We start from the raw sequence: 55,406 nt of genomic DNA, 5'->3' as shown, positions 1-55,406 counted from the left end.
CTGCACGTACCGCACGTCGTGCACGTACGGCTCGTATGGCACGCACGACACGTACCGCAGGAGAGAAGGACCCAGGCATGACGGACACCATGACTCGCAGCAGCACCCTTCGCATCGGCTCGGGATCGGGCTGGTGGGGCGATCGCGTCGAACCCGCGGAACGCTCGGCGCGCCTCGGCAAGCTCGACTATCTGTGCTTCGAGACGATGGCCGAGGCCACGGTCTCGGCCGCGCAGGTCCGCAAGCGGCGCGACCCGGCCTTCGCCGGCTACGACACCTATCTCGACGAGCGCATGCGCGCGGTGCTGCCGCACTGCATCGCCAACGGCACGCGCATCGTCAGCAATCAGGGATGGATCCATCCGCTCGGTGCCGCCAGGCGCGTGGCCGAGCTGTGCGAGGAGCTGGGGCTACCCGGCGTCAGGATCGCGGCGATCACGACCACCGATTTGACCGGCAGCATCTGCGAGCTCGACCTGACGCTGCTGGAGAGCGGCGCGCCGGTGTCCTCGCTGCGCGGCACGCTGATCAGCGCCGAGCCTTACGAGGGTGCCGCGCCGATCGTCGAGGCCTTGCGCGCCGGCGCGCAGATCGTCATCACGGGCCGCGTCGCCGATCCCTCGCTGTTCCTCGCGCCGATGATCGCGCATTTCGGCTGGTCCCCCGACGACGTGACGCGTCTCGCGCGCGGCAGCGCCATCGGCCATCTGCTCGAATGCGGCGCGCAGGTGACCGGCGGCTACTTCGGCGATCCGGGCTACAAGGACGTGCCCGAGCCGTGGAATCTCGCCTTCCCGATCGCGGAGGTCGAGTCCGACGGCAGCGCGGTGATCGCGAAGGTCGAAGGCAGCGGCGGACGCATCGATCTGCAGACAGTCAAGGAGCAGATGTTCTACGAGGTCCACGATCCGCGCCGCTATATCACGCCGGACGTCATCGTCGACTTCTCGACCGCGGTGCTGGAACAGGTGGGGCCGGACCGCGTGCGCATCGACGGGGTGTCCGGACTGCCGGCGACCGACACGCTGAAGGTGTCGCTGGGCTGTACCGAGGGCCATATCGGCGAGGACATGTTCTTCTATGCGGGCCCCGGCTGCCTGGACAAGGCGAAGCTGGCCAGGCGCATCCTCGAGGAACGCTTCGCCATCGCGAAGCTGCAGGCCGACGAGCTGCGCATCGACTTTCTCGGCGTCAACGCCGTGCATGGGGCCGCCTCGCCCGAACCGGCGTGCGAGCCGAACGAGATCGCGGTGCGCGTGGCGGCGCGCACGCGCACGCGCGAGGAGGCGGCCAAGGTCGGCCGCGAGATCGACAGCATGGCGGTCTGCGGGCTGGCCTCCACCGGCAAGCGCGTGCCGCATCAGGACCGGACCCGCGAGATCATCGGCGTCTGGTCGGCGCTGGTGCCGCGCGATTTGATCCGGTCCGAGATCCACTATCTGTGAGGAAGCGTCATGCGCGTACCCCTGCGGCGCCTCGCCCATAGCCGCTCCGGCGACAAGGGCAACACCTCGAACACGGCGGTGATCGCCTACGCGCCCGAGTTCTATCCGCATATCAAGGCGCAACTGACGGCGGCCGCGTTCAAGTCGCTGTACGGCACGCTGATCGCCGGCGAGGTGACCCGCCACGAGGTCGATGGGCTGCAGGTGCTGAACTTCGTCGCCGAGGGCGCGCTCGGCGGCGGCGTGTCGCGCAGCCTGGCGATCGACAACTATGGCAAGGCGCTGGCCAGTGCGGTGCTGCGCTTCGAGGTCGAGATCCCAGACGAACTAGCGCCGTTGCTGCGCGGGCCGGCGCGATAGGCGCACCGCCGTCACGCGCGCTGTCCCGCGCGTTGTAACGCGGCCTGCTTCGCCCTGCGGCGACAGCGCCGAGCCCGTCCACGCGCTGGCGATGTGGCTTGCCTCCGCCCGCAGGCGCCGCGCAAGGACCGCCTCGCGCGCGCGCAAGCGTACCGTCTGGGCCGCGACGCTGAGCGCGCCGATGGGCCTGCCCTGGTCGTCGAGAATCGGCACCGCGATGCCGCCCATGCCTTCGACCACCCAGTCGAGAAACATCACGTGCCCGCGCAGGCGGGCCGCCTCGATCTCGGCGGCGATGGCGGCGGCGTCGAGCCGCGGATAGTTCGCCAGCTTGCGCGAGGTCTGCTGCAGGCGGCGCGCCCGTTCCGGCGCCGGCAGCCACGCCAGCACCGCCAGGCTGCCCGCCCCCACGCCGAGCGGCCGGCGCGTGCCGACCGAGACGTAGTTCGCGCTGAGTGCAACCGTGCCCGGCTCCACGTCCGAGCAGAGCGCCTCGCCGCGGCTGGCCTCGGTCAGCACGGCGGTATCGCCGAATTCCTCGACCAATCGCTGCAAGGCCGGGCGTGCCAGCTTGCGCAGTTCGGCCCGGCGCTGCGCGACGTCGGCCAGTTGGAAGATCTCCGGACCGATGCCGTAGCGGCGCATCTCGTCGCGCGTGGCGAAGCCTTCCTGCACCAGCAGGTCGAGCATGCGCGACGCGGTGGCGGGATCGAGCCCGGTCGCGCGCGCGACATCGCTCATGCGGCGCACTTCGGGATCGGACAGCGCGCGCAGCACGGCAAGGGCGCGCTGCACCGGTGAGGGACGCGACGGCATGGCGCGACGTTCAGCGCGCCGGCGTGCCGGCCAGCGTATCGCGCTTGATCTTCTTCGCCAGCGACCACTTGTGGACCTCGGTGGGACCGTCGTAGATGCGAAAGGCCCGCACCTCGCGCAGGATCTGCTCGACGATGGTGTCGCGCGACACGCCCAGGCCGCCCATGATCTGCACGCAGCGGTCGGCCACGCGGTACAGCGCCTCCGACACCGCGACCTTGGCCATCGAGCTCTCCGCCGTGCCCGCCGCGCCCCCGTCGAGCACGCCGGCGCACCAGTCGATCATCAGCGCGGCCTGCTGCAGGTCGATCAAGTTCTCCGCCAGCATGAAGCCCACGCCCTCATGGTCGATCAGCAGCTTGCCGAAGGCCTTGCGCGTGGTGGCATACGCGCGCGCGATCTCGTCGGCGCGCACCGTGCCGCCGAACCAGCGCATGCAGTGCGACAGCCGCGCCGGCGACAGGCGCACCTGCGCATAGCGGAAGCCCTCGTTGACCTCGCCGAGTACCTGGTCGGCCGGCACGCGCAGGTCGTCGAGCAGGATCTGCGCATGGCCGCCGGGCATCGAGCTGTCGATGGTGTCGATCACGCGCTCGATGCGGATGGCCGAATGCGGCAGGTCCACCAGGAACATCGTCGCCTGCGCGTGTTCGCCGTCGCCGGTGCGCGCCATCACGATGCCCACCCGGGCCCCTTCGGCGCCGGTGATGAACTTCTTGCGGCCGCGGATGATCCAGTCGCCGCCGTCCTGCGTCGCCGTGGTCTGCAGCATCGATGGATCGGAACCCGCCCCGCCCTCCTCGGCGGGCTCTGTCATGAAGAACGCCGAGCGGGCCTCGCCGCGGACCAGCGGCTCGAGAAAGCGCTGCTTCTGCGCGGGCGTGCCGACCTTGCCGAGCAGGAACATATTGCCCTCGTCCGGCGCCATCGTATTGACCGCCACCGGTCCCAGCGGCGACAGCCCCGAGCGCTTGAGCACGGCCGCGGTTTCCAGCTGCGTCAGGTGCGATCCGTCGGGCAGGATATGCGGCGTCATCACGCCCGCGGCGCGGGCCTTCGCGCGCATCTCGTCGATCAGTTCGCTGGTCGGCCCGTGCGCGGTGCAGCGGGGATCGGCTTCATAGGGGACGACGACATCGCGGACAAATCGCTCGACGCGATCGGCAATGACGCGGCTGCGTTCGGTGGGGCACGGGGCGAACATGCTGGGTGTCTCCTTGGGGTCGGTCGCGCTCGCAGATGGCTTTGCATGCTGCGTGCCCGCCGCCGATGGTGGTCGCTTGTGTGACCCGATTGTATGGGATTCCCACTCACTGGCCGCGGACCATCGCCACCTTGTCAGCGTTGCCCTCGTTTGAATTTTCGACGAACGATTGCCTGCGGTCATCTCCGTGCACGCGCGCCTCGCCCAGGCACGATGACCCGCAATCCGTTGAACGGACCCATTCCGCGGCTTGCGCCGCTATGCACGAATCTCCCGTCGCACCGTGGCATCAATCCTGCAAGCCCCTGCCCCATGCGTCCGTCCCGGCACAGGAGGTAAGGCATGAAGGAATGGCTCGATCTGAACGTCTTCTTGGGCATCCCCGCGCTCAACTGGCTGCATGCCGGCATCGCCGCCGTCGTCAGCTATCTGGTGCTGGTCACGCTGCTGCGCTTCACCTGCGCCCGCCTCGACCGGCTCGCGGCCCGGACAAAGCCGGTGATCATCGACCGCATGGCGGACATGCTGCGGCATACCTCGCGCTTCGTGCTGCTGCTGGCCGCGCTGCTGATCGCCGTCGACTTCCTCGACCTGCCGCCGAAATGGGCCAGCCGCATCGGCCATCTGTGGTTCCTGCTGATCGGGCTGCAGATCGCGATCTGGATCAATCATGCCGTGACGCTATGGACGTACGACAGGCTGACCGGCACCGGGCCGACCGCCCACAATCCCGTGTTCACCACGGTGATGGCGTGGGGCATGCGCGTGATGCTGTGGTCGGTGCTGCTGCTGGCGGTGCTGGCCAATATGGGCGTCAATATCACGGCCTTCGTGGCGAGTCTGGGCGTCGGCGGCGTGGCCGTGGCGCTGGCCGTGCAGAACATCCTCAGCGACCTGTTCGCGTCGCTGGCCATCGGCCTGGACAAGCCCTTCGAGAACGGCGATTTCATCGTGTTCGGCGACATCGCCGGCAGCGTCGAGCGCATCGGCCTGAAGACCACGCGGCTGCGCGCGCTGAGCGGCGAGCAGATCGTCTGCAGCAATACCGAGCTGCTGAAGACGACGATCCACAACTACAAGCGCATGGCGGAACGCCGCATCCAGTTCAATTTCCGCGTGACATACCAGACGCCGCCGGACACGCTGCGGCGCATCCCGGAGATCGTCGAGGCGGCCGTCGTCGCCGCAGGCCGCACGCGCTTCGACCGCGCGCATTTCAAGGGCTTCGGCGAAAGCGCGCTGGAGTTCGAGGTCGTCTACTTCGTCACCGATCCGGACTACAACCTGTACATGGATATCCAGCAGTCGATCAATCTGGCGATGGTGACGGAGCTGGAGAAGCTTGGCGTGGAGTTTGGGGTGCCGGTGCGGAAGGTGCAGGTGGTGGAAGCGCAGGGAGGCGCGAAGGAAGAAGCCGAGGCCGCTCGCAGCGGGCCGCGCGATGCCGACGAGCGCGAGCGTGGATGGGCGGGACAGCAGCTCGGTCGGCGCCATGCGTGACCGCCTCAAGGTGGAAAGCCAGCGCCGCGAGCCAGAAATGCGCAAGAAAACAGGCCCAAAAAACAAAACCCCGGAAGACCGCGATCTTCCGGGGTTCCGCCGCCATGTACCGATGTACTGGCGGAGACGGAGGGATTCGAACCCTCGATCCAGGTTTTGGCCCGGATGCTCCCTTAGCAGGGGAGTGCCTTCGACCTCTCGGCCACGTCTCCCAAACTTGCGTTGTGCGAGGGAGGCCGCACAACGAAGCGCGTATTCTAGCGAGGGTGCGGCAATTGGTCAACGACGAATCGATGACACCGCACTTGCCTGCCCTCGCCAGGGCCAGCGCGCGAATGCGCCGGACTTCAGGCCTGTTCCAGCTCGAACGCCTTGTGCAGCGCGCGGACGGCCAGCTCCATGTACTTCTCGTCGATCAGCACCGAGATCTTGATTTCCGAGGTGGAGATCATCTGGATATTGATGCCCTCTTCCGACAGCGTGCGGAACATCTTGCTGGCGATGCCGACATGCGAGCGCATGCCCACGCCGACCACCGAGACCTTCGACACCTTCGGATCGCCCGACACGCTGGCCGCGCCGATATGGCCCTTGACCGCGTCGTTCAGGATCGCCAGCGAGCGCTGGTAGTCGCCGCGCGGCACGGTGAAGGTGAAGTCGGTCTTGCCCTCGACGGACTGGTTCTGAATGATCATGTCGACGTCGATATTGGCGTCGGCGATCGGGCCCAGGATCTGGTAGGCGATGCCGGGCTTGTCGGGCACGCCGAGAACGGTGATCTTGGCTTCGTCACGGGCAAAGGCGATGCCGGAGATGACGGCTGCTTCCATGTCAGGGTCTTCCTCAAAAGTAATCAGCGTGCCCGAATGCATTTCCTGCTCGAGCGGCATCAGGGGGTCGGTCAGCGACGACAGCACGCGCGTCTTGACGCGGTATTTGCCGGCGAATTCCACCGAGCGGATCTGCAGCACCTTGGAACCGAGGCTGGCCATTTCCAGCATTTCCTCGAAGGTGATGCGGTCCAGCCGGCGCGCGTCTTCGACCACGCGCGGATCGGTGGTGTAGACCCCGTCCACGTCCGTATAGATCAGGCACTCGTCGGCCTCGATCGCGGCGGCGATGGCGACGGCCGAGGTATCCGAGCCGCCGCGGCCAAGCGTGGTGATGTTGCCCAGCGCGTCGATGCCCTGGAAGCCGGTGACGATCACCACGCGGCCCGCGTCGAGATCGCCCAGGATGCGCTCATCGTCGATCGACTCGATGCGTGCCTTGGTGTATGACGAGTCGGTCTTGACCGGGACCTGCCAGCCGGTATAGCTGATCGCATCGATGCCCTCGCCGTGCAGCGCGATGGCCAGCAGCGCGACGCTGGCCTGCTCGCCGGTCGAGGCCAGCATGTCGAGCTCGCGCGGGTCCGGCTGCGGCGAAATCTCCTTGGCGAGTCCCAGCAGGCGATTGGTCTCGCCCGACATGGCCGAAGGCACCACGACTACGCGGTGACCGGCGCGGTGCCACTTGGCCACGCGCTTGGCGACATTCTTGATGCGTTCCGTGGAACCCATCGAAGTGCCGCCGTATTTGTGAACGATGAGAGCCATCTTCTTGTCGACGCCAGCGATTGTGCAAAACCACTGAAAATACACCAAGCACCGGCGCCCGGCAAGGCGGAATAGCGGGCGTTTGGCCTTGTCAAGCCTTGCCGGAGCGACGTCTCGTGCGGTAGGCGGCGTGGCGGGCGCCGCGGGGACCGCTGCCATGAGCCGCCCCAATGAGGGCCGTCCCATGAGGGCGGGAGCCCGAGCGCCGGGCCTGAGTTCCAGGCCTAAGTTCCAGGCCTGAGTTCCGGGCCATGGGCCCCGGGCTGGGCCATGGGGGCCGGGGTTATGCGCCGGTCACTGCGGCAGCCCGGCGGCGTCCGGACCCCAGGCCTGCCATTCGACCCGCCAGCGCGGGGCCGGCGCGGCGTCGGGCCAGCGGCGATGCATGCCGAGTCCGGCGGCCAGCACGATCTGCTCCCCTGTGCCCCCAGCCTCTCCCGCCCGCAGCAGCGGCAGATAGGGACGGCGCCAGGCCGGCACGGCCGCCTCCTGATACGCCTGTTTCAGCGCCCGGGCCGGGCCGCCCGGCCGCAGCACGATGCGCTCGCCGCCGGTGCGCGGCCCCAGTGTCAGCGGCTGCCGCAGCACGGCCTCGGGCACGCCGAAGGTATCGTCGCGCGTGAAGCGCAGCTCGCCGCGCCAGGCGGGAACCGGCAGTCGGCCCTGCCCGCCCCACTGCAGCGCGACCGCCTCCGTCGGCGGGGCACCCGGCGGCATGCAGGCCAGCACACGGGAGCGGAAACGCCGCAGCACCAGGCCGTCATGCGGCAGCGCCGGCTCGCCGCCACGATGGTCGATCAGTTGCGCCCGCATCGCCGCCAGCCGGGCCACCGACGGTGCGCGCACGCCGAGGTCGCGCAGCCACAGCCGCAGCACGGCATCGCCCTGCGCGGCCGGCAGGGCGCGCAGGCCGTCGAGATCGAGTTCGGCGAGCGTGGCGGCGTCGCGCCCGGGATGCGCCAGCGTCGCCAGATGCCGCGCCGCCAGCGCATCGAGCGCGTGGGCGGCTTCGGCCAGATGCGCGGCGGCCTGGGCGACGTTGGCGCGCAGCGCCGGGAAGGCGGCGAGCAATCCGGGCAACTGCTGGCGCAGCGCGTTGCGGGCGAAGCGGGTGTCGTCGTTGGAGGGGTCGTCGATCCAGCGCAGGCCGTGCGCGTCGCAATAGGCCTCGATGTCGCGCCGTTCGATCTCGAGCCACGGCCGCAGCAGCGCGATGTCGCGGCGTTCGGCCAGGCGCCGCAGCGCCGGCATGCCGGCCAGGCCATGCACGCCGCTGCCGCGGAACAGCCGCATCAGCACCGTTTCGACCTGGTCGTCCAGATGGTGGCCGAACAGCAGCCAGCCGACGTTGTGCTGCTCGCAGAGCTCGGTCAGCGCCTGGTAGCGAACGCGGCGGGCGGCGGCTTCGAGCCCTTCTCCGTGCGCGGGAACGACCGTGACCCGGGCGGCTCGGTATTCGACACGCCAGTCCTGGCACAACCCGGCGCAGAAGCGGTCCCATTCGTCGGCCTGGGCCTGCAGGCCGTGGTGGACATGCAGCGCCAGCAGGGGCGCCGGCCCGGCCTCGCCGACACGGGTGGCGGCAAGCGCGGCGCGCGTGGCATGCAGCAGCGCGACCGAATCGCGGCCGCCCGACAGCGCCACCGCCACCGCGCGCGGGCCATGTTGGCCGGCCCCGGAAACGACAAAGGCCGCACCGGCCTGCAGGGCCTGTGCGACCTTGTCGGTCAGCGTGGCGGTCGGGTCGCGCAAATCGGGCGCGGCGGGATCAGCCTTGTGCGCCGGTTTCCTTGAACTTGCCATAGGCCATCAGGCGCTCGTGGCGGCGCGCCTGCAGTTCCTTGACGCTGATGCCCTGGAACTGGCGCAGCGACTCGGCCAGCGAACGCTTGAGCATCGCGGCCATGGCCTTCGGATCGCGGTGCGCGCCGCCCAGCGGCTCGTTGACGATCTTGTCGATCAGGCCCAGCGCCTTCAGGCGATGCGCGGTCAGGCCCAGCGCCTCGGCGGCCTCGGGCGCCTTCTCGGCGGTCTTCCACAGGATCGACGCGCAGCCTTCCGGCGAGATCACCGCATAGGTGGCGAATTGCAGCATCTGCACCACGTCGCCCACGGCGATCGCCAGCGCGCCACCCGAACCGCCCTCACCGATGATGGTGGCGATCAGGGGCACCTTCAGGCCGGCCATCACGTACAGGTTGTGGCCGATCGCCTCCGACTGGCCGCGCTCCTCGGCGTCGATGCCCGGGAAGGCGCCCGGCGTGTCGACGAAGGTGAAGATCGGCAGGCCGAACTTGTCGGCCAGTTCCATCAGCCGCTTGGCCTTGCGATAGCCCTCGGGCTTGGACATGCCGAAGTTGCGCAGCGCGCGCTCCTTGGTGTCCCGGCCCTTCTGGTGGCCGATCACCATGCAGGCCTGGCCGTTGAAGCGGGCCAGCCCGCCCACGATCGACAGATCGTCGGCGAAGGCGCGGTCGCCATGCAGTTCGTGGAAGTCGGTGAAGATCTCGCGCACGTAGTCCAGCGTGTAGGGACGCTGGGGATGGCGCGCGATCTGGGCCACCTGCCACGGGGTCAGGTTGGCGTAGATGTCCTTGGTCAGCTGCTGGCTCTTGCCGGCCAGCCGCGAAATCTCTTCGGAAATGTCGACGGCCGAGTCGTCCTGCACGAAGCGCAGTTCTTCGATTTTTGCCTCGAGTTCGGCGATCGGCTGTTCGAAATCCAGGAAGGTGGTTTTCATTGAATCACACGTACCTGTCTGTGAAGGGGCGCATTCTACCGGAATTTCCTTGCGCTCCGGGCGCTGAAATCGCGCCGGATGCGCCGCATGCGCCGCCTGAAGATGGTGAAAGGAGCACTTTCGTGCCCCGGCTATCGAATGCCAGACTAGTAAGTGACAGGCAGCGGATCAAGGCTGCGCCACATGTACCAGGTCGCCACGGTGCGCCATGGCTCCCAGTTGGCGGCGACCTCGCGCGCCTCGCTGCGCGTGACCGGTTCGCCGCTGAAATAGTTGGCCGAGATCGCGTTGATCAGGCCGATGTCGTCCAGCGGCAGCACGTTCGGCCGCATCAGGTTGAACATCAGGAACATCTCCGCGGTCCAGCGGCCGATGCCGCGGATCTGCGTCAGCTCGGCGATCACCGCCTCGTCGTCCATCTCGGCCCATTTGTCGACATGGACCCGCCCCGCCTTGAAGTGCTCGGCGAGATCGACGATGTACTCGGCCTTGCGGCGCGACAGGCCGCAGGCGGCCAGCTTGTCGACGCCGGCCCGCAGCAGCTGCGCCGGCGTCAGCTTCGGGCAGGCGGCGGCCAGCCGGTCCCACACCGATTGCGCCGCCTTGACCGAGATCTGCTGGCCGACGATCGAACGGGCCAGCGTGATGAAGGGGTCGCCGCGCGAAATCAGATGGGCCGGCCCGTAGGTCGGGATCATCTTGCGCAGGATGCGGTCGCGCTTCATCAGGTCGGCGCAGGCCTCGTCCCAGTAGGCGGGACGGACCGCGCCCTCGACCGTCTCGACCGGCAGCGGGATCGCCGCGGCCTCGGGCAGCGTTGCCTTGGCGGCGCGCGCGGTCTTCAGGACCGGCTTGCCGTCGGCCTTGGTGACGGTGCGGGTCTTGGGCGCGGCCACGCCGCCGGCGGCCGGCGCCTTGGCGACCTTCGCTGCCTTGGTCGCCTTGGCCGCCTTGGTCACCTTCAGGGCCGGCTCTCCGGTGGGCCGCGCCGGCTTGGCGGCCTTGGCCGCCGTGCCGGGCGTCTTGCGCACGGCAGCGTTCAAGCACGCCTCCATTCGGTCACGCCGCCCGGCTTGTCCTCGAGCACGATGCCGGCCTCGAGCAGTTCGGCGCGGATGCGGTCGGCCTCGGCGAAATTGCGCTCGGCCTTGGCCTGCTTGCGCGCGGCGATGCGCTCCTCGATCTTCTCCGGCGCGATGCCGGCCGCGTCGGCGCCGCCCTGCAGGAAGGCGTGCGCGTCGCGCCCGAGCAGGCCGAGCGTCGCGGCCAGGCCCTTCAATTGCCGTGCCGCGGCGGGCGAGCCGCTGCGATTGACTTCGCCGGCCAGGTCGAACAGCACCGAGACCGCGATCGGCGTATTGAAGTCGTCGCCCATCGCCTCGGCGAAGCGGCGCGCGTGCGGCTCGTCCCAATCGAGCGGCTGCGTGTCGGGCTGCACGTCCTTGAGCGCCGTGTAGAGACGGGTCAGGCCGTGGCGCGCGTCGTCCAGGTGCGCGTCGCTGTAGTTCAGCGGGCTGCGGTAGTGCGCGCGCAGGATGAAGAAGCGCACGACCTCGGCGTCGTACTGCTTGAGCACCTCGCGGATCGTGAAGAAGTTGCCGAGCGACTTCGACATCTTCTCGTCGTTGATGCGCACGAAGCCGTTATGCATCCATACGTTGACGAAGGGCTTGCCGCTGGCGCCTTCCGACTGCGCGATCTCGTTCTCGTGGTGCGGGAACTGCAGGTCGGCCCCGCCGCCATGGATGTCGAAATGCTCGCCCAGCAGCGCGCAGCTCATCGCCGAGCATTCGATATGCCAGCCCGGACGGCCCATGCCCCACTTCGACGACCACTTGCTTTCGGCCGGTTCGCTGTCCTTGGCCGACTTCCACAGCACGAAGTCGAGCGGGTCGTGCTTGGCATCGTTGGCCGCCACGCGCTCGCCGGCGCGCAGGTCCTCCAGCGACTTGCCCGACAGCTTGCCGTAGCCGGCGAACTTGCGCACCGCGTAATTGACGTCGCCGTCGCTGGCCTGATAGGCCAGGCCCTTCGCTTCGAGCTTGCCGATGATGTCGAGCATCTGCGGCACGTATTGCGTCGCGCGTGGCTCGTGGTCCGGGCGCTGGATGCCCAGCGCGGCCGCGTCCTCGTGCATATAGCCGATGAACCGCTCGGTCAGCTCGCCGATGGTCTCGCCGTTCTCGGCGGCGCGGCGGATGATCTTGTCGTCGATGTCGGTGATGTTCTGCACATAGGTCACCTCGTAGCCCGCGGCGCGCAGCCAGCGCTGCACCATGTCGAACACCACCATCACGCGCGCATGCCCGACGTGGCAGTAGTCGTACACCGTCATGCCGCAGACATACATGCGGACCTTGCCGGGTTCGATGGGCACGAAGGGCTGTTTCTCGCGCGCGAGCGTGTTGTAGATGTTCAGTGGATGCATGAAACGAGGTGTTCGAAGAGAATGCGTGGCGCCTGCCGCGCGCGAGACCGTGCCGACTGGCCGGCCGCGCATCGGCGACTTGCCGGACAGCGTGACCGGGCGATGCGTCTCGACCAGTGCCGCGGCGGCGTGGACATCGGTTCGCCGAGCGAGGCCATATCTTACCGGAAGCCTTCGCGCGTCGGCGTCGATGCCGCGCTTTGCTAGAATGCCGCGAAGTATAAAGGACCGCACCTACATGAGCTTGCCATTGCCCAACGTCGCGACCGACGCCATGCATCACGTCACGCCCGGCATCATGACCGTGCGGCGGCGCGCCGCCGCAGCCACCGTACGCAGCGTGCGCGCGTGCGCCATCGCCGTGGCGAGCGCCGCCGCGCTGCTGTGCGCCCTGCCCGCTGCGCCGGCCCTGGCGCAATCCGTCGGCTTTCCCGGCGGTGGCACGGCCGGCGCGAAGGGCTTCCAGCCCTCCGGCGATCCGGGCATGGCCGAGGCCGAGAAGGCCGCGCAGCAGCGCCGCTATGCCGAGGCGATCGAACGCTTCGACCGCGTGATCGCCGCCAACCCGCGCAATGTGCAGGCCCGCTTCGAGCGTGCGTGGGCGCTGTCGCAGGCCGGACGCGAGGACGAGGCGGTGCAGGCCTTCCACGAGATCGCACAGGAATATCCAGAACTGCCCGAGCCGCACAACAATCTGGCGCTGATCTATGCGCGCCGGGGCGATCTGAAGCGCGCCGAGGCCGAGCTGCTGGCGGCGCTCGAAGCCAAGCCCGGCTTTGCGATCGGCTATACCAATCTGGGCGACGTCTATCGCAAGCTCGCCGAGCGCTCCTACGCCGAAGCGCTCAAGCGCAATCCCGGCGATGCGCGCGCCCGCAGCGGCCTGGCCGCGGTCGGCACCAAGGCGCCGGCCAATACGTCGGCAAATCCGCCCGCCAGCCCGCAGCCGCGTACGCGCCAGCCCGCCGCCGAGCCCCAGGCACCGGTCGCGGCGCCGCCGCTGCCCCGGCCGCCCGGCCCGGATCGCGAAGACCTGGACTGACCGGTCCGCAGCACTGCCCCGCTCGCGCCCTGCGCTGTGCAAGGCGTAGCGAGCGGGCATGATCGTTATCCATGCGGGGCGACTGCCGGGACGGCGCGTCCATCGACCGCCGGTATCCGCCGATCGCCCTCGCCCACTCCCTGGAGATCCCCATGTCCCTGACCCGACGCGGCGCCCTCGGCGCCATGCTGGCCGCGCTGATGGCCGGCACCCTGAGCTACGGTGCGGCCCACGCGCAGGCGCCGGCCTCCGCCCCCGCCACGACTGCGGAGCGCGTGCGCTTTGCCACCAGCGCCGGCAACTTCACCATCGAGGTCTATCCCGAGGCCGCGCCGAAGACCGTCGCCAACTTCCTGGAATACGTGAACAGCGGCTTCTACAGCGGCACGATCTTCCACCGGGTGATCAACGGCTTCATGGTGCAGGGCGGCGGCTTCGACCGCGACATGAAGCAGAAGCCGACGCGCGCGCCGATTCCGCTGGAGGCGCAGAACGGCCTGAAGAACAAGGCCGGCACCGTGGCCATGGCCCGCACCGGCGATCCGAACTCCGCCACGGCGCAGTTCTTCATCAATGTGGTAGATAATCCGAGTCTCGACTATCCGCAGCCGGACGGTAACGGCTATGCCGTATTCGGCAAGGTGGTCGAAGGCATGGATACCGTCGACCGCATCAAGAAGACGCCTACCACCGCCTACGGCCCCATGCGCAATGTGCCAGCCACGCCGATCGTCATCGAGTCGGCCACCATCGTCAAGTAACAGAGGAAAGCCATGTCCAAGGTCCAGCTCCAAACGAATCACGGCGCCATCGTCATCGAACTCGACGCCGACAAGGCGCCCAAGACGGTGGAGAACTTCCTGTCGTATGTCCGCAAGGGCCACTACGACAACACGATCTTCCACCGCGTCATCAAGAACTTCATGATCCAGGGCGGCGGCTTCGAGCCGGGCATGAAGCAGAAGCCCACCGACGATCCGATCGACAACGAGGCCGGCAACGGCCTGAAGAACGACCGCTACACCGTGGCGATGGCGCGCACCAACGCGCCGCACTCGGCCACCGCGCAGTTCTTCATCAACGTGGTCGACAACGACTTCCTGAACTTCACCTCGCCGACGCCGCAGGGCTTCGGCTATGCGGTGTTCGGCAAGGTCGTCGAAGGCACCGATGTGGTCGACAAGATCAAGGGCGTGCGTACCGGCAGCGCCGGCTTCCATCAGGACGTGCCGCTCGAGGACGTCGTGATCGAGAAGGCGGTGGTGCTCGAGTAATCGTGCACTGGATTTACTCGGCACAGCGCGCGGCACGGCACGCGGCACAACACGTGCGCTGCGCCCGCGCCAATCACGGCGGCATGCCCTCGCCCATGGAAATCGTTCCCAATCGATGAGCCCTGCCGCCAGCACGCCGGCTGCCTCCACCCTCGCAGTGGAAGCGCCGGCGTGGTTCATTTCCGACCTGCATCTGACCCCGGGGATGCCGCGCACGCTGGCGGCCTTCGAACGCGTGCTCGAACGCGCCGCCGAACAGGCGCGCACGCTCTTCATCCTCGGCGACTTCTTCGAATTCTGGATCGGCGACGAGGAAAGCGAGGCACCGTTTCCGCGCGCCGTCGCCGCGGCGCTGGCGCGCCTGGCCGCGCGTGGCGTGCCGGTCTATCTGATGCACGGCAATCGCGACTTCCTGCTCGGCCCGCGCTTTGCGCGCGAGGCCGGCGCGACGCTGCTGCCCGATCCGACCGTGATCGATTGCGCGGGCCATCGCGTGGTACTGACCCATGGCGACATGCTGTGCACAAACGACACGCGCTATATGCGCTTCCGCCACTGGACGCGCAAACCCTGGATCCAGCGGCTGTTCCTGGCGCTGCCACTGTCGTGGCGCCTGGGTATCGCGCGCAAGCTGCGCAGCGACAGCGAGGCGGGTCGCCAGCGCCCCGGGCCGCCGCGCGACTATGGCGATGTCGCGCCGGCCGCGGTCGCGGCGCTGCTGCGCGACAGCGGCACGGCGGCGATGGTGCATGGGCACACGCACCGGCCGGCCCGGCATGACGAGCCGCATGGCCTGCGCTGGGTGCTGACCGACTGGGACCTCGATGGTCCGCATCCGCGCGCGGCGGCATTGCAGCTCGATGCCGAGGGCTTTCGCGAATTGCCGCAGCTCGATTGATCGCGGCGCAGGCAAAGGCCCACGCGGCCCACCTCCGCCCTTCCTCGTTCACGCCATCGCGTTACTTCATCAGCTTGCGCAGTTCGCTGGCATCGAAGCGATCGTTCGGCGTGTTCTCCAGATGCTCGCCGAGCCGGTCCAATGCGGCCTGCACCGCCTCGAGCTTTTCCTGCTGGCTGGCCGCATGGTCGATCAGGCTCTTGAGCGCCAGCGACACCGGATCGTCGGCATTCGGCGTGATGCCGTAAGCGGAGAACTCCTGCCGCGCGCCCTGCTGCGAAGTCGGCGCGTCCGGCAGGATGATGCGGGCCGGCACGCCCACCGCGGTGGCGCCCGGCGGCACCGGCTTGAGCACCACGGCATTGGAGCCCACGCGCGCGCCATCGCCGATGGTGAAGCCGCCCAGCACCTTGGCGCCGGCGCTGACCACCACGCCGGTGCCCAGCGTCGGATGCCGCTTCTGGCCCTTGTACAGCGAGGTGCCGCCGAGCGTCACGCCCTGATAGATCGTGCAGTCGTCCCCGATCTCGGCGGTCTCGCCGATCACCACGCCCATGCCGTGATCGATGAACACGCGCCGGCCCATCTTGACGGCCGGGTGGATCTCGATGCCGGTCAGGAAGCGCGACCAGTGCGAGATCCAGCGGCCCAGCCAATGCATCCCCGCATTCCAGCAGGCGTGCGCGAAGCGATGAAACACCACGGCATGCAGGCCCGGGTAACACGTCAGCACCTCCAGCCGGCTGCGCGCGGCGGGGTCGCGCTGCATGATGGTGTCGATATCTTCCTTGAGGCGAGAGAACATCTTGGTCGTGTGCGATTGCCCCGCCGTGCCGCGCGCGATCGGAGCGCGCATGCCGCCGGGGTCGTGTCCGGGCAAGGCCCTGGGGAAACGGAAGCAGGGAGTGTAAGAGATTTGGCACCCTGATGCCGTCATGGGCATCGGGCGCCGCACCTGCCCCGCCGCTACGTCGACATGCGCGGGGGAAGCCCGGGCGTGCGCGGCGCGGGCATCAACATCGCTCGCGGTGGAAGGCGTGGGCAGCATGGGCAGCGGTGCGGATGGCGCGCTCGCGTCGCACGAGCGACGGACGGCCGGCCCGCTCGCGACGTGCGTGAAGCGCTTCGGTGCGCCAGGGTTCGATGCGCCAGGGACCGATGCACCAGAAGCAGGCGGCAATTCGCGCCAAGGTCATGTCTCCATGCTGTCGCCACTGCGGTGGTCACTGCCGACACCGCCGCGGTCGTCATTGCGTTCGCCGCTGCGCGGCCCGCGCCCGGCCAGCGTCATCTGCTTGGCGATGCCGCGCAGCAGATTGACCTCCTCCTGCTCCAGCCCGCTGCGCGCGAACAGCCGGCGCAGCCGCGGCATCAGCTTCTTCGGATGGGCCGGATCGAGAAAGCCGATCGCCTCCAGGCCCTGCTGCAGATGCGCGAACATTGCCTCGATCTGCTCGGCCGTGGCGGCCTGCCCAGCATAGCCGATATCGCTCGGGGGCGCCGCGCGGTCCTGCAGCAACGCCAGCCGCATCTCGTAGGCGATCAGCTGCACGGCTTGGGCAAGATTCAACGAGGCGTAGGCGGGATTGGCGGGGATATGGGTCACCACCGAGCAGCGGTCGACGGCCTCGTTGGGCAAGCCGAAGCGTTCGTTGCCGAAGACGAAGGCGACATCGGCCGCTTCGGGGCTGAATTCCGCGGTGGGTTCCTGGGTGGATCCCTGGGTCGATCCCTGGGTGCGTTCCAGGGTGGCTTCGGCGGTGGATGCCGAGCCGAAGCCGGCCGCGGCCGCCAGCAGATGCCCGCGCGCCCGCGCCGTCGCCTCGCGCGGCAGCAGCCGCGGCGGCCCGAACTCGCGCTGGCGCGCCGTCATCGCGACGGTATAGGAGGCGCCCGCCAGCGCCGTTTCCAGATCGTCGACCACGCGGGCGGCGCGCAGCACGTCGTCGGCACCGCTGGCCAGCGCGACGGCCTCCGGATGCTCGCGCACCGCCGGCTCCCGCGGCGACACCAGCACCAGCGTGCCGGGCCGGGCGCCGAAGCCCATGGTCTTGATGGCGCGCGCCACCGAGCCGACGTTGCCGGGATGGCTGGTTTCGACCAGCACGAAGCGCACGCGGGCAAAGGCGGCGTCCAGGGCGGTCTGTGGCGCGCCTGGGGCTGCGTTTGCGTGCTCGCTCGTGTCCATTGCCGGGTTCCTATACAATGCAGGGTTCCAATTTATTTGGCGCGCCGCTCCGCCGCCCTGGCCAAGGCTTCGATGCCGGCCAGCGGAGACAAGGTCGACGCGCCCGTTCTTCTACAATCCGTTGTGTTGTCCGCCGGGAGCCGCGCGCGCCATGCCGTCCGCAGCGCTGCCCGCTTTTCGGCGGCTGGAGAGATTCATGCATCCGATGCTCAATATCGCCATCAAGGCCGCTCGCAAGGCGGGTTCCATCATCAACCGCGCGTCGATGGACGTGGATCTCCTGCGGGTTTCCCGCAAGCAGCACAACGATTTCGTCACCGAGGTCGACCGCGCCGCCGAGGCCGCGATCATCGAGATCATCCGCACCGCCTACCCGGAACACGGCATTCTAGCGGAAGAGTCCGGCCAGTCCTGGCGCGAGGACGAGGAAGGCCACGAGTACACCTGGGTCATCGACCCGCTCGACGGCACCACCAATTTCATCCACGGCTTCCCGCAATACTGCGTGTCGATCGCCCAGCTGCACAAGGGTTCGCCGGTGCAGGCGGTGGTCTACGACCCGACCCGCGACGAGCTGTTTACCGCCACCAAGGGCGCCGGCGCCTTCCTGAACAACCGCCGCATCCGTGTCAGCCGCCGCGACAAGCTGGCCGACTGCCTGATCGGCACCGGCTTCCCGTTCCGCGATCTGGACGGCCTCGAGGCCTATGTCGAAGTGTTCGCGCTGATGACGCGCAGCTGCGCCGGCCTGCGCCGCCCGGGCGCCGCCGCGCTGGACCTGGCCTATGTCGCCTGCGGCCGCCTGGACGGCTTCTTCGAGACCGGCCTGAAGCCCTGGGACATGGCGGCCGGCATGCTCCTGATCACCGAAGCCGGCGGCCTGGTCGGCAACTACGCGGGCGAAGCGCGCCAGCTCGAACAGGGCGAGGTGCTGGCCGGCAACCCGAAGGCCTTCGCGCAGATGGTGCGCCTGCTGACGCCGTACTCGCTGGATAACGGCGGCCCGGCCGCCTGAGGGGCGGGGAAGCGCCCAACCCATCGCGGCGCCCTCCCCCTTTTTCATCCAATTCCTCTCCGTACCCCGCCGCAACGCGCAGTAAAATGCGCGTTTGCGTCCGATGCCCACGGCCTCGCGCACGCTCCGAACCCGGCCGCTGCCCATGCGCAGCGGCCCGCCGAGAGGATTGCATGTCCGAAGACCTGCCAACTACCGCGGCCGCCAGCGCATCGGCTGGTGCCACGGAAAAACACACGCCGATGATGCAGCAGTATTTGCGCATCAAGGCGGACCATCCGGACACCCTGCTGTTCTACCGGATGGGCGATTTCTACGAGCTGTTCCACGACGACGCCGAGAAGGCCGCTCGGCTGCTCGATATCACGCTGACCGCGCGCGGCAGCTCCAATGGTGTGCCGATCCGCATGGCCGGCATTCCCTTTCATTCGGTCGATCAATACCTGGCCCGGCTGGTCAAGCTCGGCGAATCGGTCGCGATCTGCGAGCAGATCGGCGATCCGGCCACGAGCAAGGGACCGGTCGAGCGCAAGGTCGTCCGCATCGTCACGCCCGGCACGCTGACCGACGCGGCGCTGCTGCCCGACAAGGCCGATACCTTCCTGATGGCGGTGCACCAGCAGACCACGCGGCGCGGCGTCAGCAAGACCGGGCTGGCCTGGCTGAACCTGGCCAGCGGCGAGCTGCGGCTGATGGAATGCGAGGCCGCGCAATTGGCGCGCGAACTCGAACGCATCCGCCCCGCCGAGTTGCTGCACACCGATGGCATCGAACTGCCCGCGCATCCGTGCGCGCGTACCCGGCTGCCCGAGTGGCACTTCGATCAGGACGCCGGCGCGCGCCGCCTGCGCGAGCAACTGGGCGTCGCCAGTCTCGATCCGTTTGGCTGCCGCGCGCTGGGCGCGGCGCTCGGCGCGGCCGGCGCGCTGCTGAACTACGCGGCCAGCACGCAGGGCCAATCGCTGCGCCATGTGCAGGGCGTCACGGTCGAGCACGAAACCGAGTTCGTGGGCCTGGACACCGCCACGCGCCGCAATCTCGAACTGACCGAGACGCTGCGCGGCGGCGAATCGCCGACGCTGTTCTCGCTGCTCGATACCTGTGCCACGGCAATGGGCAGCCGGCTGCTGCGCCATTGGCTCCACCATCCCTTGCGCGAACGCGCGATTCCGCAGGCGCGGCAGCAGGCCATCGGCGCGCTGCTGGCGCAGGATCTCGATACGCTGCGCGCCCGCCTGCGCCGGCTCGCCGATGTCGAGCGCATCACCGCCCGGCTGGCTCTGCTGAGCGCGCGTCCGCGGGACCTGTCGTCCCTCAGGGATACGCTCGCGGCCCTGCCCGACGTGCAGGCCTGCGTGGCGCCGGACGACACCGCCCCGCTGCTGGCGCAGACGCTGACCGAGCTGGCGGTGCCGCAGGAGTGCCTGCACCTGCTGTCGCGCGCGATCGCGCCGGAGCCGTCGACAGCCGTGCGCGATGGCGGCGTGATCGCCCGCGGCTACGACGCCGCGCTCGACGAGCTGCGCGACATCTCGGAGAACTGCGGCCAGTTCCTGATCGACCTGGAGGCGCGCGAGCGCACGCGCACCGGCATCGCCAACCTGCGCGTCGAATACAACCGCGTGCACGGCTTCTATATCGAAGTCACCAACGGGCAAGCCGACAAGGTGCCCGACGACTATCGCCGGCGCCAGACGCTGAAGAATGCCGAGCGCTATATCACGCCGGAGCTGAAGGCCTTCGAGGACAAGGCGCTGTCGGCGCAGGACCGCGCGCTGGCGCGCGAGAAGCAGCTGTACGAAGCACTGCTGCAACTGCTGTTGCCGCATATCGGCGAGCTGCGCCGGGTCGCGGCGGCACTGTCGCGCCTGGACGTGCTGGCCGCCCTCGCCGAACGCGCCCGCACGCTGGACTGGTCGTGTCCCGAGCGCGTCGACGAGAACGTGATCGACATCGTGCAGGGCCGCCATCCGGTGGTCGAGGGCCAGCTGGCCGCGGAGTCGACGCCGTTCATCGCCAACGACTGTCACCTGACCGAGGCGCGCAAGCTGCTGCTGATCACCGGCCCGAACATGGGCGGTAAATCGACCTTCATGCGGCAGACCGCGCTGATCGTGCTGCTGGCCTGCGTCGGTGCCTACGTGCCGGCGCGGCGCGCGACCGTCGGGCCGATCGACCGGATCTTCACGCGCATCGGCGCCGCCGACGATCTGGCCGGCGGCCGCTCGACCTTCATGGTGGAGATGACCGAGGCGGCCGCGATCCTGCACAATGCGACGCCGCACAGCCTGGTGCTGATGGACGAGATCGGCCGCGGCACATCGACCTTCGACGGACTCGCGCTGGCGTGGGCCATCGCCCGTCATCTGCTGGCGCACAACCGCAGCCACACGCTGTTCGCCACGCACTATTTCGAGCTGACGCAGCTGCCGCAGGAGTTTCCGCAGGCGGCCAACGTGCACCTGTCCGCGGTCGAGCACGGCGACGGCATCGTCTTCCTGCACGCCGTGCAGGACGGCCCGGCCAGCCAGAGCTACGGCCTGCAGGTCGCGCAGCTGGCGGGCGTGCCGCAGCCGGTCATCCGCGCGGCGCGCAAGCATCTGGCCTGGCTCGAGCAGCAATCGACCGACGCCACGCCGACGCCCCAACTGGATCTGTTCGCGGCGCCGACCGTGCCCGATGCGGACGATGACGGCGACGATGGCCGCCACAATGGCCCCGCTTCCCTCGCCCCCGCCAACGATGCGCTCGGCGAGGCGATGCGCGATCTCGACCCCGACAGCATGACGCCGCGGCAGGCGCTCGACGCGCTGTACCGGCTCAAGGCGCTGGCCGAGGAATCCGGGCAGCCGGCATGACGATGGCAAGCGCGCGCCGCCGGGCACCGTGGTGCCGACCGCTGCTGGCCCTCGGGCTGGCGGCGGCGCTGCTGGGCGCGTGGGCCACGCAGAGCGCCGCCACCGTGCTGCCGGTCGCGGCCAAGGCGCTGTCGGCGGAAGGCAAGCCTGGCGGCAAGACCGGTGACAAAGCGAGCGGCAAGGCCGCCGACTCGCGCCTGGTGCGCATCGCGCTGATCGCCGACCTGCCGCAATGGCCCGACGCCGAGGCACCGACGCAGCAACTGCTGGACAACCTCGCGCAACGCAGGCTCGCCTTCGTCATCCATGCCGGCGGCATCAAGGGCGACACCGAGTCGTGCGCCGATGCGATGCTGGCCGGCCGGCTGCGGCTGCTGGACCAGTCGCCGCTGCCGCTGGTCTATATCCCGGGCGAGACCGACTGGGCCGAATGCGAGCAAGCGGTCAATGGCAGCTTCGATCCCGACGAGCGGCTGGCGCGGCTGCGCGAGCTGGCTTTTCCGGACGACGATTCGCTGGGCCAACGCAAGCTCCGGCTGATCCGGCAATCGGATCAGGCCAAGTTCCGCAGCTATCGCGAGAACGTCCGCTGGACGGCGGGCAAGGTGCTGCTGGTCGGCATGAACGTGCCCGACGACAACAACCACTATCGCACCGAGGCGGGCCGCAACGGCGAATTCGAAGACCGCCGCGAGGCCAACCGGCAATGGCTGGCGCGCGCGTTCTCGGCCGCCGAGCAGGAATCGCTCGATGGCATCGTGCTGGTGATTCACGGCGACCCGCAGTTCGGCAACGGCTGGGAGAAGCGGGGCAAGCCGACGCTGCTCGACGGTTTTCTGCGCCATCGCCAGCGCGATGGCTATCTCGAATTCAAGCGGCAGCTGCGCGAGCTGGTCAGCGACTATCGCGGGCAGGTGCTGCTGATCCACAGCAGCATCGGCGGCTTCGGCATCGATACGCCGCTGCGCGATGCCAAGGGCAAGACGATCCGCAGCTTCACGCGCGTCGCGCTGCCGGTGGGCTCGCCGAAGCAGTGGACCGAGCTGACGATCTCGCCGGATTCGCGTTCGCTGTTTTCGGTTGCGCTGCAGGACGGCGCAGGCAAGAACTAGCCTGCTTACCACTATCGAGCCCAGAAAGCGAAAAAGCCGGCAATGCCGGCTTTTCCGTTCGATGGATGCATACGTCGATCAGTGCAGCGTGCGCGGGCTGTCGTCGTCCTCGTCCTCGTCGACCACTTCGATGCCCGATGCGCCATGCGCGTGGCCATGCTCGACTTCCTCGGCGGTCGCTTCGCGGACCTCGGAGACCTTCAGCCAGAAACGCAGCGCCATGCCGGCCAGCGGATGGTTGCCGTCGAGCACCACCTTGTCCTCGGCGACGTCGGTGACGGTATAGATCACCGAATCCTCTTCGTCGCCGTCCTCGGGCACGCCTTCGAACTGCATGCCGACTTCGAGCGGTTCGGGAAAACGATCGCGCGGCTCGACCTTGACCAGTTCGGCGTCGTAGTCGCCGAAGGCGTCCTCGGGCTCGAGCTGCAACTGCGTCTCGAAGCCTGCGGCATGACCGTCGAGTGCTTCCTCGATCTTGGGGAACGTGCCATCATAGCCGCCGTGCAAGTAGACCATCGGCTCATCCGATTCTTCGATCAGATTGCCCTGCGCATCCGACAGCTTGTACACCACGGACACAACCGTGTTCTTCGCGATTTTCAATTCTTCACTCCATGAACGATTCCGCATTATACGCGCAGGCCCTGCCCCGCGGCCCGGTGGATCCGGATGCGCCACTTCAGCTGCTCGGGGGCATGACGCCCGCCGCATTCATGCGTGATATCTGGCACCGCAAACCCCTGCTGGTTCGACAAGCCATCTCCGATATCGTGCCCCCTGTCTCGCGGGAAGCGCTTTTCGAGCTGGCCGACCGCGACGACGTCGAATCGCGGCTGGTCACCCACTTCCGCAACCGCTGGAAACTGGCGCACGGCCCCTTTGCCGCCGACAATCTGCCATCGACCAAGGCGCGCCAATGGACGCTGCTGGTCCAGGGCGTGAACCTCCACAATAGCGCGGCGGCCGCGCTGATGGGGCAATTCCGCTTCATCCCGGATGCGCGCCTGGACGACGTGATGGTCAGCTATGCCACCGACGGCGGCGGTGTCGGCCCGCACTTCGACTCCTATGACGTGTTCCTGCTGCAAGTTTCGGGCCGGCGCCGCTGGCGCATCTCGTCGCAAGACCGGCTCGAGCTGGTGCCGGATCTTCCTTTAAAGATACTGGCCGAATTCGAAGCGGAACAGGAGTTCGTGCTCGAGCCCGGCGACATGCTGTACCTGCCGCCGCAATACGCCCACGACGGCGTCGCCGAGGGCGAGTGCATGACCTGCTCGATCGGTTTCCGCGCGCCGGCCTACCGCGAGCTGGCGGGGCATTTTCTGGCGTGGCTGTCGGAAACCGTGGAGGACAACGAGGCGCTGTCCGGGCGTTATGCCGATCCCGGACAAGCGGCCACTTCGCGTCCCGCGCAACTGCCCGCGGATCTCGCCCGAACCGTTGCGCAACGGCTGCAGGCGTTGCGCTGGTCCAATGACATGGTGTCCGAGTTTATCGGCACCCATCTGTCCGAACCGAAGCCCGGCGTGGAGTTCGCCGAGGTTCCGCAAATCGCCGCGGGAAAATACGCGAAACTGGCAAGAACGCACGGCATTGTGTTGGCGCCGGCTTCGATCGCGCTATACGACCGCAGCCATTTCTTCCTCAATGGCGAAGCTTACGAGGTCCCCGGCGAACTGGCCGGCTGGCTGCGGCGGCTGGCCGATCGGCGCCATTTGACCGCCGCCGAGGTCGGCCAATGCGCGGAGCTGCCGGAGCTGATGGAGACATTTCACCATTGGACCCTGGAGGGCTGGCTGCAGCTCGCGCCGGCCGCGGTGTAATAATGCGTAACAGTGTGGTCAGCAAATGACGGCGCTACACAAGCCGGGAAAACGTGGATATAATCGCCAGCTGGCTCGTACTGTGGACCAATGCATTTACGGCACCGGGGAGAGCCATTAAATTGAAGTTCACGAGCGATAATTACCGGTAATTATTCATCGCCTGTTTTTCTTTCTATTACAAGTTAAAGGACGAACAATGAAGAAGTCTCTCCTGATCGCTTCCCTGCTGGCTGCTGTTGCCGTCGCCGCTTGCGGCAAGAAGGAAGAAGCCGCTCCCGCAGCTGACACCGCTGCTCCGGCTGCTACCGCTCCGGCTACCGAAGCTTCGGCTCCGGCTGCTGACACCGCTGCTGCTCCGGCTGCCGACGCTTCGGCCCCGGCTGCTGACGCTTCGGCTCCGGCCGCTGACGCTTCGGCTGCAGAAGCCAAGTAAGCGTTCGCCCGAACGAAAAAAACCGGCCTTCGGGCCGGTTTTTTTATGGGCGCTCGCCAGGCAGGGATTGCACGTCCGGGGCCTGGCAATTTATCGCGTCCGATTCATCCCTTCACCGCCTGCCGGCCGGCCGTTCGTACTGATTCATCCCTTCACCGTCTGCCAGCCCAGACCTTCGTACTGATCCGCCACCAGGATATCGTCGGCCACCGTGCCGAGCGCCGCTGCCAGCGCGCCGGTCGCCAGGGCCGGCGTATTGTTCTGCTGACTCAGATGGGCCGCCACCACGCGGCCAAGGCCGCTGTGCGCGACGCGCGCCAGGATCGCGGCGGCCACCTCGTTGGCCAGATGACCGAAGTCGCCACCGATGCGCCGTTTCAACGATGGCGGATACACCGAGTTGCGCAGCATCTCGCGGTCGTGATTGCACTCGAGCACCAGCGCGTCGACGCCGGCGAGACGGGCCACCAGGTAAGGCGTTTCCATTCCCGCGTCGGTCAGCACGCCCAGCCGCGCATCGCCGTCCGACAGCACGAACTGCACCGGCTCGCGCGCGTCGTGCGGCACGGTGTAAGGCAGCACCTGCAGATTGCCGATCTCGAACGCGTAGTCGGCGCCGATCACCCGCACATCGGCCTTGTCGGCGCCGCGCAGATGCGAGGTCGCCAGCCAGGTGCCATGCGTAGTGAAGACCGGCAGCCCATGCCGGGCGGCAAAGGCGTAGGCCGAGCCGATATGGTCGCCGTGTTCGTGGGTAACCAGCACCGCGTCGAGCCCGTCGGGCGTGACGCCCAGCCGCTCGAGCCGCCGCGCGGTCTCGCGCAGGCCGAAGCCGCAGTCGAGCAGCACGCGGGTCACGCTGGCGCCATCACGGGATTCGATCAGCAGCGAATTGCCCTCGCTGCCGCTGCCGAGAAAGCCGAACCGCATCATCGCCGCGCCCACCCCATGCCGGGCGGAACCGCGGCGGTGGGCCGGACCGCAGCGCGAGCACCCGGCATCGCGGGTCCGTGCAATGCCGGGCTCAATGCAGCGCTCAATGCAGCGTTCAATGCAGCGTTCAATGCAGCTGCTCGTCGAGCAGCGTCAGGATGCGCTTGGCGATCTCGGTCGACTCCGGTTGGCCGGCGTCGTTCAGCACGGTCACGGTGGTGCCCGAACCGCTGCCCTTCAGCGCCACGCGGTACTTCTTCGCCTGACGGGCGGCATCGCCACCGCTGCGCGTGAACAGCTTGGAGAAGAAGCCGCGGTTGTCGTTGACCGTGTCGCGCGTGTCGACATAACGGACGTAGTACAGGCCCTGGCCGCGGTCGCGGTCTTCCACCGTGAAGTTGACGCGGTCCAGAGCGAGGCCGACCGAGCGCCAGGCGCGGTCGAACGGCTCGGGCAGCTGCAGCGCCTGCGCGCCGTTGACCTGCGTCAGATAGGTCGCCGAAGCGGCGGCCGCCGCCGTCTTGCCGGCGCCGGCGTCGGCCGGTGCGGCCGGCTTGGCGGCGCCCGCCGGTGCGGGCGGCGTGCCGTTCTTCGCCATGCGGTCGGCCTGTTCCTTCTGCACGCCCAGCCGCTGCGCCAGGCGGGACAGGAATTCGGCTTCCAGCTCGGGATCGGCCGGGCGCGGGGTCCACACCGTCTGCGACTTGTCCAGGCCGGTCAGCTCTTCCTTGGCGCCGCGATGGCTGATGAAGACTTCCAGGTTGCCGTTCTGGCCCTTCTCGACCCGGCTGCGGAACTTGTCGCGCTCCGAGGTCGAATACAGGCTGTCGAACACCTTGCCGATCGTGTTGCGGATGAAGTCCTGCGGAATCTTGGCGCGGTTCTCGGCCCAGTCCGTTTCCATGATGCCGGTCTCGGGCGAGTCCTGTACCAGCAGGAAGCCGTTCTCCTGCCAGAACTCGCGCATGGTCTGCCACAGCTGGTCGGGCGCCATGCCGTTGCTGATGACGAGCCAGCGCTGGTTGCCGTCGCGTTCGACGCGGATGCCTTCCGCCGACGGCAGCACGTTGGTGCCGGCGACCTTGGGCTGGGTGCTGGTGGCCTGCTGGTAGCCGGACAACGTCGCGCCGGCCTGCTCGGGGACCGAATAGCGGCGATCGCCGTCGAGCTTGGTCAGGTCCGGCGGCACCTCGAGCGTCGAGGTGCGCTTGGCCGCGGCGGCCGACTTGTAGTCGATCTTGTCGGCCTGCATCATGTCGTTGACGGTGCTGCAGCCAGCGGTCATGCCGAGCGCGAGCAGCGGCAAGACCAGGGCGGCACGGCGGCCTTGCGGCACGCCATGGCGGTTAAGCTTGAGTTTCATTGACACGCAATCCTAGTGAAGGGAATGACCGCTTGGCGCGAAAGAAAAATCGGATCGATCAGGCGAGCAGCCCGGCGCCGGCCAGCGCGCGGCGCACGGTCTCGTGGTGCTCGGGCGACAGCGGCGTCAGCGGCAGGCGGATGCCGCCGGCCATCTTGCCCATCTGTTGCAGCGCCCACTTGACGGGGATCGGGTTGGCCTCGATGAACAGCGCCTTGTTCAGCGCGATCAGCTCCATATGGAGGCGGCGGGCGGTGATCGCATCGCCCTTGAGCGCCGCGACGCACAGCTCGTGCATCTTGCGCGGGGCCACGTTGGCGGTCACCGAGATATTGCCGTGGCCGCCCAGCAGCATCAGCGCGACCGCGGTGGGATCGTCGCCGCTGTAGATGGCAAAGCCTTCCGGCGCGTCCTTGATCAGCTGGGCCGCGCGGTCGATATTGCCGGTGGCCTCCTTGACGCCGACCACGCCCGGCACCTGGGCCAGACGCAGGATGGTGTCGTTGCTCATGTCGGCGACAGTGCGTCCCGGCACGTTGTACAGCAGCACCGGCAGATCGACCGCTTCCGCGATGGTGCGGAAATGCCGGTACATCCCTTCCTGCGTCGGCTTGTTGTAGTAGGGCACGACCTGCAGCGACGCATCGGCGCCGACCTGCTTGGCGAAGGCGGTCAGCTCGATCGCCTCGCGGGTCGAGTTGCCGCCGGTCCCGGCGATGATGGGGATGCGTTTGGCGGCCTGCTCGACCGCGACCCGGATCAGCTCGCAATGCTCCTCGACCGACACCGTGGGCGATTCCCCCGTGGTACCGACGATCACGATGCCATCGGTGCCTTCGGCGACGTGCCAGTCGATCAGGCTGCGCAGCGCGGCGTAATCCAGGCTGCCATCCTCCTGCATCGGCGTCACGATGGCGACGATGCTGCCGGTAATCTGTGTCATAGCTGGTATGGTTTTCGAGATTTCGAATAGCGGGATTGTACCGGATACGAATTGGCCGCCGAAGCACACCGGCAACCCTGCCTACCCGGGCAAACACCAAGTGGATCAACGCATCGGCCCGCTTGCACGCTGACATCGCGCCGGCATCACCTGGCGCAAATCACCCGTCCAGGCGATAGCGTGGCGGCGGCGCCGCTCCCGCGGCCTGCAGTGCCTCGCGCACGGCGCATATGCGCTGCACGAACGCCGTCCGGGGCACTTCGATCACGCCGTCCTCGTAGGCGACGACCCGCAGGCTCCCGCGTACCGCCTCGAGCAATTCGCCCGGCCGCAGCAGGAAATCGGGATTGGACGGCTTGCCGACCGTCTCGTTCCCCACCGCAAAGGTTTCGTAGATCAGCACGCCGCCGGGCGCCAGCGCATCGATCAGATGCGGCCACAAGGGGCGATGCAGATAGTTGGTGACGATCACCGCGTCGAACGGCGCCTCGTCGGCCAGCGGCCAGGCGCCCTGCTCCAGGTCCGCCTGCCGGGTCCGCACGGGGCTCGGCAGGCCGGCCAGCGCGGCGGCATCGCGGTCGACGCCCAGCACGTCGAAGCCGCGCTCGGCCAGCCAGCGCGCATGGCGTCCGCAGCCGCAGGCCAGGTCCAGCACGCGGCCGCCGGCGCGCAGCAACGGCGTCCAGCGCACCACCCAGGGCGAGGGCTCGCCGAGCGCGGCATGCGGCGCGCCGGCGGGCATGGACGACGGCATGGAGGACGGCATGGGAGACGGCATCGACGACGGCGGCGAGCCCATCAACGGTATCCCAGCCCCATGGCCTCGCGCACGTCGCGCATGGTCTCCTGCGCGACCGCGCTGGCCTTGGCGCAGCCGTGGTCGACGATGTCGCGCAGCAGGGCCGGATTGTCCATGTACGGCTGGGCGCGCTCGAGCATCGGCTGCTGCTCGCGCAGGATGCCCTCGATCACCGGCTGCTTGCATTCGATGCAGCCGATGCCGGCGCTGCGGCAGCCCTTGAGCACCCATTCCTTCGTGGGCTCGTCGGAATACACCTGGTGCAGCTGCCACACCGGGCAGCGGGCCGGCTCGCCCGGATCGGTGCGGCGCACCCGTGCCGGATCGGTCGGCATCGTGCGCACCTTCTTCTCGACCGAGTCCTTGTCCTCGCGCATGCGGATCGTGTTGCCATAGGACTTCGACATCTTCTGGCCGTCGAGCCCGGGCATCCGCGACGCGGCCGTCAGCAGCGCCTGCGGCTCGACCAGGATGGTCTTGCGCGAACCGGCCAGATAGCCCAGCAGCAGCTCGCGGTCGTCATTGGACAGGCTCTGGGACTGCGCGACCAGCGCGCGGCCCTCTTCCAGCGCGCTGTCGGTGCCCTGCTCCTGGAAGGTCTTGCGCAGGTCGAGGAACACGCGGGTCCGCTTGCCGCCCAGCTTCTTCGCGGCCTCCTGCGCCTTCTCCTCGAAGCCCGGCTGGCGGCCGTACAGGAAGTTGAAGCGGCGCGCGATCTCGCGCGTGATCTCGACGTGCGGCACCTGGTCCTCGCCCACCGGCACCTTGTCGGCGCGATAGATCAGGATGTCGGCCGCCTGCAGCAGCGGATAGCCGAGGAAGCCGTAGGTTGCCAGGTCCTTGTCCTTGAGCTTCTCGATCTGGTCCTTGTAGGTCGGCACGCGTTCGAGCCAGCCCAGCGGCGTGCCCATCGACAGCAGCGTGAACAGTTCGGCGTGCTCGGGCACGCGGCTCTGGATGAAGAGCGTGGCCTGCTCCGGATCGACGCCGGCGGCCAGCCAGTCGGTCAGCATTTCCCAGACCGATTGGCCGATCACCTCGGGCGACTCGTAGTGCGTCGTCAGCGCGTGCCAGTCGGCCACGAAGAAGAAGCACGGGTGCTCCGACTGCAGCTTGACCCAGTTTTTCAGCACGCCATGGTAGTGGCCAAGATGCAGCGCGCCGGTAGGCCGCATGCCGGAGAGAACGCGATCGGGGAACATGTCGTTGTAATCAGTCTTTCAGGAAATCATTGCACCAGCGTCACTGCACCAGCGCCAGGATCGGCGCCAGCAGCAGCTGGACCAGCGAGCCCAGCAGGCTCATCACCGGCTGCATCCAGACCCGGGTGATGACGCCGGCGGCGACCAGCGCCAGCACGACGAAGATGCCGTACGGCTCGATCTTCGACAGCGCGTAGGCCATGCGCTGCGGCAGCAAGGCGCTGAGCACGCGCCCGCCATCGAGCGGCGGAATCGGAAACAGGTTGAACGCCGCCACCACCAGGTTGACCAGCACGCCGGCGCGCGCCATCTGCGCGAAGAACGGTTCGTCGACCTGCGCCAGCACCAGCCCCAGCGCGACCAGCGCCCAGGCGAAGGCCTGCAACAGGTTCGCGCCCGGCCCGGCCAGCGCGACCCACATGCTGTGCCAGCGCGGGTTGCGCAGCCGGCCGAAGGCGACCGGCACCGGCTTGGCATAGCCGAACACGAACTGGCCGCTGGTGACCAGGTACAGCAGCAGCGGCACGGCGATGGTGCCGATCGGATCGATATGGCGGACCGGGTTGAGGCTGACCCGGCCGAGCATATAGGCGGTGTTGTCACCGAACAGCTTGGCCACATAGCCATGCGCGGCCTCGTGCAGCGTGATGGCGAACAGCACGGGCAGCGCGTAGACCGCGAAGGTCTGAATCAGAGAGGCGTCCATGGGGCGCTATTGTAACGGCGGGCACCGGCCGCCACGCCGATTCGTGGGGCGGTCTGCGCCGGGCAGCGGCATGATGCCGCGCTCACAGCCCGAAGCGGGTGACATCGCCGCGGCCGGCGCGCACCAGCACCGGTTCGCCGCTGGTCAGGTCGATCACCGTACAGGCATGCGCGGGCGCGGTGCCGCCGCAGATCACCAGGTCGAGCTGCTTCTGCAGGCGCTCGCGAATTTCGAGAGGATCGTCCAGCGGCGCGGCATCGCCGGGCAGCTGCAGCGTCGAACTGATCATCGGCTGGCCCAGTTCGTTCAACAGCGCCTGCGGGATGGCATGGTCGGGCACGCGCACGCCGATGGTCTTGCGGGCCGGGTGGGACAGCCGCCGCGGCACTTCCTTGGTGGCCTCGAGGATGAACACATAGGGCCCGGGCGTGGCGCCCTTGATCCAGCGGTACTGCCGATTGTCGACCCGCGCGAAATTGCCGAGCTCGGACAGGTCGCGGCACATCAGCGTCAGGTGGTGCTTGTCGTCGATGCCGCGCAGCCGGCGCAGGCGCTCGACCGCGCCCTTGTCGTCGAGCCGGCAGGCGAGCGCATAGCTCGAATCGGTGGGCAGCGCGATCAGGCCGCCCTTGCCGACGATCTGGGCGGCCTGCTTGATCAGGCGCGATTGCGGATCGACCGGATGGATATCGAAGAACTGCGACATGGGGCGGTCCGGCGGCTTACCAGTCGTGCCAGACCGGCGTCAGCGACGACGGCAGCGGCGGCAGCGAGCCGATCTCGACCCGCCCTTCGCCCGGCCCGTGGAAGTCCGAGCCCCGCGAGGCCAGCAGCCCGTAGTGCCGCGCGACGTCGGCATAGCGGCGGTACTGGTCCGGCGTATGGCTGCCGGTCACGACCTCGACGGCGCCGCCGCCGAGCGCGGTGAATTCGTCGAAGAGCGCGTCGTGCTGGGTATCGGTGTAGTCGTAGCGGCCCGGGTGGGCCATCACGGCGATGCCGCCGGCGGCGCGGATCCACTTGACCGCCTCGCCGAGCGTGGCCCAGCGATGGCCGACATAGCCGGGGCGGCCCTCGGTCAGATAGCGGTCGAACACCTCGGAGATATTGCCGCAGATACCCTCGTCGACCATCCACCGGGCGAAGTGCGTGCGCGAGATCAGGTCGGGGTTGCCGACATAGCGCAGCGCGCCTTCGTAGGCGCCCTCGATGCCGACCGCGTGCAGCGCGTCGCCGATGTCCTGCGCGCGGCGGGCGCGGCCCGAGCGCGTCGCGGTCAGGCCGTCGATCAGTTCGGGGCACAGCGGATCGATCTGCAGGCCGACGATATGGACCGTCTGGCCCGCCCAGGTCACCGAGATCTCGACGCCCGGCACATAGCGCATGCCCAGCGCCTCGGCGGTCTCGCGCGCGATCAGCTGGCCCCCCAGTTCGTCATGGTCGGTCAGCGACCAGATCTCGACGCCGTTGGCGTGCGCCCGCTCGGCCACGACCGCGGGTGGCAGCGTGCCGTCCGAGATGGTCGAGTGGCAATGCAGGTCGGCGTTGATGGCGTGGGAAGCGTGCATTCCGTCATTCTACTCCCGCGCCTTCCGTGTCCGCAGGAGCCGGGCGCCGCTGCACCGCGGGACATGGCCGCCCCGGCGGTCCCCTGCGGCCCACGGTGGCCACTGCGGTGGACGGCGGCCACTGCTGTCAATGGTGGCTACTGCGGTCGACGGCAGCTACTGCGGCCAATGGGGGCCACTGCGGTCCACGGCGGCGCATAGCCATGCCGCCAACGCTGGCGTAGCCGGAACCGCGGCGGGGCCGGGGTATAGTGGACGCCTCCCCAGTCTTTCCGCGCGGCGTGCCGCCATGGCGCACGCCGGCCGCAACGATCCGATCATGCAGAACACCCATCCGGCCTCCCCCTCCCAAGACGTTTCCACCCCGCCCGCCGCGACCAATACCGAACCGGTCCGCACCGACGTGCTGATCGTCGGCGCCGGTCCGGTCGGCCTGTTCGCGGCCTTCCAGGCCCGGGTGCTGGGCCTGCAATGCGAGATCGTCGACGTGCTGGACCGCGCCGGCGGCCAGTGCACCGAGCTCTATCCCGAGAAGCCGATCTACGACATCCCCGCCGTGCCCGGCTGCCTGGCCCAGGACCTGGTCGACCGGCTGCTGGAGCAGTGCGCACCGTTCGCGGTGCCGATGCATTTCGGCCAGCGCGTCGAGGGCGTGCAGGAACTGCCCGGCGAGCCGCAGCGGCTGCTGGTCGCCACCGATGCCGGCAAGCGTTTCGAGGTGGCGGCGGTGCTGATCTGCGCCGGCGCCGGCGCGTTCGCGCCGCAGCGCGTGTCGCTGCCCGAGGCGGCGGCGCTGGAGGGCCGGCATTTGCACTATGCGGTGCGCGACGTGTCCCGCTTCGCCGGCAAGCGCGTGATCGTCGCCGGCGGCGGCGACTCGGCGCTGGACTGGGCGCTGGCGCTGCGCAAGGTGGCCGCGCGCGTCACCCTGCTGCATCGGCGCGAGGGCTTCCGCGCGGCCGACCATACGGTCGCCGAGATGCGCGCCGCGGTGGCGGCGGGCGAGATGGATTTCGTCGTCGGCATGCTGGGCGCGCTGCAGACCGAGGGCGACGCGCTGGTCGCCGCGCAGGTGCGCACGCGCGACGAGACGCTGACGCTGCCGGCCGATGAACTGGTCGCGCTGTACGGGCTGGTGTCCGAACCGGGTCCGATCGCGCATTGGGACCTCGACATGCGCGCCGGCCGCATCCTGGTCGATACCACCACCTACGAGAGCTCGCGCCGCGGCATCTTCGCCGCCGGCGACATCGCCTTCTATCCGAACAAGCAGAAGCTGATCCTGTCGGGCTTCCACGAGGCCGCGCTGGCGCTGCGCCGCGCCTACCACTACGCCTTCCCCGACAAGGCGCTGGTCCACGTGCACACCAGCAACAACGCCGCGCTGAAGGAAGCGCTGACGCACGGCACGGACTGAGGCGGAGGGCCGCCGCGCGGGCTCAGCCGCAGAACGACTCGATCAGCCCGGCGACCGCCTCGGGCTGGTCGTGATGCAGCATGTGGCCGGCGTCGTCGAGAATCACCTCGCGGAAATCGCGGAACGCGGCGAAGCGCTGCTTGAATTCGGCGATGCTCTGCTTGTGGGCGATATGGCGCAGCGTCTCCGAGTCGCGCGCCTCGACGTGCAGCACCGGCGCGGTCGCCGCGGCCCAGATCGCCATCGCCTCGTCCACGCGATACAGCACCGGATTGATCAGCTTGTGCGCGGGATCGCCGAGGATCTCCCAGCGACCGTCCTCGTTGCGCCGCGACCAGTGTTCGGCGAGAAACGCCGCGCGGTCGTCGCGCAGCCGGGGATTGGTCTTCTTCAGCCGCGCGGCGACCGCCTCGACGCTGTCGTAGGTCTTCAGCGCCGGCGGGTCGCGCAATTCGTCGAGCCAACGGGCGAAGCGCCGCGGCGCCTGCTCTGGCCGAGTGGCCGTCATGCCGAAGCCCTCCAGGTCCACCACGCGGCGTACCCGCTCGGGACGCACGCCGGCATAGAAGCACGCGATATTGGCGCCCATGCTGTGGCCGACCAGGTCCACCGCGCCGTCCGGCTGATAGTGGTCGAGCAGGACTTCGAGGTCGGCCAGATAGTCGGGAAACCAGTACGAGGCCGTGCCCGGATGGCGGGTCGGCCAGCCGGTCTGGCCGAAGCCGCGCCAGTCCGGCGCGATCGCGTGCCAGCGGCCCTGCAGCGCGTCGACCAGGAACTGGAACGAGGCCGCCACGTCCATCCAGCCATGCAGCAGGAACAGCTTCGGCGCGCCCGGTTCGCCCCAGTGGCGCACGTGGTAATCGAGGCCACGCACCGTGATACATTCGGAGCGCGATGTGTCGCGGATCGTCATGGTCTGCCCTGTCCCGCCTTGTCGGCTGTGTGGTTGCGGCGATTGCTCTGCCTGTGGTGATGATTGCGATCGTGATGATCACGTTGATCGCGATGGTCACGATCGTCACGATGGTCGTGCCAAGGATTGCCGCGAGGGCCGTCGATGGCCACCACGCCCTCAGTCCGACAAAATCGAACGCTCGTTCGATTTACCGCGATTGTAGCCACAAGCGAGTCCGCGACGCCAGCCAGCATGCCAACAAGATCCGCGGCGCCCGACGCCGCGGACACAAGAACGGAGACCACCATGGCCGCATCCTCGCTGCCGGACAGCCGGCGCGACGACTATCCCGCGCTCTACCGCGACTTCCACTGGCACGTACCCGAAACCTTCAATCTCGCCGAAGCGTGCTGCGGCCGCTGGGCACGCGATCCGGCCACGCGCGACCGGATCGCCGTCCATACGGAGCATGAGGATGGCCGGCGTGCGTCGCATCGCTACGGCGAGATCCAGCGCGACGCCAATCGGTTGTCGCACGCGCTGCGCGAGCTGGGCGTCCGGCGCGGCGACCGGGTGGCGATCGTGCTGCCGCAACGCATCGAAACCGTGGTCGCGCATATGGCGGTCTATCAGCTCGGCGCGATCGCGATGCCGCTGTCGATGCTGTTCGGCCCCGAGGCGCTGGGCTATCGCCTGCAGCACAGCGAGGCCTGCGTGGCGATCGCCGACGAGACCTCGATCGACAATCTGCTCGCCGCGCGCGGCGACTGCCCCGCGCTGCAGGCGGTGATCGCCGTCGGCGAAGCGGCGGGCCGCGGCGACCGCGACTGGGACGCGGCGCTGGCGGACCAGGCCGACGACTTCACCGCCGAGCAGACCAAGGCCGACGAGGCCGCCGTGCTGATCTACACCAGCGGCACCACCGGGCCGCCCAAGGGCGCGCTGCTGCCGCACCGCGCGCTGATCGGCAACCTGACCGGCTTCGTCTGCTCGCAGAACTGGTATCCGCGCGAGGACGATGTGTTCTGGAGCCCCGCCGACTGGGCCTGGACCGGCGGCCTGTGGGACGCGCTGATGCCGGCGCTGTACTTCGGCAAGACGATCGTCGGCTACCAGGGCCGCTTCTCGCCCGAGGTCGCCTTCGGCCTGATGGAGCGCTACCGCGTCACCAACACCTTCCTGTTCCCGACCGCGCTCAAGCAGATGATGAAGACCTGCCCGGCCCCGCGCGAGCGCTACGACCTGCGGCTGCGCGCGCTGATGAGCGCCGGCGAGGCGGTCGGCCAGACCGTATTCGACTGGTGCCGCGAGGCCTTCGGCGTGATCGTCAACGAGATGTTCGGCCAGACCGAGATCAACTACATCGTCGGCAACTGCACCGCGCAATACGACGATGGCCAGCTCGGCTGGCCGGCGCGGCCGGGCTCGATGGGACGGCCCTACCCCGGCCACCGCGTCGCCGTGGTCGACGACGAAGGCCGCCCCTGCCCGCCCGGCGAGGACGGCGAGGTGGCGGTCTGCACCACCGACATCCACGGCCATCCCGATCCGGTGTTCTTCCTCGGCTACTGGAAGAACGAGGCGGCCACCGAGGGCAAGTTCGTCGAGTACGATGGCCTGCGCTGGTGCCGCACCGGCGACCTCGCCCGTGTCGATGAAGACGGCTACCTGTGGTACCAGGGCCGCGCCGACGACGTCTTCAAGTCCTCGGGCTATCGCATCGGCCCGAGCGAGATCGAGAACTGCCTGCTCAAGCATCCGGCGGTGTCGAACTGCGCGGTGGTGCCGTCGCCGGACCCCGAGCGCGGCGCGATCGTCAAGGCCTTCATCGTGCTGACGCCGGGCGTGCAGCGCTCGGCCGAGTCCGAGGCCGCGCTGGTCGCCGAACTGCAGCAGCACGTGCGGGGACAGCTGGCGCCGTACGAGTATCCGAAGGCGATCGCCTTCATCGACCAGCTGCCGATGACAACCACCGGCAAGATCCAGCGCCGCGTGTTGCGGTTGCAGGAGGAAGAGGCGGCACGGCAGCGTGCGGCGGCCCCGCGCGTGGGCAACGGCTAGGCGGTCAGCCGGTTGAGCAGCCGGTTGAGCAGCCGGTTGAGTCCGCTGGTTGAGGTCAGCCGGTTGGTCCTTCACCGGTTGCCGGTTATCCGGCGCTGCCGGTCAGCCAGGCCAGTTCGTCCTCGTCGAAGCCGGCCGCGCGGCGCGCCGCCAGATTGAACGGCGGCCGCAGCCGCGGCGCCTGGTGGCGCTCGGCCAGTTCGGCGTAGGTGGTCACAGGATCGAGGCCCCGCTCGGCGCATAGCCAGCGATACCAGCGGTTGCCGATCGCCACGTGGCCGACCTCGTCGCGCAGGATGATGTCGATGATCGCCGCGGCCTCGGCATCGCCGGCGTCGGCCAGCCGCGTGCGGACCACCGGCGAGGCGTCCAGCCCGCGTGCCTCCAGCGTGCGCGGCACCAGCGCCATGCGCGCCAGCACGTCGCCGGCGGTGCGGTCCGCCATCTCCCACAGGCTGTTGTGCGCCGGGAAATCGCCGTAGGCGAAGCCCAGCTTGCGCAGGTGCGCGGCCAGCAGCGTGAAGTGCAGCGCCTCCTCGTCGGCCACCTGCAGCCAGTCGCGGTAATACCCCGCCGGCATGCCGGCGAAGCGCCAGACCGCATCGAGCGCCAGGTTGATCGCGTTGAACTCGATATGCGCCAGCGCGTGGATCAGCACCGCGCGCCCCGCCGGATTCTGCAGCGAGCCGCGCCGCTCGACCTTCTGCGGCGGCACCAGCTCCGGACGCGCCGGGCGGCCAGGCACCGGGCCGGCGGCGGCGAGCGTCAGGGCGGCGCCGATGGCATCATCGCCGGCTTCCAGTGAGGCGGCGCCCAATGCACGGGCCGCGGCGGCCTTGGCGGCGGGATCGGGCTCCGCCAGCACGGCGAGCGCCCGATGGCGCAGGGAAAGCGGCGAGGAGGCCGCATCTGGGTCGATCGGCGCCGTGGCATCGCGATCTGGGGCGGGTTCGGCAGCGTAGGCGGGCATGGGCGTAAAATCCGGTCTGCCGCGATTGTAGAGCCTTGCCGGCACCGCCCGGCCTCATACGACCTACGCCCCGGTGTTGCGCCCCGGTGTTGCGCCCCGGTGTTGCGCCCCGGTGTTGCGCCCGGGGTTCCGCCCTTTAAGGCCCGGCGGCCATCCCCATCTAGAAACGAACCCCGTACAGGAGACCTCATGTCGCTTTACCAGCTCGGCGATACCGCCCCTTCCATCGATGCCGACGCCTACGTGGCTGCCGAAGCCACCGTCATCGGCAACGTGACGCTCAAGGCGCGAGCCAGCGTCTGGCCGGGCGCGGTAATCCGGGGCGACAACGAGCCCATCGTCGTCGGCGAAGCGACCAACGTGCAGGAAGGCGCGGTGCTGCACACCGACCCGGGCTGCCCGCTGACGATCGGCGACCGCGTCACCATCGGCCACCAGGCGATGCTGCACGGCTGCACGATCGGCGAAGGCGCGTTGATCGGCATTCAGGCGGTGGTGCTGAACCGCGCGGTGATCGGCAAGGAATGCCTGGTCGGCGCCGGCGCCATCGTCACCGAAGGCAAAGTGTTCCCCGACCGCACGCTGATCCTGGGCGCCCCCGCCAAGGCGGTACGCGAACTGAGCGACGAGGAAGTGGCCGGCCTGTACCGCAACACCGACACGTATGCGGCACGCCAGGCCGTCTACAAGAAGGAATTGAAACGCATCGGCTGAGCGCCCGCGCGCCGGCCGATCCCACCGATGGATGATCGTGACTGAAACCCAAACCCCGGACACCCTGCAGAAATTCCTGTTCGACGCCGCCCCGGTGCGCGGCGAGCTGGTGCGGCTGCAATCGACCTGGCAGGAAGCGCTGGAGCGCCACCACTATCCGGCCCCGGTACGCCGGCTGCTCGGCGAGATGATGGCCGCGGCCGCGCTGCTGTCGGCCAACCTGAAGTTCAACGGCGCGCTGGTGATGCAGCTGCATGGCGACGGGCCGGTGCGCATGCTGGTGGTCGAATGCCTGTCCGACCTGTCGCTGCGCGGCACCGCGAAGCTGGCCGAAGGCGTCGAGATCGCCGACGATGCCACGCTGGCCGAGCTGGTCAACCAGCACGGCCAGGGGCGCTTCGCCATCACGCTGGACCCGCACGACAAGCTGCCGGGCCAGCAGCCCTACCAGGGCATCGTGCCGCTGGCCGACGCCCATGGTCCGCTGACGTCGATCAGCGCCGTGCTCGAGCACTATATGCAGGCCTCCGAGCAGCTCGACACGCGGCTGTGGCTGGCCGCCGACGACCGCGTCGCGGCCGGCATGCTGCTGCAGAAGCTGCCGTCCTACGGCGGCACGATGGAAGGCAAGCCCGGCCGCCCGCCCGCACAGGTTGGCGAGACCGGCGCGCCGCTGTCGGCCCACGGCCGCGCGCAGGATCTCGATACCTGGGACCGCGCCTGCCAGCTCGGCGCCACGCTCAAGACCGAGGAACTGCTGGCCGAACAGCCGGATACGCTGCTGCGGCGGCTGTTCTGGGAAGACCTGCAGGACGCCGGGCTGCGCGTGTTCGAACCCGGCACGCCGCACTTCCGCTGCTCGTGCTCGCGCACCAAGGTGGCGAACATGCTGCAGTCGCTGGGCCAGGCCGAGGTCGACGACATCGTCGCCGAGCGCGGCTCGGTGGAGATCCACTGCGACTTCTGCGGCCAGGAGTACCGCTTCGACCCGGTCGACTGCGCGCAGCTGTTCAGCGGCGCGGCGATGCCGGCGGGGGTCGGCGAGGGCGCGGGACATCGGCACTGAGCGGCGCTAAGCAGCACGGAGTGACACCGAGCAGCGCTGAGCTCTGCCGGCCAGGCTGACCGGTTCCCCCGGTCTGTTCTCCCTCTCCCCTCAGCGGGAGAGGGGAAAAACCCTGTGGTGCCCCGCGGGCCGCAAACTTTGCCGGCTCACTAAAATCAAAGTCAACAAAGTCTCCCCGACATCCGCGCACCGCCTGGAGGTCATCATGCCGGCCATCCCTTCGTCGATCCGTCTTGCATTGCTGGCCGCGCCGCTGCTGGCCGCGGGGTGCGCCGCCAATCTGCCGCGCGACATCAACGGCTCGCCGCCGACCGCCCGGCTAGCGCCGGATACCGTGTCCCGGGCACCTGCCGCGCCGCTCAGCGCCGAGGAACGCAAGCGGCTGGACGCGCTGAACAAGCAGGTGCTGCGTGAACAGGAGGCCGCGATCGCCCGCGATCAGCAGGCCCAGGCCTGGGCGCGCGCATCGACCTACGCCTATCCGGCGTATCCGCTGTCGAGCTGGAGTTTGTACTACGGGGGATGGGGCCGCGGCCGCTGGGGCGGCGGGGTCAGCATCGGGTCGCCCGGCTATTGGGGCTGGGGCGGCTACCCGTACTGGTGGTGGTGAAGCGCTGGCGTAAGACGCGAGCCGGCGGCAGCCTGACGCTCAGTGCCCGCCGGAACCGGGCTTGGCCGCCGGAGGCGGGGGCAGCGGCGGCGTGGCGCTGACCTTGGGGGCCGGTGCGACGAACTGGATGAACACCTCGCCGTCCTTGACCATGCCGAGCTCGTAGCGCGCCCGCTCCTCGACCGCGCCGGTGCCGTCCTGCAGGTCCAGCACCTCGCCCTCGAGCTTGGCATTGCGGCGCTTGAGCTGTTCGTTGCGGGCGGTCTGCTCGCCGACCTGTTTGTTCAATTCCCACACGCGCAACCAGCCGCCCTTGCCCAGCCACAGGGGATACTGGATCGCGAGCAGCACCACGAACAACAGCAGCGTAATCAGGCGCATGGGCATTCAGGAAACGGACGACTGGGCGGTGGCCGCAGGCGCCGGCGACCGAGGCCGCCGGGCGCCTGCCGACTCCCGGGCTTAGCGCAGATTGTAGAACGCGCTCTTGCCGGGGTAGCTGGCGATGTCGCCCAGGTCTTCCTCGATGCGCAGCAGCTGGTTGTACTTGGCGATGCGGTCCGAACGCGACAGCGAGCCGGTCTTGATCTGGCCTGCGTTGGTGCCCACCGCGATATCGGCGATGGTGCTGTCCTCGGTCTCGCCCGAACGGTGCGAGATCACGGCCGTGTAACCGGCGCGCTTGGCCATCTCGATCGCCGCGAAGGTTTCGGTCAGCGTGCCGATCTGGTTGATCTTGATCAGGATCGAGTTGCCGATGCCCTTGTCGATGCCTTCCTTCAGGATCTTGGTGTTGGTGACGAACAGATCGTCGCCGACCAGCTGCACGCGCTTGCCGAGCTTGTCGGTCAGCACCTTCCAGCCGTCCCAGTCGCCTTCGGCCATGCCGTCCTCGATCGACACGATCGGGAACTTGTCGCACAGATTGGCCAGGTAGTCGGCCCATTGGGTCGAATTCAGCGTCAGGCCTTCGCCTTCCAGGTGATACAGGTCCTCGCCTTCGCGGAAGAACTCGCTCGAGGCGCAGTCCAGCGCCAGCAGCACGTCCTCGCCGGCGCGATAGCCGGCCTTCTCGATCGCCTGCAGGATGGTGTTCAGGCATTCCTCGTTCGAGGCGAAGTTCGGCGCGAAGCCGCCTTCGTCGCCGACCGCGGTCGACATGCCCTTGTCGGCCAGGATCTTCTTCAGCGCGTGGAACACCTCGGCGCCGCAGCGCAGCGCTTCACGGAAGCTCTTCTGCGACACCGGCATGATCATGAATTCCTGGATGTCCAGGCTGTTGTTGGCGTGCGCGCCGCCGTTGACGATGTTCATCATCGGCACCGGCATCTGCATCGCGCCCGAACCGCCGAAGTAGCGGTACAGCGGCAGGCCGGCTTCCTCGGCGGCGGCCTTGGCCACCGCCATCGACACGGCCAGCATCGCGTTGGCGCCCAGGCGGCTCTTGTTCTCGGTGCCGTCCAGATCGATCAGCGTGCGGTCCAGGAAGGCCTGTTCGGCGGCGTCCAGGCCCATGATGGCTTCGGAGATCTCGGTGTTGATGTGCTCGACGGCCTTCAGCACGCCCTTGCCCAGATAGCGCGACTTGTCGCCATCGCGCAGTTCGATCGCCTCACGCGAGCCGGTCGACGCGCCCGACGGCACCGCGGCGCGACCCATCACGCCCGATTCGAGCAGAACGTCGCATTCGACGGTCGGGTTGCCGCGCGAGTCGAGAACCTCGCGACCGATGATATCTACGATTGCACTCATGGATTCCTCTTGATCTAGATCTGGTGAAGCTCGGTATGTCGATGCACTGCGTCTGGTACGGCGTTGCACCGCGCGCCAGGCGCTCCGCGTGGAGACCCGCGTCAGGCAACGCCCCGGTCGAGGCTCAAACGCCCTCGACCACGATCATGTTCATCCGGGCCGCATGCTCGCGCGCCTTGCGGGCCGCGCGATAGGTCTCGCCGTCATGGAACGCCTGGGCCGCCTCGACGCTGGGGAACTTCAGCAGCACCACGCGGGTGGGCGCCCATTCGCCTTCGAGCGGGACCGTGCGGCCGCCGCGCACCAGCACCTCGGCGCCATGCTCCTGCATGGCCTTGCTGGACAGGACCTTGTACTGCTCGTACTGCTGCGGATCGGTGACGTCGACGTAGGCGATGATGTAGCCGGCGGCCATGCGTATCTCCAGGATGAATCTTATGGTTGTCAACGTTGCCGCCCGATGACGGCGGCAACGTGCGGAATCGGTGATCGGCGCGAGGGCCGTTGCAGCTGACGATTGAACGATTGAACGATTGACGGTTGGCGCTGCGCGCTCAGGCGCAGGCCGGCCAGCCGAAATTGTCTTCGAGGAAGCCGGCGCGCTTGGTCAGCGCGTCCAGATCCTTCAGCACGGCCAGCAGTTCTCGCATGCGCGACAGCGGCACGGCATTGGGACCGTCCGACATCGCCTTGCTCGGATCGGGGTGGGTCTCCATGAAGAGGCCCGCGATGCCCACCGCCACCGCGGCGCGCGCCAGCACCGGCACGAACTCGCGCTGGCCGCCCGAGCTGGTGCCCTGCCCGCCCGGCAGCTGCACCGAGTGGGTCGCGTCGAACACCACCGGCGCGCCGGTCTCGCGCATGATCGCCAGCGAGCGCATGTCGGAGACCAGGTTGTTATAGCCGAACGACACGCCGCGCTCGCAGGCCATGAAGCTGTCCTCGGGCAGGCCGGCTTCGCGCGCGGCGTCGCGGGCCTTGTCGATGACGTTCTTCATGTCGCCCGGGGCCAGGAACTGGCCCTTCTTGATATTGACCGGCTTGCCGCTCTGCGCGCAGGCGCGGATGAAATCGGTCTGCCGGCACAGGAAGGCCGGCGTCTGCAGCACGTCGACCACCGCGGCCACCGGCGCGATCTCGTCGATCTCGTGGATGTCGGTCAGCACCGGCACGCCGATCTCGCGCTTGACCGTGGCCAGGATCTCCAGCCCCTTCTCCATGCCCAGTCCGCGGAAGGACTTGCCCGACGAGCGGTTCGCCTTGTCGAACGACGACTTGTAGATGAAGGGGATGCCCAGTTCGCTGGTGATCGTCTTCAGCGCGCCCGCGGTATCGAGCGCCATCTGCTCCGACTCGATCACGCAGGGACCGGCGATCAGGAAAAACGGCTGGTTCAGGCCGACATCGAATCCACACAATTTCATCTTGCTCTCCTGCTATCGGCCGCTTCAGGCGCCCTTGCGCCGCTGTTGGCCGGCCAGCGCCGCTTCCACGTAGGCCTTGAACAGCGGATGGCCTTCGCGCGGCGTCGAGGTGAATTCCGGGTGGAACTGCACGCCGACGAACCACGGATGCAGTTGGGCCGGCAGTTCCATCATCTCGGGCAGGTTCTCGGTCGGGGTGCGGGCCGAAATCACCATGCCGGCCTGCTCCAGCTGCGGCACGTAGTGATTGTTGACCTCGTAGCGGTGGCGATGCCGCTCGTTGACCTCGGCACCGTAGATCTGCGCCGCCTTGGTGTCCGGCTTGACCGGCACGCGCTGCGCGCCCAGGCGCATGGTGCCGCCCAGGTCCGAATCGGCCGAGCGCTGCTCGACCTTGCCGTCGCGGTCAACCCATTCGGTGATCAAGGCGACCACCGGGTGTTCGGTCTCGAGGCTGAACTCGGTCGAATTGGCATCGCGCATGCCGGCCACATGGCGGGCGAACTCGATCACCGCCAGCTGCATGCCCAGGCAGATGCCCAGGTACGGCACCTTGTTCTCGCGCGCGTACTGGATCGCGCGGATCTTGCCCTCGGTGCCGCGCTTGCCGAAGCCGCCCGGCACCAGGATCGCGTCCAGGGGCTTGAGCACTTCGAGATGGCCCGATTCCAGTTCCTCGGAATCGATGTATTCGATATTGACGCGGGTCGCGGTATGCATGCCCGCGTGGCGCAGCGCCTCGATCAGCGACTTGTACGACTCGGTCAGATCGACGTACTTGCCGACCATGCCGATCGTCACTTCGTGTTCGGGGTTTTCCTGCGCGTTGACCAGCTTCTGCCACATCGACAGATCGGCCGGCTTCGGATCCAGGCGCAGCTCCTCGCAGATCAGCCGGTCCAGGCCCTGCTCGTTGAGCATCTGCGGGATCTTGTAGATGCTGTCGACGTCCCACACCGAGATCACCGCTTCCTGCGGGATATTGGCGAACAGCGAGATCTTGGCGCGCTCGTCGTCCGGAATCGGCCGGTCGGCGCGGCACAGCAGCGCCGTCGGCGAGATGCCGATCTCGCGCAGCTTCTGCACCGAGTGCTGGGTGGGCTTGGTCTTGAGCTCGCCGGCGCTGGCGATGAACGGCACCAGCGTCAGATGGACGAAGGCCGCGTGGTTGCGGCCCATGCGCAGGCTCATCTGGCGGGCGGCCTCGAGGAACGGCAGCGATTCGATATCGCCGACGGTTCCGCCGATCTCGACCAGCGCCACGTCGGCCTTGCCTTCGTGCGAGGCGGCCGCGCCCTTCTCGATGAAGGCCTGGATCTCGTTGGTGATATGCGGGATCACCTGCACGGTCTTGCCCAGGTATTCGCCGCGCCGCTCCTTGCGGATCACCGATTCGTAGATCTGGCCCGTGGTGAAGTTGTTCGACTTGCGCATCTTGGCCGAGACGAAGCGCTCGTAGTGGCCAAGATCCAGGTCGGTCTCCGCGCCGTCTTCCGTGACGAATACTTCGCCATGCTGGAAGGGGCTCATCGTGCCGGGATCGACGTTGATGTAGGGATCGAGCTTGAGGAGGGTGACTTTGAGGCCGCGCGACTCGAGAATAGCCGCGAGCGAGGCGGCAGCGATGCCCTTGCCGAGGGAAGAGACGACGCCACCGGTGACGAAGACGAATTTGGTCATAAACCGAGCTTGCCGGGGAAATCGGGATTATACATGAGCGAGGCCGGATGGACGGGCGGAATCGGCGTGCCGGACTGTCCGCTCGCGTGCCGTTTCGGCGGCGGACCCGGCCTCGCGCGAGCCCTCGCCGCCCCGTTCACTGCGGTTCGCGCGGACGCTCGCGCCGAGCCCGCACCGGCTGTCCCCAGCGGTCGCCCTCGCCCTGCCGCGTCAGCGGATGCTGGGCCGGCGCGGCGGCGTCCCATTCCGGGTTGTCGATCTCGCCGAACACCTGGCGCAGGCGCTGGCCCCAGGTCTCGCGGATCATGCAGAAATACGGATTGCGGTCGTCGATGGTGGCAAAGCGCGTGACGTGCAGCGAATCGGCTTCGTAGACCAGCAGGTCCAGCGGCAGGCCCACCGAGATATTGGACTTGAGCGTCGAGTCCATCGAGATCAGGGCGCACTTGGCCCCTTCGGCCAGCGGCAACGAGGGATGCACCACGCGGTCGATGATCGGCTTGCCGTACTTGGCCTCGCCAATCTGGAAGTAGCAGTTCTCCGGCGTCGCCTCGACGAAATTGCCGGCCGCATAGACGTTGAACAACCGCACCCGCTCGCGGCCGATCTGGCCGCCGAAGATCAGGCTGACGTTGAACTCGATGCCGGCATCGCGCAGCGCATCGGCATCGCGGCGGTGCACCTGGCGCACCGCGTCGCCGACGATCGAGGCGGCCTCGAACATATCGCGCGCGGTCCACAGCGAGCGTTTGCTGTCGCGGCTTTCCATCAGGATCTGGCGGATCGACTGGCTGATGGCGAGATTGCCGGCCGTCATCAGCACCATGACGCGGTCGCCGGGCTCCTCGAACACCGTCATCTTGCGGGCCGTCGAGATCGCGTCGACGCCCGCATTGGTGCGCGAGTCGGACAGGAATACCAGGCCGGCATCGAGCCGCATGGCTACACAGTACGTCATGGTGTTGTCTTATTGTGGTGACATGGCGCGCGGCGGAACGCGCGGGGAGCATCCCGGCATTCTAGCGCCCTCGCCGGGCGTCCCCTGTCACGGCACCTTATCGGCCCCACAGCGAGCCGTGGCGACCCGTGGCGACCCGGGGCCCCACGGCGACACGTAGCCGCACGTAGCGGCACGCTGCGGCGCAATGCAGGACTCAGGCCGGCTCGATCAGGATCTGCACCGACAGCGATTCGGTGCCGCCGCCCTCGCGCACGCCGCGGATCGGCGCCGCCGAGCGGTAGTCGCGCCCCACCGCGAGGCGGATATGGCGGGTATCGGTGAAGCAGCCGTGCGTCACGTCGATGCTGCACCAGCGCTCCCGCCCGGTATCGACACACAGGTCGGCCCAGGCGTGGCTGGCCAGCTCGGTGGCCGCGGGGTCGTGGAAATAGCCGCTGACATAGCGCGCCGGAATGCCGAAGGCGCGGCAGGCGGCCACCATCACCTGCGCCTGGTCCTGGCACACGCCCGCGCCCAGCGCGAAGGCCTCGGCGGCGCTGGTGCCGACATCGGTGGCATTGGGCTGGTAGCGCACGCGCTCGCCGATGCCCTGGGCCAGCGCCAGCAGCGCGGCGGGATCATGGCCGGCGGCCAGATACGGGGCGGCGAACGTCCTCAGCTCGTCGGGCGCGCTGGTCAGCGGCGTGCCGCTGCGGAAGTACAGCGGCGACACGCGCGCCTCCCCCGGCGGCGGCGCGTCGCTGAAGCAGCCGTCGGCATCGGAGGCCGGCGTGATCTCGACCTCGCCGCTGGCGGCGATCGTGATGGTGTCGGCCGGCCGCGCCAGCGTGAACTGATGGACGATATTGCCGAAGCCGTCGAGCGCCTCGGACAGATTGCCCGGCACCGACAGCTGCCATTGGTGCACGCGCTGCAGCGGGCCGGAGCGCGGCGCCAGCCGCAGCTCGTGAACGCTGCGGATCACCGGCTCGGCATAGCGGTAAACGGTGCGATGGTGGATCTGGTATTTCACGGTCATGTTGCGCTGCGCCGCCAGATCCGCCCGGCAGGTACGCCTGGCGCGTCGGTGGGCGAATCCATCGGTCAGGCTGCCAGCGGCGGCACCAGGAAGTCCCGGCTGATGCCGCTGCCCAGATCGCCGATGCGTTCCAGGAAGCTGGTCAGGAAAGCGTGCAGTCCGACCGCGAAGATGTCGTCGATGCGCGCGTATTTGAGGTCGGCATGCAGTTTACCAGCCTGCCGCTCGGTCTCGGCCGACTGCTGGTTGCGCACCAGCGCCAGGATCGCCACCACCTCGTCCATGCTCGACACCAGCGAGCGCGGCATGTCGGGCCGCAGGATCAGCAGTTCGGCGACGCGCACCGGCGTGATCACCGTGCGGTAGATCTTGCGGTAGACCTCGAAGCCCGACACCGAGCGCAGCACCGCGGCCCAGTGATAGAAGTCCTGCTCGGTCCGTTCGGTGCCGCCGTTCTCGCTGCCGGTGGCCTGGAACTTGACGTCGAGGATCCGCGCGGTGTTGTCGGCGCGCTCCAGGAAGGTGCCCAGCCGCATGAAGTGGAAGGCGTCGTCCTTGAGCATGGTGCCGAACTGCACGCCGCGCGCCAGGTGCGAGCGGAACTTGACCCATTCGAAGAATTGCGACGGATCGTCGCGCAGCACGCCGTCCGAGATCATCCGCTGCACGTCCAGCCAGGTGGTGTTCAGCGTCTCCCACACCTCGGTCGTCAACGAACCGCGCACGGCCCGCGCGTTCTCGCGCGCCGCGCGCAGGCAGCTCATGATCGACGACGGGTTGGTCATGTCGCGCACCATGAAGTCGATCACGTCCTCGCGCGCCAGCAGGCCGTACTTGTGGTCGAACGCGTGCGTCAGCTCGGAGATATCGAGCATCGCCCACCAGCCCTGCTCGGCCACCTCGAGCGATTGGGGCAGCAGCGAGGTCTGGTAATTGACGTCGAGCATGCGCGCGGTGTTCTCGGCGCGCTCGGTGTAGCGCGCCATCCAGAACAGGTGGTCGGCGGTGCGGCTCAGCATGATGGCTCTCCGTGGTCCGGTCGGAAGATCGCGGGGTCGGCAATGGCTGCGGAAAGGTGCGAAGGCTTGAAGGCTCGATGGCTCGAAGGTTCGTCGGCTCAGCGCTCCAGCACCCAGGTGTCCTTGGTGCCGCCGCCCTGCGAGGAATTGACCACCAGCGACCCCTCGCGCAGCGCGACGCGCGTCAGCCCGCCCGGCACCATGCGCACCTCCTTGCCCGACAGCACGAACGGCCGCAGATCGATATGGCGCGGCGCGATGCCGGCCTCCACATAGGTCGGACAGGTCGACAGCGCCAGCGTCGGCTGCGCGATGTACTGATCCGGCCGCGCCTTGACCACCTCGCGGAAGGCGTCGATCTCGGCGCGCGTCGCCGCCGGCCCGACCAGCATGCCGTAGCCGCCGGCCCCGTGCGTTTCCTTGACCACCAGCTCGTCCATATGGTCGAGCACGTACTGCAGGTCGTCCGGGCGCCGGCACATCCAGGTCGGCACGTTGGCCAGCAGAGGTTCCTCGCCCAGATAGAAGCGGATCATCTCGGGCACATAGGGATAGATCGACTTGTCGTCGGCGACGCCGGTGCCGATCGCATTGCAGACCGTGACATTGCCGGCGCGATAGACCGCCAGCAGGCCGGCCGCGCCCAGCGTCGAATCGGGCCGGAACACCAGCGGATCGAGAAAGTCGTCGTCGACGCGGCGGTAGATCACGTCGACGCGCTGCGGCCCCTGCGTGGTGCGCATGTACAGATGGTCGTCCTGCACGAACAGGTCGCTGCCCTCGACCAGTTCGATGCCCATCTGCTGCGCGAGGAACGCGTGCTCGAAGTAGGCGGAGTTGTACATGCCCGGCGTCAGCACCACCACGGTCGGATCGGCCACGCCCTGCGGCGACACGCTGCGCAGCATGTCGAGCAGCAGGTCGGGATAGTGGGCCACCGGCGCGACGCGGTTGCGCGCGAACAGCTCGGGGAACAAGCGCATCATCATCTTGCGGTTCTCGAGCATGTAGGAGACCCCTGAAGGCACCCGCAGATTGTCCTCGAGCACATAGAACTCGCCCTCTCCCGCGCGCACCACGTCGATGCCCGCGACATGCGCATAGATGTCGCGCGGCACGTCGATGCCCAGCATCTCGGGCCGGTATTGCGCGTTGTCGTAGACCTGCTCGGGCGGGATCACGCCGGCGCGGATGATGTCCTGGCCGTGATAGATGTCGTGGATGAAGCGGTTCAGCGCGGCGACGCGCTGGCGCAGGCCCTTCTCCAGCAGCGCCCATTCGCCGGCCGGGAAGATGCGCGGAATCACGTCGAAGGGGATGGTGCGCTCGGTGCCGCTGTTGGCCTCGTCCTTGTCGCCATAGACGGCGAAGGTGATGCCCACGCGCCGGAACACCAGGTCGGCCTCGGCACGCTTGTTGGCCATGGTCGCGCCCGACTGGCGCGCCAGCCACTCGGCGAACTGGCGGTAGTGCGGCCGGATCGCGTCCGGCGACAACGCCTGCCCGGCGGCGATGTTCGGGGGCGCATCGCCGCGCCAGTCCAGCATTTCATCGAAAAACCGCGCCGCCATGATGCCCTCCCCCAGTACCGGGCGCCCGACCGGCCGCCGCGCATCGTTGACTTCTACAGCATACGTCCGGCCGCCGCCCCCGAGAAGGAGGCCAGGTGCCTTGGCAGACATTCAAGCAAGATGCCTGCCAATGGAAGACGGGTCGCGAACGGCGTGTTGGCGCGGCGTGGCGCCACGCAATGGCGCGGGGACGCCGCCCCGCACACCATTTCAGTGCACGGGCTGGCTGCCGCGGACGGGCGGACGCTCGGCCAGGATCTGGCGCACCAGTTCCTCCGGGGGCTTGCGGATATCGAGCACCAGCGCGTCGCGCGGCTCCTCGAGCGTATCGAGCTGGCTCTGCAGCAGCTTGGGATCGAAGAAATGCCCGCTGCGGCCCGCCAGGCGCGTGCGCAGCACGTCGATATCGCCCTTCAGGTAGATGAAGCTGACCCCGCCGTCGGGCGGCGTCAGGCGGTCGCGATAGATCTGGCGCAGCGCGGAGCAGGTGAAGACGTGCGGGCGGCCCTCGGCGCGGGCCTGGTCGATGGCGGCGCGCATCGCGTCCAGCCAGGGCCAGCGGTCCTCGTCGGTCAGCGGAATGCCGGCGGCCATCTTGGCCTTGTTGGCGGCGCTGTGGAATTCGTCGGCGTCATGGAAGCCGCAGTGCAGGGCCTGCGCCAGCAGCGAGCCGACCGTGGTCTTGCCGCTGCCGGAGACGCCCATCAGGATATAGATCATGTCTGCTCCATCGATCAGGATCGGACGGTCGAAGCCGCCCTTGTTGGTCTGACCGCGCGGCGGCGGGTTCGCGCGCGTGCGGTCGAGGCCGGACGCGGGGTCCGGCCGGCTTGAGGATTGATTGGTCCGGGGTTCGGTCCGGGGTTGCGTGTCGCCTGCCGTATCGGTTGCCGTATCGGTTGCCGTATCGGTTGCCGGATCGCCTGCCGAAAGTACGCCCTACAGCACGACTATAGTGCGCGCGGCGCCGGCGCCGCCATCACATCGGCCTCGCTGAGGTCCAGCGCGCTGCCGCCCTGCTCCGCGCCGCGCGCGTGGCGGCGGAACAGCCCGAACAGGCCGCGCCCCAGGCTGTAGTCGGCGAACGCGTCCTGCGGCGGTGCAGCAGGCGCGCGGGCCGCAAATTCGGCCGGATCGCCGAGCCACGCCAGCGTGCCGGCGACCGCGTCGACGCGCAGCCGGTCGCCGTCGCGCACGCGCGCCAGCGGACCGCCGGCGCTCGCTTCCGGTCCGACATGGATTACCGCCGGCACCTTGCCCGAGGCGCCCGACATGCGGCCGTCGGTCACCAGCGCGACGCGATGACCGGCATCCTGCAGCGCGCCCAGCGGCGGCGTCAGGCGATGCAGCTCGGGCATGCCGTTGGCGTTCGGGCCCTGGAAACGCACCACGACGATCACGTCGCGATCGAGCTCGCCGCGCGTGAACGCGTCCTGCAGCGCCTGCTGCGAATCGAACACGCGCGCCGGCGCCTCGACGATCCGGTGCTCCGGCGCGACCGCCGACACCTTGATCACGCCGCGACCAAGATTGCCCGACATCAGCCGCAACCCGCCTTCCGGATCGAACGGCGCGTCGATCGGCGCGAGCACCTGCGCGTCGCCGCTTTGCGCCGGGGCTTCGCGCCACTGCAACGCGCCGCCGTGCAGCACCGGCTCCTGCGCATAGCGCGCCAGCCCCGGGCCGGCCACGGTCTCGACGTCCTCGTGCAGCAGTCCGGCGTTCAGCAGCTGGCGAATCACGAAGCCGACGCCCCCCGCCGCATGGAAGTGATTGACGTCGGCCGCCCCGTTCGGATAGACGCGCGCCAGCAGGGGCGTCACGCGCGACAACCGGTCGAAGTCGTCCCAGTCGATCACGATGCCGGCGGCGCGCGCCATCGCCACCAGATGAATGGTGTGGTTGGTCGAGCCGCCGGTCGCCAGCAGCCCGACGATGCCGTTGACCACCGCGCGTTCGTCGACGATGCGGCAGATCGGCAGATAGCCGTCGCCCCGCGCCGACAGCGCCAGCGCGCGCTGTGCCGCGGCGGCCGTCAGCGCATCGCGCAGGCCGCCCTCGGGCGGCACGAAGGCCGCGCCCGGCAGATGCAGGCCCATGATTTCCATCAGCAGCTGATTGCTGTTGGCGGTGCCATAGAAGGTGCAGGTACCCGCGCCGTGATAGGCCTGGCACTCGGCCTCGAGCAGCGCGTCGCGGCCGACCTGGCCGGTCGCATAGAGCTGGCGCACGCGCGCCTTCTCCTTGTTGGGCAGGCCGCTGGCCATCGGTCCGGCCGGCACCATCACCACCGGCAGATGGCCGAACTGCAGCGCGCCCATCACCAGCCCCGGCACGATCTTGTCGCAGACGCCGAGCATCACCACCGCGTCGAAGGTGTTGTGCGACAGCGCGATCGCCGTGCCCATCGCGATCGCATCGCGCGAGAACAGCGACAGCTCCATGCCGGGATTGCCTTGCGTGATGCCGTCGCACATCGCCGGCACGCCGCCGGCGACCTGGGCCACCGCCCCCACTTCGCGCGCAGCCGCGCGAATCAGCGCCGGATAGCGCTCATAGGGCTGGTGCGCCGACAGCATGTCGTTGTACGCGGTGACGATGCCGAGATTGAGCGCATGTTCGACGCGCAGCTTCAGCTTGTCGGCGGCCGGCAGCGCGGCGTAGCCGTGGGCCAGATTGGCACAGGACAGTCCCTGCGCCGGCCCTTGGTCGCGCTGCGCGCGGGCACAGCGTTCCAGGTAGGCGGCGCGGCTGGCGCGGCTGCGTTCGACGATGCGCTCGGTGACGTCGCGCACCGCGGGATCGAGAGTCTGTGACATGCGGTATGGAGAGGCGAACGGGAAGATGGGCAGTCGATGAACCGGGAGCTGGGGTCCATCCCGGCGGGGTCGTTTTGTGTAGAATTTCTACATTCTACCGGAAGACAGGTCGGTTCCAGAAGCCCCGATTCGCGCCAATGTGCCGACAATGCGGGAAATCCCCTTGTAAAACGGCATTTCCATCGCCGAGCCTCAGGGTTATTCCCGACTGCGGCGAACGGCGATCGGCCCGATCATTCGGCCCGCGACGTAGAATCTCTACATACAACGACCCAATCCGACCCTTGCCGCCCTCATGCGCGAACGCATCCTCGCCGTCTACGACTCCCTTCGCCCCTCCGAACGGCGCCTCGCCGACTACGTCGCGCGCCACGGCGCCAGCGTGATCCGGCTGTCGATGCCGGAGCTGGCGCGCCGTGCGGGCGTGTCGCAGCCAACCATCGCGCGCTTCTGCGCGGCGCTGGGCTACGACGGCTTTCGCGAGTTCAAGCTGCAGTTCGCGCAGACCGTCGGTGCCGGTACGCCCTTCGTGCATCAGGACGTCAATCCGCAAGACCAGCCGGCCGATATCGCGGGCAAGGTGTTCGACCGCACCATCGCGACCCTGATGTCGGTGCGCAATGCGCTGTCGGCCGACCAGATCGAGCACGGCATCGCGCTGCTGGCCGGCGCGCGCCGCATCGAGTTCTACGGCTGCGGCAACTCCGGCATCGTCGCCCTCGATATCCAGCACAAGTTCTTCCGCCTCGGCATGCCGACCGTCGCGTATTCGGATCCGCATGTGTTCAGCATGTCCGCGGCGCTGCTGGTGCCGGGCGATGTCGCGGTACTGGTGTCCAACAGCGGCCGTACCTGGGACATGCTGACCGCCGCCACGCTGGCGCGCAGCGCGGGCGCCAGCGTGCTGGCGCTGACGCACAGCGGCTCGCCGCTGGCCGCGCTGGCCGACGTCTGCGTGTTCTCCGATGTCGAGGAGGACAGCGAGGTCTATACGCCGATGACCTCGCGCATCAGCCATCTGGTGCTCGGCGATGTGCTGGCCGCGGGCGTCGCGCTGGCGCGCGCCGATACGATGGCGGGCCGGCTGCAACGGGCCAAGGCCCATCTGCGCGAACGGCGCATCGCCAGCGCCGAGCCGAGCCATGCGCTGGAGGCGCTGCCGCGCGGCAAGGCGCGCCGCAACGCGCGGCCGGCGGCGAAGTCCGCGGGGAAATCGGCGGCCAAATCGGCCGCAAGATCGGTCCAAAGGCCGGCGGCGCGCCGCGCGGCCAAGGATTAGCCGGCGCTTGCGCATCGGCGCATCGGCGCATCGGCGCATCGGCGCAGCGGCGCAGCGGCGCAGCGGCGCAGCGGCGCAGCGGCGCATCAGCTACCGTCAACCGCGGCCAATCAAGCCTCAACAGGAACCCACCTCTCATTCCGGCGCGTCCGGCGCCGGCCGCCAGTAGCGCCGCGCCTGCTGCCGGAACGACGCGATCGCGATGCCGCCGCGATCCGCGACGACTTCTACCGCGCCCGTGCGATCGCTGCGATAGCGCGCAATCCCGCGGCGCCCATAGCGCGCCCATACCTGTGCATGCGGATGCCGGTAGCGGTTGCGATAGCCGAGCTGGAACACCGCGGCGGTGGGCTGCACCGCATCGAGCCATTCGTCGCTGGACGAGGTGCGGCTGCCATGGTGCGGCACCAGCAGCAGGTCGGCACGCAGCGCATCGGGCGGCAGGCGCGCCACCATCGCCCGTTCGGCGGCGCGATCGATATCGCCGGTCAGCAGCATCGTGGCGTACGGGCTCGAGATCCGCAGCACACAGCTGCGCGCATTGCTGCCGATCGTGGCGTCGTCGCCCTGCCCCGGCAGCGGATGCAGCAGCTCGAAGCGCACGCCGTCCCATTGCCAGGCGATACCCGCCGCACACACCTCGCTGACATCCGGGCCGACACCGGCCGGCAAGCGCCATAGCGGATGGCCGCGCGGCAACGCCGCCCACATGCGCCGGACCGGCAGCGCCGCCATCACGTCGCGTGCGCCGCCGGCATGGTCGGCGTCCTCGTGGCTGATCACCAGCGCATCGAGCGAATGGATGCCGACCGCGCGCAGGAACGGCACCACCACGCGTTCGCCGGCGCTGGGCCGCGGCGCGTCAGCCGAGCCGTTGACCCGACCGTTGACCGGACCGTTGACCGGACCGTTGGCTGGACCGTTGGCTGGACCGTTGACTGGACCGTTGACTGGACCGTTGACTGGACCGTTGACTGGACCGTTGACTGGACCGTTGACCGGACCGTTCGCCGAACCGTTGGTCGGGCCATAGGCCGGCCCGGTGTCGTACAGCAGCCGGTGGCTGCGGGTTTCGATCAGCACCGCCGCGCCCTGCCCGACATCGAGTGCCGTGGCGCGGAACGCCGCGGCGGGCAGCGGTGCACGGCCGCTCGACAGCATCGGAATCAGCAGCACCAGGCCATGCACGCGCCAGCCCCAGCCAAAGGCGCGCGGGGCGAGCAGCACCGCCGTGCCAAGCAGCGCGAAGGCGAGCTCGATGGTATCGGGCCGTGCCGCCTGCCAGACGGCCCAGTTCGGCGCCGACAGCCGGACCAGCACGGCCCCCAGCCATGCCATCGCCTGATGCGCCACCGTCAGCAGCAGCGTGGCCGCCATCGCGATGGCGCCGCCGAGCGGCCAGTCCGCGGGCCACGCCGCCAGCAGCGCCGCGCTCAGGGCCAGCGGCGTCACCAGCAGGCTGACGACCGGAATCGCCAGCGCATTGGCCAGCGGCGACACCACCGACACCTGCTGGAACAACAGCAGCGTCGGCGGCAGCAGTCCGACGGTCACGGCCCATTGCGTGCGCACGCCTTCCGCCAGATGCCGGCGCAGGCCATGCCAGCGCGCCTGCCAGAGCGAAGGCGGTGGCGGCCCGGGCCCGGCTGCAGCGACGGTGCGCTGCGACGCCGCCAGAAAGATCGCCGCCACCGCGCCGAACGACAGCCAGAACCCCGCCGCCCGCACCGCCCAGGGATCGAGCGCGAGTGCCACCGCGGCAGCCCAGGCCAGCACCAGCGAGGTCGGCGGCCGACGCTGCCACCACAGCGCCAGGGCGGCCACGGCGACCATCGCCACGGTGCGCTGCGCCGGGACTTCCATGCCGGACAGCAACCCATAGGCCAGGGCCGA

50 protein-coding genes and 1 tRNA gene (1 of these 51 cut by a window edge) are annotated in these 55,406 nt (G+C 68.6%); 18 read left to right on the top strand and 33 right to left on the bottom strand.

Annotated features, from left to right (window positions below; translation table 11 throughout):
* Positions 1-89: 89 nt before the first annotated feature.
* Positions 90-1,445, top strand: a complete 1,356-nt coding sequence (locus KZ686_RS09430) for an acyclic terpene utilization AtuA family protein (RefSeq protein ID WP_265633448.1) — start codon at positions 90-92, stop codon at positions 1,443-1,445.
* 9 nt (positions 1,446-1,454) lie between these two features.
* Complete coding sequence (locus tag KZ686_RS09425; RefSeq protein WP_149319259.1) at positions 1,455-1,805, top strand: AtuA-related protein; 351 nt, start codon at positions 1,455-1,457, stop codon at positions 1,803-1,805.
* On the opposite strand, the gene KZ686_RS09420 is transcribed toward KZ686_RS09425, so the two are convergent.
* Both KZ686_RS09420 and KZ686_RS09415 read right to left on the bottom strand, forming a co-directional pair.
* Positions 1,773-2,621 carry an IclR family transcriptional regulator gene (locus tag KZ686_RS09420; RefSeq protein ID WP_265632292.1) on the bottom strand — a complete coding sequence of 283 codons (849 nt, stop codon included), beginning with the start codon at positions 2,619-2,621 and terminating at the stop codon, positions 1,773-1,775. The genes KZ686_RS09425 and KZ686_RS09420 overlap by 33 nt on opposite strands.
* A gap of 10 nt (positions 2,622-2,631) precedes the next feature.
* Positions 2,632-3,825, bottom strand: coding sequence for an acyl-CoA dehydrogenase family protein (locus KZ686_RS09415; protein WP_265632291.1), 1,194 nt, complete (start codon positions 3,823-3,825; stop codon positions 2,632-2,634).
* A gap of 342 nt (positions 3,826-4,167) precedes the next feature.
* Here KZ686_RS09415 and KZ686_RS09410 point away from each other — a divergent pair, with 342 nt between their 5' ends.
* Positions 4,168-5,325, top strand: coding sequence for a mechanosensitive ion channel family protein (locus tag KZ686_RS09410; protein WP_265632290.1), 1,158 nt, complete (start codon positions 4,168-4,170; stop codon positions 5,323-5,325).
* 118 nt (positions 5,326-5,443) lie between these two features.
* Here KZ686_RS09410 and KZ686_RS09405 read toward each other — a convergent pair.
* From KZ686_RS09405 to cysS, 6 genes are all read right to left on the bottom strand, one after another.
* Positions 5,444-5,537: transfer RNA gene (locus tag KZ686_RS09405), tRNA-Ser, on the bottom strand.
* A 135-nt stretch (positions 5,538-5,672) separates the two neighbouring features.
* Positions 5,673-6,923, bottom strand: a complete 1,251-nt coding sequence (locus KZ686_RS09400) for an aspartate kinase (protein WP_149319263.1) — start codon at positions 6,921-6,923, stop codon at positions 5,673-5,675.
* Positions 6,924-7,217: 294 nt separating this feature from the next.
* A complete protein-coding gene (gene tilS / locus KZ686_RS09395) occupies positions 7,218-8,726 on the bottom strand; it encodes a tRNA lysidine(34) synthetase TilS (protein WP_407648480.1) in 1,509 nt (502 codons plus the stop codon).
* Entirely contained in the window at positions 8,692-9,663 is a 972-nt protein-coding gene (locus KZ686_RS09390; protein WP_023264370.1) for an acetyl-CoA carboxylase carboxyltransferase subunit alpha, read from the bottom strand. Before KZ686_RS09390 ends, tilS begins: the two co-directional genes overlap by 35 nt.
* A gap of 146 nt (positions 9,664-9,809) precedes the next feature.
* Positions 9,810-10,718: a DNA-3-methyladenine glycosylase family protein gene (locus KZ686_RS09385; protein ID WP_265632289.1), complete on the bottom strand. Its 909-nt coding sequence runs from the start codon at positions 10,716-10,718 to the stop codon at positions 9,810-9,812.
* Entirely contained in the window at positions 10,703-12,091 is a 1,389-nt protein-coding gene (cysS, locus tag KZ686_RS09380; protein ID WP_265632288.1) for a cysteine--tRNA ligase, read from the bottom strand. Before cysS ends, KZ686_RS09385 begins: the two co-directional genes overlap by 16 nt.
* 238 nt (positions 12,092-12,329) lie before the next feature.
* Between cysS and KZ686_RS09375 the strand changes: the two genes are divergently transcribed.
* The 4 genes from KZ686_RS09375 (at position 12,330) to KZ686_RS09360 (ending at position 15,305) form a co-directional block, all read left to right on the top strand.
* Positions 12,330-13,133: a tetratricopeptide repeat protein gene (locus tag KZ686_RS09375; protein WP_150081880.1), complete on the top strand. Its 804-nt coding sequence runs from the start codon at positions 12,330-12,332 to the stop codon at positions 13,131-13,133.
* Between the two features lie 152 nt (positions 13,134-13,285).
* On the top strand, positions 13,286-13,894 hold the full coding sequence (locus KZ686_RS09370) for a peptidylprolyl isomerase (protein WP_283949977.1): 609 nt from the start codon (positions 13,286-13,288) through the stop codon (positions 13,892-13,894).
* Between the two features lie 12 nt (positions 13,895-13,906).
* A complete protein-coding gene (locus tag KZ686_RS09365) occupies positions 13,907-14,407 on the top strand; it encodes a peptidylprolyl isomerase (RefSeq protein ID WP_023264649.1) in 501 nt (166 codons plus the stop codon).
* A gap of 115 nt (positions 14,408-14,522) precedes the next feature.
* A complete protein-coding gene (locus tag KZ686_RS09360) occupies positions 14,523-15,305 on the top strand; it encodes a UDP-2,3-diacylglucosamine diphosphatase (RefSeq protein ID WP_149319268.1) in 783 nt (260 codons plus the stop codon).
* A gap of 61 nt (positions 15,306-15,366) precedes the next feature.
* Here the strand turns inward: KZ686_RS09360 and cysE are convergent, their stop codons facing one another.
* Together cysE and KZ686_RS09350 are read right to left on the bottom strand one after the other, a co-directional pair.
* Positions 15,367-16,110, bottom strand: a complete 744-nt coding sequence (cysE, locus tag KZ686_RS09355) for a serine O-acetyltransferase (protein WP_149319424.1) — start codon at positions 16,108-16,110, stop codon at positions 15,367-15,369.
* 387 nt (positions 16,111-16,497) lie between these two features.
* Positions 16,498-17,493: an RNA methyltransferase gene (locus tag KZ686_RS09350; RefSeq protein WP_265632287.1), complete on the bottom strand. Its 996-nt coding sequence runs from the start codon at positions 17,491-17,493 to the stop codon at positions 16,498-16,500.
* Between the two features lie 196 nt (positions 17,494-17,689).
* Between KZ686_RS09350 and KZ686_RS09345 the strand changes: the two genes are divergently transcribed.
* The 3 genes from KZ686_RS09345 to KZ686_RS09335 all read left to right on the top strand — a co-directional run bounded on the left by KZ686_RS09345 (position 17,690) and on the right by KZ686_RS09335 (position 22,478).
* Positions 17,690-18,508: an inositol monophosphatase family protein gene (locus KZ686_RS09345; RefSeq protein WP_149319271.1), complete on the top strand. Its 819-nt coding sequence runs from the start codon at positions 17,690-17,692 to the stop codon at positions 18,506-18,508.
* A 173-nt stretch (positions 18,509-18,681) separates the two neighbouring features.
* Positions 18,682-21,366: a DNA mismatch repair protein MutS gene (mutS, locus tag KZ686_RS09340; protein ID WP_265632286.1), complete on the top strand. Its 2,685-nt coding sequence runs from the start codon at positions 18,682-18,684 to the stop codon at positions 21,364-21,366.
* A complete protein-coding gene (locus tag KZ686_RS09335) occupies positions 21,363-22,478 on the top strand; it encodes a hypothetical protein (RefSeq protein ID WP_265632285.1) in 1,116 nt (371 codons plus the stop codon). The genes mutS and KZ686_RS09335 overlap by 4 nt, the downstream gene beginning before the upstream one ends.
* 78 nt (positions 22,479-22,556) lie before the next feature.
* Here KZ686_RS09335 and KZ686_RS09330 read toward each other — a convergent pair whose 3' ends face one another.
* Positions 22,557-23,084: an FKBP-type peptidyl-prolyl cis-trans isomerase gene (locus KZ686_RS09330; RefSeq protein ID WP_006576455.1), complete on the bottom strand. Its 528-nt coding sequence runs from the start codon at positions 23,082-23,084 to the stop codon at positions 22,557-22,559.
* Positions 23,085-23,095: 11 nt separating this feature from the next.
* On the opposite strand from KZ686_RS09330, the gene KZ686_RS09325 reads away from it, so the two are divergent.
* Positions 23,096-24,304, top strand: coding sequence for a cupin domain-containing protein (locus tag KZ686_RS09325; RefSeq protein ID WP_317845723.1), 1,209 nt, complete (start codon positions 23,096-23,098; stop codon positions 24,302-24,304).
* Positions 24,305-24,503: 199 nt separating this feature from the next.
* Entirely contained in the window at positions 24,504-24,740 is a 237-nt protein-coding gene (locus KZ686_RS09320; RefSeq protein ID WP_043437644.1) for a hypothetical protein, read from the top strand.
* 144 nt (positions 24,741-24,884) lie between these two features.
* Here KZ686_RS09320 and KZ686_RS09315 read toward each other — a convergent pair whose 3' ends face one another.
* The 8 genes from KZ686_RS09315 to KZ686_RS09280 form a co-directional block, all read right to left on the bottom strand.
* Entirely contained in the window at positions 24,885-25,673 is a 789-nt protein-coding gene (locus tag KZ686_RS09315) for an MBL fold metallo-hydrolase (protein WP_226109096.1), read from the bottom strand.
* 127 nt (positions 25,674-25,800) lie between these two features.
* Complete coding sequence (bamC, locus tag KZ686_RS09310) at positions 25,801-27,036, bottom strand: outer membrane protein assembly factor BamC (protein WP_265632284.1); 1,236 nt, start codon at positions 27,034-27,036, stop codon at positions 25,801-25,803.
* A gap of 58 nt (positions 27,037-27,094) precedes the next feature.
* Positions 27,095-27,979 carry a 4-hydroxy-tetrahydrodipicolinate synthase gene (gene dapA, locus KZ686_RS09305; RefSeq protein ID WP_149319276.1) on the bottom strand — a complete coding sequence of 295 codons (885 nt, stop codon included), beginning with the start codon at positions 27,977-27,979 and terminating at the stop codon, positions 27,095-27,097.
* A 160-nt stretch (positions 27,980-28,139) separates the two neighbouring features.
* Complete coding sequence (locus KZ686_RS09300) at positions 28,140-28,733, bottom strand: class I SAM-dependent methyltransferase (RefSeq protein ID WP_265632283.1); 594 nt, start codon at positions 28,731-28,733, stop codon at positions 28,140-28,142.
* A gap of 44 nt (positions 28,734-28,777) precedes the next feature.
* The gene (locus tag KZ686_RS09295; RefSeq protein WP_149319277.1) at positions 28,778-29,980 is read right to left on the bottom strand and encodes a tryptophan--tRNA ligase; all 1,203 of its coding nucleotides are present in this window, start codon (positions 29,978-29,980) and stop codon (positions 28,778-28,780) included.
* A 40-nt stretch (positions 29,981-30,020) separates the two neighbouring features.
* Complete coding sequence (locus KZ686_RS09290) at positions 30,021-30,686, bottom strand: site-2 protease family protein (protein ID WP_265632282.1); 666 nt, start codon at positions 30,684-30,686, stop codon at positions 30,021-30,023.
* Positions 30,687-30,768: 82 nt separating this feature from the next.
* Entirely contained in the window at positions 30,769-31,392 is a 624-nt protein-coding gene (locus KZ686_RS09285) for an L-threonylcarbamoyladenylate synthase (RefSeq protein WP_150081858.1), read from the bottom strand.
* Between the two features lie 16 nt (positions 31,393-31,408).
* Complete coding sequence (locus tag KZ686_RS09280) at positions 31,409-32,254, bottom strand: 3',5'-nucleoside bisphosphate phosphatase (protein WP_149319280.1); 846 nt, start codon at positions 32,252-32,254, stop codon at positions 31,409-31,411.
* Between the two features lie 319 nt (positions 32,255-32,573).
* On the opposite strand from KZ686_RS09280, the gene KZ686_RS09275 reads away from it, so the two are divergent.
* Positions 32,574-33,671, top strand: coding sequence for an NAD(P)/FAD-dependent oxidoreductase (locus tag KZ686_RS09275; RefSeq protein ID WP_149319427.1), 1,098 nt, complete (start codon positions 32,574-32,576; stop codon positions 33,669-33,671).
* Between the two features lie 22 nt (positions 33,672-33,693).
* On the opposite strand, the gene KZ686_RS09270 is transcribed toward KZ686_RS09275, so the two are convergent.
* Entirely contained in the window at positions 33,694-34,587 is an 894-nt protein-coding gene (locus KZ686_RS09270; RefSeq protein ID WP_226109103.1) for an alpha/beta fold hydrolase, read from the bottom strand.
* Between the two features lie 288 nt (positions 34,588-34,875).
* On the opposite strand from KZ686_RS09270, the gene KZ686_RS09265 reads away from it, so the two are divergent.
* The gene (locus KZ686_RS09265; RefSeq protein WP_265632281.1) at positions 34,876-36,630 is read left to right on the top strand and encodes an acyl-CoA synthetase; all 1,755 of its coding nucleotides are present in this window, start codon (positions 34,876-34,878) and stop codon (positions 36,628-36,630) included.
* Between the two features lie 85 nt (positions 36,631-36,715).
* Here KZ686_RS09265 and KZ686_RS09260 read toward each other — a convergent pair whose 3' ends face one another.
* On the bottom strand, positions 36,716-37,600 hold the full coding sequence (locus KZ686_RS09260; RefSeq protein ID WP_149319283.1) for a ferritin-like domain-containing protein: 885 nt from the start codon (positions 37,598-37,600) through the stop codon (positions 36,716-36,718).
* A gap of 189 nt (positions 37,601-37,789) precedes the next feature.
* Here KZ686_RS09260 and KZ686_RS09255 point away from each other — a divergent pair, with 189 nt between their 5' ends.
* The 3 genes from KZ686_RS09255 (at position 37,790) to KZ686_RS09245 (ending at position 39,990) form a co-directional block, all read left to right on the top strand.
* The gene (locus KZ686_RS09255) at positions 37,790-38,314 is read left to right on the top strand and encodes a gamma carbonic anhydrase family protein (RefSeq protein WP_149319284.1); all 525 of its coding nucleotides are present in this window, start codon (positions 37,790-37,792) and stop codon (positions 38,312-38,314) included.
* Positions 38,315-38,351: 37 nt separating this feature from the next.
* Positions 38,352-39,380 (top strand): Hsp33 family molecular chaperone HslO, encoded by a 1,029-nt coding sequence (hslO, locus tag KZ686_RS09250; RefSeq protein ID WP_150081846.1) that lies wholly within the window; start codon positions 38,352-38,354, stop codon positions 39,378-39,380.
* Between the two features lie 205 nt (positions 39,381-39,585).
* On the top strand, positions 39,586-39,990 hold the full coding sequence (locus tag KZ686_RS09245) for a hypothetical protein (protein ID WP_149319286.1): 405 nt from the start codon (positions 39,586-39,588) through the stop codon (positions 39,988-39,990).
* A gap of 39 nt (positions 39,991-40,029) precedes the next feature.
* Here KZ686_RS09245 and ftsB read toward each other — a convergent pair whose 3' ends face one another.
* From ftsB to edd, 11 genes are all read right to left on the bottom strand, one after another.
* A complete protein-coding gene (gene ftsB / locus KZ686_RS09240) occupies positions 40,030-40,371 on the bottom strand; it encodes a cell division protein FtsB (protein WP_149319287.1) in 342 nt (113 codons plus the stop codon).
* 81 nt (positions 40,372-40,452) lie between these two features.
* Entirely contained in the window at positions 40,453-41,742 is a 1,290-nt protein-coding gene (gene eno, locus KZ686_RS09235; protein ID WP_149319288.1) for a phosphopyruvate hydratase, read from the bottom strand.
* 124 nt (positions 41,743-41,866) lie between these two features.
* Positions 41,867-42,157, bottom strand: coding sequence for a DUF1330 domain-containing protein (locus tag KZ686_RS09230; RefSeq protein ID WP_006576078.1), 291 nt, complete (start codon positions 42,155-42,157; stop codon positions 41,867-41,869).
* Between the two features lie 139 nt (positions 42,158-42,296).
* Positions 42,297-43,166 (bottom strand): 3-deoxy-8-phosphooctulonate synthase, encoded by an 870-nt coding sequence (gene kdsA, locus KZ686_RS09225; protein ID WP_149319289.1) that lies wholly within the window; start codon positions 43,164-43,166, stop codon positions 42,297-42,299.
* A 24-nt stretch (positions 43,167-43,190) separates the two neighbouring features.
* Positions 43,191-44,846 carry a CTP synthase gene (locus KZ686_RS09220; protein WP_149319290.1) on the bottom strand — a complete coding sequence of 552 codons (1,656 nt, stop codon included), beginning with the start codon at positions 44,844-44,846 and terminating at the stop codon, positions 43,191-43,193.
* Between the two features lie 136 nt (positions 44,847-44,982).
* Entirely contained in the window at positions 44,983-45,804 is an 822-nt protein-coding gene (locus KZ686_RS09215; RefSeq protein ID WP_149319291.1) for a peptidase, read from the bottom strand.
* A gap of 196 nt (positions 45,805-46,000) precedes the next feature.
* Positions 46,001-46,819: a transglutaminase family protein gene (locus KZ686_RS09210; RefSeq protein WP_187829265.1), complete on the bottom strand. Its 819-nt coding sequence runs from the start codon at positions 46,817-46,819 to the stop codon at positions 46,001-46,003.
* Between the two features lie 71 nt (positions 46,820-46,890).
* Positions 46,891-47,844, bottom strand: coding sequence for an alpha-E domain-containing protein (locus tag KZ686_RS09205; protein WP_265632280.1), 954 nt, complete (start codon positions 47,842-47,844; stop codon positions 46,891-46,893).
* Between the two features lie 98 nt (positions 47,845-47,942).
* On the bottom strand, positions 47,943-49,415 hold the full coding sequence (locus KZ686_RS09200) for a circularly permuted type 2 ATP-grasp protein (RefSeq protein ID WP_149319294.1): 1,473 nt from the start codon (positions 49,413-49,415) through the stop codon (positions 47,943-47,945).
* A gap of 210 nt (positions 49,416-49,625) precedes the next feature.
* Positions 49,626-50,135 carry a gluconokinase gene (locus tag KZ686_RS09195; protein ID WP_149319295.1) on the bottom strand — a complete coding sequence of 170 codons (510 nt, stop codon included), beginning with the start codon at positions 50,133-50,135 and terminating at the stop codon, positions 49,626-49,628.
* Between the two features lie 230 nt (positions 50,136-50,365).
* On the bottom strand, positions 50,366-52,234 hold the full coding sequence (gene edd / locus KZ686_RS09190; protein WP_265632279.1) for a phosphogluconate dehydratase: 1,869 nt from the start codon (positions 52,232-52,234) through the stop codon (positions 50,366-50,368).
* Positions 52,235-52,529: 295 nt separating this feature from the next.
* Between edd and KZ686_RS09185 the strand changes: the two genes are divergently transcribed.
* Positions 52,530-53,513, top strand: coding sequence for a MurR/RpiR family transcriptional regulator (locus tag KZ686_RS09185; protein ID WP_265632278.1), 984 nt, complete (start codon positions 52,530-52,532; stop codon positions 53,511-53,513).
* 135 nt (positions 53,514-53,648) lie between these two features.
* On the opposite strand, the gene KZ686_RS09180 is transcribed toward KZ686_RS09185, so the two are convergent.
* Positions 53,649-55,406, bottom strand: the 3' portion of a protein-coding gene (locus tag KZ686_RS09180) for a DNA internalization-related competence protein ComEC/Rec2 (RefSeq protein WP_265632277.1). Its footprint extends 948 nt past the window's final position; the window shows 1,758 of its 2,706 coding nt (coding positions 949-2,706); its start codon lies off the right edge, out of view — the gene reads right to left on this strand; its stop codon occupies positions 53,649-53,651.

The sequence above is a fragment of the Cupriavidus cauae genome, assembly GCF_026210475.1.
Taxonomy (GTDB): domain Bacteria; phylum Pseudomonadota; class Gammaproteobacteria; order Burkholderiales; family Burkholderiaceae; genus Cupriavidus; species Cupriavidus cauae.
The sequence above is the reverse complement of the archived record's forward strand: the minus strand, read 5'-3'. Positions and strand labels throughout refer to the sequence as shown.

What these genes read in the sequence shown, in the direction of transcription:
- mutS (WP_265632286.1), top strand. Translation starts at nt 18,682, where the DNA reads ATGTCCGAAGACCTGCCAACTACCGCGGCCGCCAGCGCATCGGCTGGT.
- KZ686_RS09260 (WP_149319283.1), bottom strand. Translation starts at nt 37,600, where the DNA reads ATGCCCGCCTACGCTGCCGAACCCGCCCCAGATCGCGATGCCACGGCG.
- cysE (WP_149319424.1), bottom strand. Translation starts at nt 16,110, where the DNA reads ATGTTCTCTCGCCTCAAGGAAGATATCGACACCATCATGCAGCGCGAC.
- kdsA (WP_149319289.1), bottom strand. Translation starts at nt 43,166, where the DNA reads ATGAAATTGTGTGGATTCGATGTCGGCCTGAACCAGCCGTTTTTCCTG.
- KZ686_RS09285 (WP_150081858.1), bottom strand. Translation starts at nt 31,392, where the DNA reads ATGTCGCAGTTCTTCGATATCCATCCGGTCGATCCGCAATCGCGCCTG.
- KZ686_RS09300 (WP_265632283.1), bottom strand. Translation starts at nt 28,733, where the DNA reads ATGCCGTCGTCCATGCCCGCCGGCGCGCCGCATGCCGCGCTCGGCGAG.
- KZ686_RS09400 (WP_149319263.1), bottom strand. Translation starts at nt 6,923, where the DNA reads ATGGCTCTCATCGTTCACAAATACGGCGGCACTTCGATGGGTTCCACG.
- KZ686_RS09370 (WP_283949977.1), top strand. Translation starts at nt 13,286, where the DNA reads ATGTCCCTGACCCGACGCGGCGCCCTCGGCGCCATGCTGGCCGCGCTG.
- KZ686_RS09430 (WP_265633448.1), top strand. Translation starts at nt 90, where the DNA reads ATGACTCGCAGCAGCACCCTTCGCATCGGCTCGGGATCGGGCTGGTGG.
- KZ686_RS09415 (WP_265632291.1), bottom strand. Translation starts at nt 3,825, where the DNA reads ATGTTCGCCCCGTGCCCCACCGAACGCAGCCGCGTCATTGCCGATCGC.
- tilS (WP_407648480.1), bottom strand. Translation starts at nt 8,726, where the DNA reads ATGGCAAGTTCAAGGAAACCGGCGCACAAGGCTGATCCCGCCGCGCCC.
- KZ686_RS09205 (WP_265632280.1), bottom strand. Translation starts at nt 47,844, where the DNA reads ATGCTGAGCCGCACCGCCGACCACCTGTTCTGGATGGCGCGCTACACC.
- KZ686_RS09410 (WP_265632290.1), top strand. Translation starts at nt 4,168, where the DNA reads ATGAAGGAATGGCTCGATCTGAACGTCTTCTTGGGCATCCCCGCGCTC.
- KZ686_RS09425 (WP_149319259.1), top strand. Translation starts at nt 1,455, where the DNA reads ATGCGCGTACCCCTGCGGCGCCTCGCCCATAGCCGCTCCGGCGACAAG.
- eno (WP_149319288.1), bottom strand. Translation starts at nt 41,742, where the DNA reads ATGAGTGCAATCGTAGATATCATCGGTCGCGAGGTTCTCGACTCGCGC.
- KZ686_RS09245 (WP_149319286.1), top strand. Translation starts at nt 39,586, where the DNA reads ATGCCGGCCATCCCTTCGTCGATCCGTCTTGCATTGCTGGCCGCGCCG.
- KZ686_RS09270 (WP_226109103.1), bottom strand. Translation starts at nt 34,587, where the DNA reads ATGACGATCCGCGACACATCGCGCTCCGAATGTATCACGGTGCGTGGC.
- cysS (WP_265632288.1), bottom strand. Translation starts at nt 12,091, where the DNA reads ATGCATCCACTGAACATCTACAACACGCTCGCGCGCGAGAAACAGCCC.
- KZ686_RS09185 (WP_265632278.1), top strand. Translation starts at nt 52,530, where the DNA reads ATGCGCGAACGCATCCTCGCCGTCTACGACTCCCTTCGCCCCTCCGAA.
- KZ686_RS09295 (WP_149319277.1), bottom strand. Translation starts at nt 29,980, where the DNA reads ATGTTCCCCGATCGCGTTCTCTCCGGCATGCGGCCTACCGGCGCGCTG.
- KZ686_RS09350 (WP_265632287.1), bottom strand. Translation starts at nt 17,493, where the DNA reads ATGGACACGAGCGAGCACGCAAACGCAGCCCCAGGCGCGCCACAGACC.
- KZ686_RS09325 (WP_317845723.1), top strand. Translation starts at nt 23,096, where the DNA reads ATGAACGATTCCGCATTATACGCGCAGGCCCTGCCCCGCGGCCCGGTG.
- edd (WP_265632279.1), bottom strand. Translation starts at nt 52,234, where the DNA reads ATGTCACAGACTCTCGATCCCGCGGTGCGCGACGTCACCGAGCGCATC.
- KZ686_RS09280 (WP_149319280.1), bottom strand. Translation starts at nt 32,254, where the DNA reads ATGCACGCTTCCCACGCCATCAACGCCGACCTGCATTGCCACTCGACC.
- KZ686_RS09220 (WP_149319290.1), bottom strand. Translation starts at nt 44,846, where the DNA reads ATGACCAAATTCGTCTTCGTCACCGGTGGCGTCGTCTCTTCCCTCGGC.
- KZ686_RS09365 (WP_023264649.1), top strand. Translation starts at nt 13,907, where the DNA reads ATGTCCAAGGTCCAGCTCCAAACGAATCACGGCGCCATCGTCATCGAA.
- KZ686_RS09265 (WP_265632281.1), top strand. Translation starts at nt 34,876, where the DNA reads ATGGCCGCATCCTCGCTGCCGGACAGCCGGCGCGACGACTATCCCGCG.
- KZ686_RS09200 (WP_149319294.1), bottom strand. Translation starts at nt 49,415, where the DNA reads ATGGCGGCGCGGTTTTTCGATGAAATGCTGGACTGGCGCGGCGATGCG.
- KZ686_RS09195 (WP_149319295.1), bottom strand. Translation starts at nt 50,135, where the DNA reads ATGATCTATATCCTGATGGGCGTCTCCGGCAGCGGCAAGACCACGGTC.
- dapA (WP_149319276.1), bottom strand. Translation starts at nt 27,979, where the DNA reads ATGACACAGATTACCGGCAGCATCGTCGCCATCGTGACGCCGATGCAG.
- KZ686_RS09385 (WP_265632289.1), bottom strand. Translation starts at nt 10,718, where the DNA reads ATGGAGGCGTGCTTGAACGCTGCCGTGCGCAAGACGCCCGGCACGGCG.
- KZ686_RS09390 (WP_023264370.1), bottom strand. Translation starts at nt 9,663, where the DNA reads ATGAAAACCACCTTCCTGGATTTCGAACAGCCGATCGCCGAACTCGAG.
- KZ686_RS09420 (WP_265632292.1), bottom strand. Translation starts at nt 2,621, where the DNA reads ATGCCGTCGCGTCCCTCACCGGTGCAGCGCGCCCTTGCCGTGCTGCGC.
- KZ686_RS09360 (WP_149319268.1), top strand. Translation starts at nt 14,523, where the DNA reads ATGAGCCCTGCCGCCAGCACGCCGGCTGCCTCCACCCTCGCAGTGGAA.
- KZ686_RS09255 (WP_149319284.1), top strand. Translation starts at nt 37,790, where the DNA reads ATGTCGCTTTACCAGCTCGGCGATACCGCCCCTTCCATCGATGCCGAC.
- KZ686_RS09215 (WP_149319291.1), bottom strand. Translation starts at nt 45,804, where the DNA reads ATGACGTACTGTGTAGCCATGCGGCTCGATGCCGGCCTGGTATTCCTG.
- KZ686_RS09375 (WP_150081880.1), top strand. Translation starts at nt 12,330, where the DNA reads ATGAGCTTGCCATTGCCCAACGTCGCGACCGACGCCATGCATCACGTC.
- ftsB (WP_149319287.1), bottom strand. Translation starts at nt 40,371, where the DNA reads ATGCGCCTGATTACGCTGCTGTTGTTCGTGGTGCTGCTCGCGATCCAG.
- KZ686_RS09275 (WP_149319427.1), top strand. Translation starts at nt 32,574, where the DNA reads ATGCAGAACACCCATCCGGCCTCCCCCTCCCAAGACGTTTCCACCCCG.
- KZ686_RS09345 (WP_149319271.1), top strand. Translation starts at nt 17,690, where the DNA reads ATGCATCCGATGCTCAATATCGCCATCAAGGCCGCTCGCAAGGCGGGT.
- KZ686_RS09335 (WP_265632285.1), top strand. Translation starts at nt 21,363, where the DNA reads ATGACGATGGCAAGCGCGCGCCGCCGGGCACCGTGGTGCCGACCGCTG.
- bamC (WP_265632284.1), bottom strand. Translation starts at nt 27,036, where the DNA reads ATGAAACTCAAGCTTAACCGCCATGGCGTGCCGCAAGGCCGCCGTGCC.
- KZ686_RS09230 (WP_006576078.1), bottom strand. Translation starts at nt 42,157, where the DNA reads ATGGCCGCCGGCTACATCATCGCCTACGTCGACGTCACCGATCCGCAG.
- KZ686_RS09315 (WP_226109096.1), bottom strand. Translation starts at nt 25,673, where the DNA reads ATGATGCGGTTCGGCTTTCTCGGCAGCGGCAGCGAGGGCAATTCGCTG.
- KZ686_RS09290 (WP_265632282.1), bottom strand. Translation starts at nt 30,686, where the DNA reads ATGGACGCCTCTCTGATTCAGACCTTCGCGGTCTACGCGCTGCCCGTG.
- KZ686_RS09320 (WP_043437644.1), top strand. Translation starts at nt 24,504, where the DNA reads ATGAAGAAGTCTCTCCTGATCGCTTCCCTGCTGGCTGCTGTTGCCGTC.